This is a genomic window from Massilia sp. HP4 (assembly GCF_005222695.1).
Taxonomy (GTDB): domain Bacteria; phylum Pseudomonadota; class Gammaproteobacteria; order Burkholderiales; family Burkholderiaceae_D; genus Telluria.
Window position 1 is genome coordinate 1 of record NZ_STGG01000008.1, and the last position, 42,113, is coordinate 42,113.

The 42,113-nt window shown below is 64.0% G+C and carries 38 protein-coding genes and 2 tRNA genes; 25 read left to right on the forward strand and 15 right to left on the reverse strand.

Features of this window, described 5'->3' with window-relative positions; genetic code table 11:
* Positions 1-861, reverse strand: coding sequence for a bifunctional methylenetetrahydrofolate dehydrogenase/methenyltetrahydrofolate cyclohydrolase FolD (gene folD, locus E8M83_RS02060; RefSeq protein ID WP_137171741.1), 861 nt, complete (start codon positions 859-861; stop codon positions 1-3).
* 327 nt (positions 862-1,188) lie between these two features.
* Here folD and aceE point away from each other — a divergent pair, with 327 nt between their 5' ends.
* The 4 genes from aceE to E8M83_RS02080 all read left to right on the forward strand — a co-directional run bounded on the left by aceE (position 1,189) and on the right by E8M83_RS02080 (position 8,120).
* Complete coding sequence (gene aceE / locus E8M83_RS02065) at positions 1,189-3,897, forward strand: pyruvate dehydrogenase (acetyl-transferring), homodimeric type (protein ID WP_137171742.1); 2,709 nt, start codon at positions 1,189-1,191, stop codon at positions 3,895-3,897.
* A 72-nt stretch (positions 3,898-3,969) separates the two neighbouring features.
* Positions 3,970-5,634 (forward strand): dihydrolipoyllysine-residue acetyltransferase, encoded by a 1,665-nt coding sequence (gene aceF / locus E8M83_RS02070; RefSeq protein ID WP_137171743.1) that lies wholly within the window; start codon positions 3,970-3,972, stop codon positions 5,632-5,634.
* A gap of 13 nt (positions 5,635-5,647) precedes the next feature.
* On the forward strand, positions 5,648-7,495 hold the full coding sequence (lpdA, locus tag E8M83_RS02075) for a dihydrolipoyl dehydrogenase (protein WP_137171744.1): 1,848 nt from the start codon (positions 5,648-5,650) through the stop codon (positions 7,493-7,495).
* 301 nt (positions 7,496-7,796) lie between these two features.
* Positions 7,797-8,120, forward strand: a complete 324-nt coding sequence (locus tag E8M83_RS02080; protein WP_137171745.1) for a hypothetical protein — start codon at positions 7,797-7,799, stop codon at positions 8,118-8,120.
* A 66-nt stretch (positions 8,121-8,186) separates the two neighbouring features.
* On the opposite strand, the gene E8M83_RS02085 is transcribed toward E8M83_RS02080, so the two are convergent.
* Positions 8,187-8,372, reverse strand: coding sequence for a hypothetical protein (locus tag E8M83_RS02085; protein WP_137171746.1), 186 nt, complete (start codon positions 8,370-8,372; stop codon positions 8,187-8,189).
* A 109-nt stretch (positions 8,373-8,481) separates the two neighbouring features.
* Positions 8,482-9,150: a TetR/AcrR family transcriptional regulator gene (locus E8M83_RS02090; RefSeq protein ID WP_137171747.1), complete on the reverse strand. Its 669-nt coding sequence runs from the start codon at positions 9,148-9,150 to the stop codon at positions 8,482-8,484.
* 117 nt (positions 9,151-9,267) lie between these two features.
* Here E8M83_RS02090 and E8M83_RS02095 point away from each other — a divergent pair, with 117 nt between their 5' ends.
* The 10 genes from E8M83_RS02095 (at position 9,268) to E8M83_RS02140 (ending at position 21,593) form a co-directional block, all read left to right on the forward strand.
* Positions 9,268-10,419, forward strand: coding sequence for an HlyD family secretion protein (locus tag E8M83_RS02095; RefSeq protein WP_137171748.1), 1,152 nt, complete (start codon positions 9,268-9,270; stop codon positions 10,417-10,419).
* A 9-nt stretch (positions 10,420-10,428) separates the two neighbouring features.
* A complete protein-coding gene (locus E8M83_RS02100; protein WP_137171749.1) occupies positions 10,429-12,030 on the forward strand; it encodes a DHA2 family efflux MFS transporter permease subunit in 1,602 nt (533 codons plus the stop codon).
* A gap of 38 nt (positions 12,031-12,068) precedes the next feature.
* On the forward strand, positions 12,069-13,502 hold the full coding sequence (locus E8M83_RS02105) for an efflux transporter outer membrane subunit (RefSeq protein WP_137171750.1): 1,434 nt from the start codon (positions 12,069-12,071) through the stop codon (positions 13,500-13,502).
* A gap of 32 nt (positions 13,503-13,534) precedes the next feature.
* The gene (locus E8M83_RS02110; RefSeq protein ID WP_137171751.1) at positions 13,535-15,259 is read left to right on the forward strand and encodes a hypothetical protein; all 1,725 of its coding nucleotides are present in this window, start codon (positions 13,535-13,537) and stop codon (positions 15,257-15,259) included.
* 135 nt (positions 15,260-15,394) lie between these two features.
* On the forward strand, positions 15,395-17,017 hold the full coding sequence (locus E8M83_RS02115) for a methyl-accepting chemotaxis protein (protein WP_137171752.1): 1,623 nt from the start codon (positions 15,395-15,397) through the stop codon (positions 17,015-17,017).
* Positions 17,018-17,141: 124 nt separating this feature from the next.
* A complete protein-coding gene (locus tag E8M83_RS02120) occupies positions 17,142-17,843 on the forward strand; it encodes a hypothetical protein (RefSeq protein WP_137171753.1) in 702 nt (233 codons plus the stop codon).
* A 131-nt stretch (positions 17,844-17,974) separates the two neighbouring features.
* Positions 17,975-18,379, forward strand: coding sequence for a cell envelope biogenesis protein TolA (locus E8M83_RS02125; RefSeq protein ID WP_137171754.1), 405 nt, complete (start codon positions 17,975-17,977; stop codon positions 18,377-18,379).
* A gap of 229 nt (positions 18,380-18,608) precedes the next feature.
* Positions 18,609-19,556, forward strand: coding sequence for a BON domain-containing protein (locus E8M83_RS26040; RefSeq protein WP_206077413.1), 948 nt, complete (start codon positions 18,609-18,611; stop codon positions 19,554-19,556).
* A 169-nt stretch (positions 19,557-19,725) separates the two neighbouring features.
* A complete protein-coding gene (locus tag E8M83_RS02135) occupies positions 19,726-20,565 on the forward strand; it encodes an HDOD domain-containing protein (protein WP_229491386.1) in 840 nt (279 codons plus the stop codon).
* A 125-nt stretch (positions 20,566-20,690) separates the two neighbouring features.
* On the forward strand, positions 20,691-21,593 hold the full coding sequence (locus E8M83_RS02140; protein ID WP_170976658.1) for a choice-of-anchor A family protein: 903 nt from the start codon (positions 20,691-20,693) through the stop codon (positions 21,591-21,593).
* 57 nt (positions 21,594-21,650) lie between these two features.
* Here E8M83_RS02140 and E8M83_RS02145 read toward each other — a convergent pair whose 3' ends face one another.
* The 8 genes from E8M83_RS02145 to E8M83_RS02180 all read right to left on the reverse strand — a co-directional run bounded on the left by E8M83_RS02145 (position 21,651) and on the right by E8M83_RS02180 (position 28,067).
* Entirely contained in the window at positions 21,651-22,826 is a 1,176-nt protein-coding gene (locus E8M83_RS02145; protein WP_137171757.1) for an MFS transporter, read from the reverse strand.
* A gap of 138 nt (positions 22,827-22,964) precedes the next feature.
* A complete protein-coding gene (locus E8M83_RS02150) occupies positions 22,965-23,579 on the reverse strand; it encodes a YigZ family protein (protein WP_137171758.1) in 615 nt (204 codons plus the stop codon).
* Between the two features lie 61 nt (positions 23,580-23,640).
* Positions 23,641-23,716 (reverse strand) — tRNA-Lys (locus tag E8M83_RS02155).
* A gap of 64 nt (positions 23,717-23,780) precedes the next feature.
* Positions 23,781-24,422: a hypothetical protein gene (locus E8M83_RS02160; protein WP_229491387.1), complete on the reverse strand. Its 642-nt coding sequence runs from the start codon at positions 24,420-24,422 to the stop codon at positions 23,781-23,783.
* Positions 24,423-24,652: 230 nt separating this feature from the next.
* Positions 24,653-24,728 (reverse strand) — tRNA-Lys (locus E8M83_RS02165).
* A 73-nt stretch (positions 24,729-24,801) separates the two neighbouring features.
* Positions 24,802-26,598: a GspE/PulE family protein gene (locus E8M83_RS02170; protein WP_137171759.1), complete on the reverse strand. Its 1,797-nt coding sequence runs from the start codon at positions 26,596-26,598 to the stop codon at positions 24,802-24,804.
* 19 nt (positions 26,599-26,617) lie between these two features.
* Positions 26,618-27,400, reverse strand: a complete 783-nt coding sequence (locus tag E8M83_RS02175) for a spermidine synthase (RefSeq protein WP_137171760.1) — start codon at positions 27,398-27,400, stop codon at positions 26,618-26,620.
* 121 nt (positions 27,401-27,521) lie between these two features.
* A complete protein-coding gene (locus tag E8M83_RS02180; protein WP_137171761.1) occupies positions 27,522-28,067 on the reverse strand; it encodes a glycine zipper 2TM domain-containing protein in 546 nt (181 codons plus the stop codon).
* A 264-nt stretch (positions 28,068-28,331) separates the two neighbouring features.
* On the opposite strand from E8M83_RS02180, the gene E8M83_RS26175 reads away from it, so the two are divergent.
* The 5 genes from E8M83_RS26175 to E8M83_RS02205 all read left to right on the forward strand — a co-directional run bounded on the left by E8M83_RS26175 (position 28,332) and on the right by E8M83_RS02205 (position 33,564).
* Entirely contained in the window at positions 28,332-28,859 is a 528-nt protein-coding gene (locus E8M83_RS26175; protein ID WP_373995027.1) for a barstar family protein, read from the forward strand.
* Between the two features lie 63 nt (positions 28,860-28,922).
* Positions 28,923-29,552, forward strand: a complete 630-nt coding sequence (purN, locus tag E8M83_RS02190) for a phosphoribosylglycinamide formyltransferase (protein ID WP_137171762.1) — start codon at positions 28,923-28,925, stop codon at positions 29,550-29,552.
* A gap of 13 nt (positions 29,553-29,565) precedes the next feature.
* Positions 29,566-30,900: an RsmB/NOP family class I SAM-dependent RNA methyltransferase gene (locus tag E8M83_RS02195; RefSeq protein ID WP_137171763.1), complete on the forward strand. Its 1,335-nt coding sequence runs from the start codon at positions 29,566-29,568 to the stop codon at positions 30,898-30,900.
* A gap of 9 nt (positions 30,901-30,909) precedes the next feature.
* The gene (locus E8M83_RS02200) at positions 30,910-32,259 is read left to right on the forward strand and encodes a mechanosensitive ion channel family protein (protein ID WP_137171764.1); all 1,350 of its coding nucleotides are present in this window, start codon (positions 30,910-30,912) and stop codon (positions 32,257-32,259) included.
* A 93-nt stretch (positions 32,260-32,352) separates the two neighbouring features.
* Positions 32,353-33,564 carry a fatty acid desaturase gene (locus E8M83_RS02205; protein ID WP_137171765.1) on the forward strand — a complete coding sequence of 404 codons (1,212 nt, stop codon included), beginning with the start codon at positions 32,353-32,355 and terminating at the stop codon, positions 33,562-33,564.
* Positions 33,565-33,624: 60 nt separating this feature from the next.
* On the opposite strand, the gene E8M83_RS02210 is transcribed toward E8M83_RS02205, so the two are convergent.
* From E8M83_RS02210 to radC, 4 genes are all read right to left on the reverse strand, one after another.
* Positions 33,625-35,199: a DUF418 domain-containing protein gene (locus E8M83_RS02210; protein WP_137171766.1), complete on the reverse strand. Its 1,575-nt coding sequence runs from the start codon at positions 35,197-35,199 to the stop codon at positions 33,625-33,627.
* 87 nt (positions 35,200-35,286) lie between these two features.
* Positions 35,287-35,454 carry a 50S ribosomal protein L33 gene (rpmG, locus tag E8M83_RS02215; RefSeq protein WP_005665735.1) on the reverse strand — a complete coding sequence of 56 codons (168 nt, stop codon included), beginning with the start codon at positions 35,452-35,454 and terminating at the stop codon, positions 35,287-35,289.
* 13 nt (positions 35,455-35,467) lie between these two features.
* The gene (gene rpmB, locus E8M83_RS02220; RefSeq protein ID WP_123069134.1) at positions 35,468-35,704 is read right to left on the reverse strand and encodes a 50S ribosomal protein L28; all 237 of its coding nucleotides are present in this window, start codon (positions 35,702-35,704) and stop codon (positions 35,468-35,470) included.
* Between the two features lie 208 nt (positions 35,705-35,912).
* Entirely contained in the window at positions 35,913-36,584 is a 672-nt protein-coding gene (gene radC / locus E8M83_RS02225; RefSeq protein ID WP_137171767.1) for a DNA repair protein RadC, read from the reverse strand.
* Positions 36,585-36,686: 102 nt separating this feature from the next.
* Here radC and E8M83_RS02230 point away from each other — a divergent pair, with 102 nt between their 5' ends.
* The 6 genes from E8M83_RS02230 (at position 36,687) to E8M83_RS02255 (ending at position 41,983) form a co-directional block, all read left to right on the forward strand.
* Positions 36,687-37,139, forward strand: coding sequence for a peptidylprolyl isomerase (locus tag E8M83_RS02230; protein WP_137171768.1), 453 nt, complete (start codon positions 36,687-36,689; stop codon positions 37,137-37,139).
* Positions 37,140-37,171: 32 nt separating this feature from the next.
* The gene (ispH, locus tag E8M83_RS02235) at positions 37,172-38,131 is read left to right on the forward strand and encodes a 4-hydroxy-3-methylbut-2-enyl diphosphate reductase (protein WP_170976659.1); all 960 of its coding nucleotides are present in this window, start codon (positions 37,172-37,174) and stop codon (positions 38,129-38,131) included.
* 187 nt (positions 38,132-38,318) lie between these two features.
* Complete coding sequence (locus E8M83_RS02240) at positions 38,319-39,248, forward strand: branched-chain amino acid ABC transporter permease (RefSeq protein ID WP_137171770.1); 930 nt, start codon at positions 38,319-38,321, stop codon at positions 39,246-39,248.
* 16 nt (positions 39,249-39,264) lie between these two features.
* Complete coding sequence (locus E8M83_RS02245; protein ID WP_137171771.1) at positions 39,265-40,476, forward strand: ABC transporter ATP-binding protein; 1,212 nt, start codon at positions 39,265-39,267, stop codon at positions 40,474-40,476.
* Positions 40,477-40,490: 14 nt separating this feature from the next.
* A complete protein-coding gene (locus tag E8M83_RS02250; protein WP_137171772.1) occupies positions 40,491-41,261 on the forward strand; it encodes an ABC transporter ATP-binding protein in 771 nt (256 codons plus the stop codon).
* On the forward strand, positions 41,261-41,983 hold the full coding sequence (locus tag E8M83_RS02255) for an ABC transporter ATP-binding protein (protein WP_137171773.1): 723 nt from the start codon (positions 41,261-41,263) through the stop codon (positions 41,981-41,983). The genes E8M83_RS02250 and E8M83_RS02255 overlap by 1 nt, the downstream gene beginning before the upstream one ends.
* Positions 41,984-42,113 lie beyond the last annotated feature (130 nt).

Sequence of the window (42,113 nt, forward strand, 5' to 3'; positions counted from 1 at the left end):
TCAACGTTGTTTCGCCAATTCGCGCTCGGCCGACTCCACCGTGTTCTGCAACAGCATGGTAATCGTCATCGGACCCACGCCGCCCGGTACCGGCGTGATGTGAGCGGCCACTTCCTTGACGCCGTCGAAATCGACGTCGCCGCACAGTTTGCCGGCGTCGTCGCGGTTCATGCCGACGTCGATCACGATCGCGCCCGGCTTGACCATGTCGGCGGTCAGGGTATTGCGGCGGCCCACGGCGGCCACGATCACGTCGGCCTGGCGGGTGTGGTAGCCCAGGTCCGCGGTCGCGCTATGGCATATGGTCACGGTGGCGTTGGCTTGCAAGAGCAACATGCCCATCGGTTTGCCGACGGTGTTGCTGCGGCCGATCACGACGGCGTGCTTGCCGCGCAGGTCGATGCCGGTGGTTTCGATCAGCTTCATGCAGCCGTAGGGGGTGCAGGGACGGAAGCCTTCCAGGCCGGTCATCAGTTCGCCGGCCGACAGCACCGAATAGCCGTCGACGTCCTTGGCGGTCGAGATGGCCTCGATGACTTTCGACGGATCGATGTGCCTGGGCAGCGGCATCTGCACCAGGATGCCGTGGATGGCGGGATCCACGTTCAACGCTGCGATGCGATCGAGCAGGGCGGCTTCGGACAGATCGGCGTCGTATTTCTCGAGCACGGAATGAAAGCCCACGTCGCCGCAAGCCTTCACCTTGTTGCGCACATAGACCTGGCTGGCCGGGTCTTCGCCGACCAGGATGACGGCCAGGCCGGGCTGCTTGCCGGCGGCGGTGAGCTTGGCGGCGCGCGCGGCGATATCCTCGCGCAGTTGTTTGGAAAGGAGAACTCCGTCGATCAGTTGTGCAGGCATGGTGAAGGCTCGTCGCTGGGCAAAAACAGAATTATACGACCGACCCATGCAATCTCCTCCCTTCAGCGTATAAATGGGCCGTTTTTCGCCGTGATCAGGGTGCTTCGGTATACGATGTCCGTTGATCGAAAGGCGAGTGTTTCTCTATGAAAAATGTGCACTTGCAGCATATGATTTCATATCGTGAAATCGCATATCGTAATTTGAAAATGCCAAAATCCACTGGTAGAATCCATGGGTTTATCTAAAAGATAGTCTGAAATTTCACCACTCGCCGCCAGCCTGCGCAGGGATCGGATGGGGCGCACCACTTAGGAGACGCATGACATGTCAGCTCAACTCGACCAGTTGACCGCGCAAGCCGCCAATGATCCGGACGCGATCGAGACCCGCGAATGGCTCGATGCGCTGGAAGCGGTGATCGAACATGAAGGGACCGAACGCGCCCATTACCTGATGGAGCGCCTGGTCGACCTGGCGCGCCGCCGCGGCGCCCACGTTCCGTTCTCGGCCAATACCGCCTACGTGAACACCATCCCGGCCCACCTGAACCAGAACTCGCCGGGCAACCTCGAATACGAAGAGCGCCTGCGCTCGTGGATGCGCTGGAACGCGATGGCGATGGTCGTCAAGGCCAACCGCGCCGACGGCGACCTGGGCGGCCACATCTCGTCCTTCGCCTCGCTGGCGAACATGCTGGGAACGGGCTTCAACCACTTCTGGCACGCCCCGACCGAAGACCACGGCGGCGACCTGCTGTACATCCAGGGCCACTCCTCGCCCGGCATCTACGCGCGCGCCTTCCTCGAAGGTCGCCTGACCGAAGAACAGCTGCTGAACTTCCGCCGCGAAGTCGACGGCAAGGGCCTGTCGTCGTATCCGCACCCGAAACTGATGCCGGACTTCTGGCAGTTCCCGACCGTGTCGATGGGCCTGGGTCCGCTGATGGCGATCTACCAGGCGCGCTTCCTGAAATACCTGCACGCACGCGGCATTGCCAAGACCGACAACCGCAAGGTCTGGGTCTTCTGCGGCGACGGCGAGATGGACGAGCCGGAATCGATGGGCGCGATCGGCATGGCCGCGCGCGAACGCCTGGACAACCTGGTCATGGTCGTCAACTGCAACCTGCAGCGCCTGGACGGCCCGGTGCGCGGCAACGGCAAGATCATCCAGGAACTCGAAGCCGACTTCCGCGGCGCAGGCTGGAACGTCGTCAAGGTCATCTGGGGCTCGCAGTGGGATCCGCTGCTGGCCCAGGACAAGGACGGCATCCTGCAGCGCGTCATGATGGAATCGGTCGATGGCGAATACCAGAACTACAAGGCCAAGGACGGCGCCTACGTGCGCAAGCACTTCTTCGGCAAGCACCCTGCGCTGCTCGAAATGGTGTCGAAGATGAGCGACGACGACATCTGGCGCCTGACCCGCGGCGGCCACGATCCGCACAAGATCTACGCCGCGTTCAAGAACGCGCAAGAGAACAAGGGCACCCCGACCGTCCTGCTGGTCAAGACCGTCAAGGGCTTCGGCATGGGCAAGTCGGGCGAGGCGCGCAACACCGCCCACCAGACCAAGAAGCTCGACGACCAGGCGATCCGCGACATGCGCGACCGCTTCAATATCGCCATCCCCGACGACCAGCTGGCCGATATCCCGTTCTTCAAGCCGGCCGACGACGCGCCCGAGATGGTGTACCTGCACGAGCGCCGCAAGGCACTGGGCGGCTACCTGCCGCAGCGCCGCGAGAAGGCGGATGAAAAGCTGGTGGTGCCGAAGCTCGAATCCTTCAAGGGCGTGCTCGAGCCGACCGCGGAAGGCCGCGAGATCTCGTCGACCCAGTCGTATGTGCGCGTGATCACCAGCCTGCTCAAGGACGAAAGCATCGGCCAGCGCATCGTGCCGATCCTGGTCGACGAATCGCGTACCTTCGGCATGGAAGGCCTGTTCCGCCAGATCGGCATCTTCAACCAGCAGGGCCAGTTGTACGAGCCGGTCGACCGCGACCAGGTGATGTACTACCGCGAAGACAAGGCAGGCCAGATCCTGCAAGAGGGCATCAACGAAGCGGGCGGCATGAGCTCGTGGATCGCCGCGGCGACGTCGTACTCGTCGAACAACCGCACGATGATCCCGTTCTACACCTTCTACTCGATGTTCGGCATGCAGCGCGTGGGCGACCTGGTCTGGCTGGCGGGCGACATCCGTGCGCGCGGCTTCCTGATGGGCGGCACCGCCGGCCGCACGACGCTCAACGGCGAAGGCCTGCAGCACGAAGATGGCCACAGCCACGTTATCGCCGCGACCGTGCCGAATTGCCTGCCGTATGACCCGACGTTCGGTCACGAAGTCGCCGTCATCATCCAGGACGGCCTGCGCCGCATGGTGGAAGAACAGGAAGACGTGTTCTACTACATCACCATCATGAACGAGAACTACCCGCATCCAGGCCTGAAGCCGGGCCAGGAAGAGGGCATCCTGAAGGGCATGTACCTGCTCCAGGAAGGTGCTGCGATCGCTGGTGACAAGCCGGCGCCGCGCGTGCAGCTGATCGGCTGCGGCACCATCCTGCGCGAGTCGATCTTCGCCGCCGAGCTGCTCAAGAACGACTGGGGCGTCGATGCCGACGTGTGGTCGGCGCCGTCGCTGACCCTGCTGGCGCGCGATGGCCAGGACGCCGAGCGCTGGAACATGGTCAACCCTGAACTGCCGCAGCGCGTGCCGTACGTGACGTCGCTGCTGCAGAACACCAGCGGCCCGATCGTCGCGACCACCGACTACATGCGCATGTTCGCCGAGCAGATCCGCGCCTTCATGCCGAAGGACCGCACCTACAAGGTGCTGGGCACCGACGGCTTCGGCCGCTCGGATTCGCGCGTCAAGCTGCGCGAGTTCTTCGAGGTGAACCGCTACTACGTGACGGTCGCCGCGCTGCGCGCCCTGGCCGACGAAGGCAAGATCGACCGCGCAATCGTGTCGCAGGCGATCGCCAAGTACGGCATCGACCAGAACAAGCCGAATCCGGTGACCCAGTAATGCTCGACGCCGCCGTTTCCTTCGCAGGAAACGGCGGTCTCAAAGCGAACGAAAAATAACGGAGCTAACACTATGAGCATTGTGGAAGTCAAAGTCCCCGATATCGGCGACTTCAAGGAAGTCGAAGTCATCGAACTGATGGTCAAGCCGGGCGACACGATCAAGGTCGACCAGTCGCTGGTGACCGTCGAATCCGACAAGGCGAGCATGGAAATCCCATCGAGCCATGCCGGCGTCGTCAAGGAAATCAAGATCAAGGTCGGCGACAAGGTCGCCATGGGTTCGCTGGTGCTGCTGCTCGAGGAAGCCGGCGGTGCTGCCGGAGCGCCTGCAGCTGCTCCGGCAGCCGCGCCGGCCGCTGCCGAAAAGCCGGCCGAAAAGCCTGCCGAAGCGCCAGCCGCTGCCGCCCCTGCGGCCTCTGGCGGCCCGGTCGACGTGACCGTGCCGGACATCGGCGACTTCAAGGAAGTCGAAGTCATCGAACTGATGGTCAAGGTCGGCGACACGATCAAGGTCGACCAGTCGCTGATCACGGTCGAATCGGACAAGGCCAGCATGGAAATCCCGTCGAGCCATGCCGGTGTCGTGAAAGAACTGAAAGTGAAGGTCGGCGACAAGGTCGCCAAGGGTTCGCTGGTGCTGGTCGTGGAAGCGACTGGTGGCGCGCCTGCAGCGGCGCCTGCGCCTGCCGCAGCCGCTCCTGCAGCCGCTCCTGCAGTCGCTCCTGCAGCCGCGCCGGCGCCTGCACAAGCATCGGCCCCGGCACCTGCTGCTGCCGCTGCGCCAGCCGCCGCGCAAGGCGCGACCGGTTCGAAAGCCCACGCTTCGCCATCGATCCGCAAGTTCGCACGCGAACTGGGCGTCGACCTGGGCCGCGTGCCGGGCACCGGCCCGAAAGGCCGCATCACCCAGCAGGACGTGCAGAACTTCGTCAAGGGCGTGATGGCTGCGCCAGCGGCCGCACCGGCGAAAGCGGGCGGCACTGGCGTTGGCCTGGACCTGCTGGCCTGGCCGTCGCTCGACTTCTCGAAATTCGGTCCGACCGAAACCGTGCCGCTGTCGCGCATCAAGAAGATCTCGGGCCCGAACCTGCATCGCAACTGGGTCATGATCCCGCACGTGACGCACTTCGACGAAGCCGACGTGACCGACCTGGAGCAGTTCCGCGTCGATTCGAACGCCGCGCTGGCCAAACAGAAGTCCGCCGTCAAGTTGACCATGCTGGCCTTCGTGATCAAGGCGAGCGTCGCCGCGCTCAAGAAATTCCCGCAATTTAATGCATCGCTGTCGGAAGACGGCGCGGCCCTGATCACCAAGCAGTACTACAACATCGGCTTCGCGGCCGACACCCCGAACGGCCTGGTGGTTCCGGTCGTGAAGGATGCCGACAAGAAGACCATTTCGCAGATCGCCACCGAGATGGGCGAATTGTCGGGCCTGGCGCGCGAAGGCAAGCTGCCGCCGACCGCGATGCAGGGCGCGACCTTTACCATCTCGTCGCTGGGCGGCATCGGCGGCACCAACTTCACGCCGATCATCAACGCGCCGGAACTGGCGATCCTGGGCCTGTCCAAGTCGGCGATGAAGCCGGTGTGGGACGGGTCGGGCTTCCAGCCGCGCCTGATGCTGCCGATGTCGCTGTCGTACGACCACCGCGTAATCGACGGCGCCGGCGCCGCGCGCTTCGCCGCGTACCTGGCCGACGTGCTGGCCGACCTGCGCAAGACCCTTCTGTGATTGGAGCGCACTGATGAGCACTGTTGAAGTGAAAGTCCCGAATATCGGCGACTTCAAGGACGTCGAAGTGATCGAGCTGATGGTCAAGGCCGGCGACACGATCAAGGTCGACCAGTCCCTGATCACCGTCGAATCGGACAAGGCCAGCATGGAAATCCCGTCGACCCACGCCGGTGTCGTCAAGGACATCTCGGTCAAGGTCGGCGACAAGATCAACGAAGGCACGCTGTTGCTGACGGTGGAAGAGTCGGGTGCCGGCGCTGCCGCGCCGGCGGCTGAAAAGCCGGCCGACAAGCCGGCCGCCCAGATCGGTGCACAGGCTGTCGCACCGACCGCCGTCGCTGCGCCGACCGATTCGTATGCGCCGGCCCATCCTGCACCGGCCGCCCAGCCGGGCGCCGCGCCGGCGCCGAATGCCTCGAGCTACTCGGGCCAGGTCGACATCGACTGCGAGATGATGGTGCTGGGCGCCGGCCCGGGCGGCTACTCGGCCGCCTTCCGCGCCGCCGACCTCGGCATGAACACCGTGCTGGTCGAGAAGTACGCGACGCTCGGCGGCGTGTGCCTGAACGTGGGCTGCATTCCATCGAAGGCGCTGCTGCACGTGGCGCACATCATGGACGAGACCGCGCACATGGCCGACCTGGGCGTGGCCTTCGACAAGCCGCAAGTCGACATCGACAAGCTGCGCGCCCACAAGGACGGCGTGATCAAGAAGATGACCGGCGGCCTGGCCTTCATGGCCAAGGCACGCAAGGTCAATGTGGTGCAGGGCGTGGGCCAGTTCCTCTCCCCGAACCACATCGAGGTCACCGGCCCCGATGGCGCCAGGAAGGTCATCGGCTTCAAGAAGGCGATCATCGCCGCCGGTTCGTCGGTGGTGAAGCTGCCGTTCGTGCCTGAAGACCCACGCATCGTCGATTCGACCGGCGCGCTCGAATTGCGCCAGGTGCCGAAGAAGATGCTGGTCATCGGCGGCGGCATCATCGGCCTGGAAATGGCGACTGTCTATTCGTCGCTGGGTTCGCGCATCGACGTGGTCGAGATGATGGACGGCCTGATGCAGGGCGCCGACCGCGAGGCGGTCAAGGTCTGGCAGAAGTTCAATGCCCACCGCTTCGACAACATCATGACCAAGACCAAGACCGTCGGCGTGGAAGCGCTGCCGGAAGGGATCAAGGTCACCTTCGAAGCGGCCGAAGCCGGCGCGACGTCGCCGGAACCGCAGCTGTACGACCTGGTGCTGGTGGCCGTGGGCCGCAGCCCGAACGGCAAGAAGATCGCCGCGGACAAGGCCGGCGTGACGGTGAGCGATCGCGGTTTCATCGCGGTCGACAGCCAGATGCGCACCAATGTGCCGCACATCTTCGCCATCGGCGACCTGGTGGGCCAGCCGATGCTGGCGCACAAGGCGGTGCACGAGGCGCACGTGGCGGCCGAAGCGGCGCTCGACAAGAAGACCCACTTCGACGCCAAGGTGATCCCGTCGGTGGCCTATACCGACCCCGAAGTGGCATGGGTCGGCCTGACCGAGGAAGAAGCCAAGCAGAAGGGCATCAAGGTCGAGAAGGGCCACTTCCCGTGGAACGCCAGCGGCCGCGCGGTCGCCAACGGCCGCGACGAAGGCTTCACCAAGCTGCTGTTCGACGCCGAGACCCACCGCATCGTCGGCGGCACCATCGTCGGCACCAATGCCGGCGACATGATCGGCGAGATCGCGCTGGCGATCGAGATGGGCGCGGACGGCGTGGACATCGGCAAGACCATCCACCCGCACCCGACCCTGGGCGAGTCGATCGGCATGGCGGCCGAAGCCTACGAAGGCGTCTGCACCGACCTGCCGCCACCGAAGAAGCGCTAAGCCCCAACAAAAAGCTGGGGTCACGTCTGACATTCGGACACGGCCTCAGCATTCATCAAGCAACAGCTGGGTCAGAAGCTGACATTCGTACACTGGTGTGGTAGAGCCCGTGTCCGAATGTCAGACCTGACCCCGCTGTTTTTTTTTTAGAATGTCAGACCTGACCCCGCTGTTTTTTTTACACGAGTTGCAATGGATGAGAATGAGCGGCGTGCGCCGCTTGCCAGCGCCCGCCAAAAGCCTATGATGAGACAATGCGGCGGCAAGCCGACTTGCCGCGCCCGCGTTCCAGGAGGGGAAGATGGACGAGCACAGCAATGAGTACGTCGGGACCGTCTACGTGTTGCCGGAAACCCGCTGTTTCGAACTCCACACCACGGTCCACGGCGCGCCGGCGACCATTACCGGCACCATCTCGCAGCTGCTGGCCTCGCAGTTCGGCCAGTACGAGCCGGGCGCCATCGGCACCATTGACCCGCAACAGGTGGCGGTGCGGCCGCGCCGGGTCGAGGTGCTGACCCGCGAACTTCATGAGCGCCACCGGGCGCCGCGCAAGGTGCACCTGCTCACGCGCGTGTACGAAGCGGAAGAACAAGCCAGGCCGGTACCGATGTCGGCCATCTGATCACCAGGCATGAAAAATGCCGCCGGGCTTGCGCCGGGCGGCATTGGTATGGATGCGATGCCTGTTTCAGCCGAAGCTGACGAAGCGCTCCGGGATATCGATCGTGCCGGCCTTGGCGGCGGCGGCATAGGTACGCATTTCAGCGATCACTGCTTCCATCTGATCATTACCAGGGTTTTCGATGAAGTTCTTCATGCGTTCTTGCAGCGAAGCCTGCTGGTCACGCCATTCGTATCTGGACGACTTGCTCATGCTTTCTCCTCGCGGTCAAACCGCTGTTATTGATATTCACGACATCCTCTGTGAAGGCTTACAGAGTGCCACAAAAACGCCACTTGTGTCCGTGCGATGCCGCACTTAATCAGCTAGCTTGAGGATTCTTCAGGACGCTCGAATAAAACAGCTCGAGCCGTGCCGCCAGTTGGCGCCGCGCTTCTTCGCTCATCGGCTCGGCATCGGGAAACAGGAAACGGCCGATCGGATCGCCGCAGATGCAGCCGATCAGGTGGGTCGGCACAAGGTCGAGCGGCACCTCGTCGCGCAACTGGCTGCGGATATCCGGGCGCGCGAAGAAACGGTACAGCGTCTCGCGCGTCAGGCGCGGCCCGCCTTCGTAGAAGGCCTCGGCCAGCTCGGGATTGCTGACGGCCTCGGCGATCACCACGCGCTGCATCGCCATCGCATCGGGCTCGACGATCATCTCGTAGAAGTCGCGCGCGAAATCGTCGACGATCTCGCGCAGCGGCCGGGTGTCGGCGTCCATGCTGCGCCCGGCAAACAGGCGTTCGCGCCGCGAGGCGAGCACGGCCCGGAGCAGGCCGGCCTTGCCGCCGAATTTCACATAGATGGTGCGCACCGCCACGCGTGCTTCGCGGGCGACTGTCTCGAGGCTGACCTTGGTATAGCCATGGCGCAGGAAGAGGCAGCCGGCGGCCTCGATCAATTCCTGGGTGCGGGCCTCGACTTCCGAAGCCTTGGGGCGTCCGGCTGACTTGGCGCCTGCAGGGATATCGCTCTGTGCTTTGCTCATGGCAAGGACTCTAGTGGAAATTAAAATGAAACGCAACCATTTCATTCCTTGACTTCCGTGAATTGCTGGCAAATAATGCGCTGAACCCATTTCATTTCATTTTTCCGGAGCAGTACCATGGCAGAGACGCACAGCACGGCAGGGCAGGCGAGCGCAGCACAAGCACAGGGGAGCGGCGCCCCGGTCGACGGGCCTGGCAAGAGCGGGCCCAACAAGCGTGTGCTGGCCGTGGTCGGCCTGATCGCGCTGGCGGCGATCGGCGCCGGCGGACGCATGTGGTACCGCAGCCATCACTACGTCGAGACCGAGAATGCCTATGTCACCGGGCGCGTGCACCAGGTGTCGTCGCGCGTGGCCGGCGTGGTCACGCGCGTAGCGGTCGACGACAACCAGCTGGTCAAGGCCGGCGACACGATCGCCGAGCTGGATCCGGCCGACCACGCCGTGCGCGTCGAGCAGATCGAGGCGCAAATCGCCAGCGTCCAGCAGCAGGTCGGCCAGGCCGACGCCCAGATCCAGCAGGTGCGTGCACAAGCCTCGGCCGCCGGCGCCCAGGTCAAGCAGTCCGAAGCCCAACTGCTGCGCGCGCGCCAGGACGCCGAGCGTTTCGGCCAGCTGTACAACGACACCATGAAGGCGGTCTCGAAGGCCGAGGTGGATGCCTCGAGCGCGGCGCGCGCCGCCGCCGTGGCCGACCTGGCTGCGCGCCGCGACAACGCCGCCGCCGCACAAGCCCAGATCGGCGCGGCGCAAGCCGGTCGCGACGTGCTGCAGGCCCAGGTCAAGGTGCTGCAGGCGCAGTTGAAGGACGCGCAGCAGCAACTGGCCTATAACCGCATCGTGGCGCCGGTAGCCGGCCGCGTCGGCCGCCGCAGCGTCGAAGTCGGCGCCCGCGTGCAGCCGGGCCAGGCCCTGCTGGCGGTGGTCGAAGACAATGTGTGGGTGGTCGCCAACTTCAAGGAAACCCAGCTTGCCGGCCTGGCGCCGGGGCAGATGGTCAGCCTCGAGGTCGACGCGCTGCCCGATCATCACCTGGTGGGCCGCGTGGACAGCTTCGCGCCGGCGTCGGGCAACCAGTTCGCGCTGCTGCCGGCCGATAACGCGACCGGTAACTTCACCAAGATCGTGCAGCGCGTGCCGGTCAAGATCACGCTCGATCCGCAAGACATGAAAAAGTATGCCGGCCGCCTGGTGCCAGGCATGTCGGTGGTGGCCGAGGTCGAACTGGGCCAGGACACCAGGCACACCCAGACCGCCGCCGTCCGCTAAGCCATTGTCATGACTACCCTGAGCAAACCCGCGCCAATGGGCGCGGTTCCGGGCGCGCCAGCCGATGGCGCAGCGGTGGACCTGCGCACCTGGATCGCGGTCGCCGCCGGCATGCTGGGCGCCTTCATGGCGGTGCTCGACATCCAGATCACGAACTCCTCGCTGCGCGACATCCTCGGCACCTTGTCGGCCACGCAGGAAGAAGGGTCGTGGATCTCGACCGCCTACCTGTGCGCCGAAATCGTCGTCATTCCGCTGACCGCGCTGTTCACCCGCGCCTTCGGCGTGCGCAACTACATGATCGGCACCACCGCGCTGTTCCTGGTGTTCTCGACCCTGTGCGGCGCGGCCTGGAGCCTGGACAGCATGATCGTGTTCCGCATGCTGCAGGGCTTCACCGGCGGCGCCCTGATCCCGATGGCCCTGACCCTGGTGATGACCCTGCTGCCGCCATCCAAGCGCGCCACCGGCATGGCCATCTTCGGCCTGACCGCGACCCTGGCGCCGGCCATGGGCCCGACCCTGGGCGGCTACCTGTCGGAACTGTATGGCTGGCCCTCGATCTTCTATATCAACTGGGTGCCGGGCGTGCTGCTGATCGCCGGCATGGCCTGGGGCCTGAAGCCCGAGAAGGCCGACCTCAAGACCCTGGTGAAAGCCGACTGGCTCGGCATCGCATTGATGGCGATGGGCCTGGCCTGCCTGACGATCTTCCTTGAAGAAGGCAATTCGAAGGACTGGTTCGATTCGCGTTTCATCGTGACCTTCGCCGCACTCTCGCTCACGGGCCTCCTGGGCTGGGTGGCGCTGAGCTTCTCGAAGCCCGAATCGTTCGTCAACCTGCGCCTCTACGGCCAGCGTAACTTTTTGGTCGCGACCACGCTGTCGGCGGTGATCGGCATGGGCCTGTACGGTTCCTCCTACCTGCTGCCGCTGTACCTGGGCCAGATCGCCGGCTACACGCCGATGCAGATCGGCGAAGTGATCGCCTGGGTCGGCCTGCCGCAATTGCTGGTGATGCCGTTCGCGGCCAGGCTGTCGTCGAAGATCGACAACCGCATCCTGTGCAGCTTTGGCCTGTTCATGTTCGGCATCTCGTGCATCATGAATTCGACCATGGACGCCACCACCGGCTACGACCAGCTGATGTGGACCCAGGTCGTGCGCGCCATCGGCCAGCCTTTCGTGATGCTGACCCTGTCGAACTTCGCCATGTCAGGCCTGCCGCCGCGCGAGATGGGATCGGCCTCGAGCCTGTTCAACATGACCCGCAACCTGGGCGGCTCGATCGGCATCGCGCTGCTGGCGACCTCGCTGACCAACCGCGAGCACTTCCACTCGGCGCGCCTGGGCGAAGCCGTGTCGAGCTATGCGCCGGCGACCCAGGAACGCCTGGACGCGCTGACCCAAGGCTTCATCGCCAGCGGCATCGACCCCGCCAGCGCCGCCAACCAGGCGCTGGCAGTGGTCGACCGCCTGGTGCGGCGCGAAGCCTATGTGATGGCCTATAACGACGGCTTCTGGATCATCGGCATGATCCTGCTCGGCTGCATCGCCGCGATCTGGATGGCCGACAAGGTCAAGTCGCCGGGCGGCTCAGGCGCTCATTGATGCGCCCACTGATACTGAATCGAATGAAGAGACCAACCATGTTCAAACCTCTCGCCACCGTTCTCGCGATCGGCATGCTGCTCGCCGGCTGCACTACCCTTGGCCCGGATTTCCAGGCGCCGGATGCACCGGCGCAGGCGGCGTTCCGCCATGTCGACGCCGGTGCAGATAGCGCCCGGCTGCCGGCCGCCTGGTGGACCGTGTTCCGCGACACAACCCTCGACAGCCTGGAAGCGCGCGCGCTGCGCGACAATCCGGGCGTGCAGGCCGCGGCCCAGCGCCTGCTGCAGGCGCAAGCCCAACTGGGCGTGGTGCGCGCCGGCCAACTGCCGAGCGTCTCGGTCGGCGCCGGCGTCTCGAATGCGCGCACCTCGGCCGAAACCTCGCAGGGCCTGGCCCTGGGCGGCCGTTCGATCGAGGGCAATCACTACAGCGTCGGCGCCTCGCTGTCGTATGAGCTCGACCTGTGGGGCCGCGTGCGCCGCGTGGTCGAGGCCAGCGATGCGCAGGCGCTGGCGGCGCAGGACGACCGCGACGGCGTGATCCTGCTGCTCTCGAGCCAGGTCGCTTCGAACTACTGGCAGTTGCGCGGCCTGGATGCCGAGCTGGCGATCCTGCGCGACGCCCTGGCCACGCGGCGCGAGTCGCAAGAGCTGGTCGAGGCCCGCTTCAACGGCGGCCTGTCGAACGAGCTGGATGTGTCGCGCGCCCGCATCGAGCGCGCCAACGCCGAGGCCGACCTGCACGAGGTGCAGCGCCAGCGCAACCTGGTCGAACACGCGCTGGCCACGCTGGTGGGCAGCACGCCGAGCGCGCCGCTCCTGGCCGAAGCGCCGGTCGTGCAACTGCCGCAGCCCCCCGCGATTCCCGTTGGCCTGCCGGCCAGCCTGGTGGGCCAGCGGCCCGACCTGGCGGCCAGCGTGGCCCAGCTGAAGGCCGCCAATGCGCAGGTCGGCGTGGCCGAAGGCGCCTTCTATCCGGCCATGTCGCTGACCGGGAATGTCGGCTATGCCTCGCAAAGCCTGAACGATTTGACGAGCGGCGGGGCGCGCCAGTTTTCGGCCGGTCCGCTGGCGCTGTCGCTGCCGGTGTTCGACGGCGGCCACAATCGCGCCAACCTGGCGCTGGCCAAGGCGCGCTACGACGAGGCGGTGGCCAACCACCAGACGAAACTCCTGGGCGCGCTGCGCGAAGTGGAAGACGCCTTGTCCGACCTGCAGCAGCGCCAGCAACAGGGCGAGGTGCAGGCGCAATCGCAACAGGCCGCGGCGCGCGCGCTGCTGGTGGCGCAGGCGCGCTACGAGCGCGGCGTGTCGACCTATCTCGACGTGACCGACGCCCAGCGCAGCGCCCTGGGCGCCGACCGCGCGGCGGCGCAGATCCGCACCCAGCGCCTGCTGGCGACGGTGGCGGTGGCGCGTGCGCTTGGCGGTGGGTGGGAGCAGGGGGAGGCGTTGGCGACGGTGCGATAATGGTCCGCTTGTCATCCACGACCCGAGAGACCATGAAAAACATCCTCGCACCATTCGTCCTGTGCGCCGCCATCGGCGCCGCTTTCGCTCCGACCGTGCACGCGCAAACGCCGTCGACGGCCGCCAGCGCCGACCAGCTCCAGGCCATGTCGAAACGCTTCGCGCCGGTCGAGCTGCGCGCCGATGTGTCGCACCTGTCGAAGGGCGACCGCGCCGCCATCGTCAAGCTGATCGAAGCGGCCAGGATCGTCGACACGCTGCAGCTGCGCCAGCGCTGGGCCCATAACGAAGCGCTCTGGAACGCGCTCAAGCGAGACACCACGCCGCTGGGCCGCGCGCGCCTGGACGCCTTCTGGCTCAACAAGGGCCCGTGGTCGAACCTGGACAACAATTCTTCGTTCATGCCGGCCGAGTATGCGGGCATCAGGATCCCGGCGAAGAAGCCCGAAGGCGCCAACTTTTATCCGCAAGGCGCTACCAAGGCGACGCTCGAAAATTGGATGAACGGCCTGGCGCCGGAGCAGAAGAAGGATGCGCAGTGGTTCTTCACCGTGATCCGCCCTGGCCCGGACGGCAAGCTGCGCACCGTGAAGTATTCGGACGAATACCGCCCCGAGCTGGAACAGCTGGCCAAGCTGCTGCGCGACGCCGCGGCATCCACCGACAATGCCTCGCTCAAGAAATTCCTGGGCCTGCGCGCCGATGCTTTCCTCTCCAACGACTACCTGGCCTCGGACTTCGCCTGGATGGATCTCGATTCGCCGGTCGACGTGACCATCGGGCCGTATGAAACCTATAACGACGAACTGTTCGGCTACAAGGCGGCCTTCGAGGCCTATGTGAGCATCCGCGATCCGCAAGAGACGGCCAAGCTGGACTTCTTCGGCAAGCACTTGCAGGAACTCGAGGACAATCTGCCGCTCGACAAGCAGTACCGCAACCCGAAGGTCGGCGCCATCGCGCCGATGGTGGTGGTCAATGAAGTGTATGGCGCCGGCGACGGCAATATGGGCGTGCAGACCGCGGCCTACAACCTGCCGAACGACGAGCGCGTGATCCGCGAGCGCGGCTCCAAGCGCGTGATGCTCAAGAACGTGCAGCAGGCGAAATTCACGTCCACGCTGACCCCGATCAGCAAGCAGGTCTTGCGGCCGGCCGATCAGGCTGACCTGGATTTCGATTCTTTCTTCACCCACATCCTGGCGCACGAGATCATGCACGGCCTGGGACCGCACCACACGAAGAAGGACGGCAAGGATTCGACCCCGCGCCAGGACCTGAAAGAGACGTATTCGACCATCGAGGAAGCCAAGGCCGACGTCACCGGCCTCTGGGCGCTGCAATACATGATGGACAAGGGCCTGCTCAAGGACACGCTGGGGCAGGGCGCCGCGGCCGAACGCAAGCTGTACAACACCTTCCTGGCCTCGAGCTTCCGTACCCTGCATTTCGGTTTGAGCTCGTCGCATGCGCGCGGCATGGCGATCCAGGTCAACTACCTGCTCGACAAGGGCGGCATCAATGCCCACGACGACGGCACCTTCTCGGTCGACTTCAAGAAGATCAAGGGCGCCGTGATCGACCTGGACCGCGAATTCCTGACCATCGAGGCCACGGGCGACTATGCGCGCGCAAAGGCGATGATGGACAAATACGTGGTCATTCGTCCCGAGGTGCGCAAGGCGCTCGACAAGCTCAAGGCGGTGCCGAACGATATCCGCCCGGCCTTCGTCACGGCCGACAGCCTGCTCAAATAATGGCTGTGCAAGGACAGGGAACGGTAGCGCAGGCGCTGTAAGCACAACCTACAGCGCCATGCTATATTTGAGTAGTTTCCAATAAGAAATAACTATGGTTTTTCTTTTAACTTACTCGACCGACACCCTGCCTATATGAAAACCAAGAACCTGACCATCGGCGCCCGGCTGGCAATCGGCTATGGCGCCGTTTTTCTATTGATGATCGCCCTGGTCGCGCTGGCCGTCAGCCGCGTGGGGCGGATCGAGAACGTTCTCAACCATATCAACGAGGTCAACAGCGTCAAGCAGCGCCACGCGATCAATTTCCGCGGCAGTGTGCACGACCGGGCGATCGCCCTGCGCGACGTGGTGCTGGCGGCCGACGGGGCAGGCGCCGCAGCCCCGCTGGCGCTGATCCGCACGCTGGACGACAACTACGCGCGCTCGGCCGGCCCGCTCGATGCGCTGTTCAATGATCGCAAGGACATCCTGCCCGAAGAGAAGGACGCGCTGGCCGCGATCAAGGCCCAGGAAAGCCGGACCAAGCCGCTGATCGCGCGCGTGGTCGAGCTGCATGCCGCCGGCAATGTCCTTGAGGCGAACACGTTGCTGTCGCAAGAGGCCGCGCCGGCTTTCAGCGCCTGGCTGGCCAGCATCAACCGCCTGATCGACCTCGAGGAAAAGCTGAGCAACGATGCCGCGCACGAGGCGCGCCGCATGGCCAACGGTTTCTTTGGCTGGATGGCGCTGCTGTGCGCCGGCGCGATCGCTGCCGGTTCGCTGGCGGCCTGGTATATCAGCCGCGGCCTGCTGCGCCAACTCGGCGGCCAGCCGGACTACGCGGCCTCGATCGCCACCGCCATCGCCAGCGGCGACCTGGGCGTGGACATCGTCACCCGTCCGGGTGACCGCGCCAGCCTGCTGTTCGCGATGCAGGGCATGCGCGACAGCCTGGTACGCATCGTGGCGCAAGTGCGCAACGGCACCATGGCGATCGGCACCGTGTCGACCGAGATCGCCGCCGGCAACCGCGACCTGGCCGGCCGTACCGAGCGCCAGAACGACACCCTGCAAGCCACCGCTGCCTCGGTCGAGCAATTGACCGGCACCGTGCGCCAGAATGCCGACAATGCGCGGCAAGCGAATGCGCTGGCCGAATCGGCGTCCGAAGTAGCGCTGCGCGGCGGCAAGGTGGTGGCCGAGGTCGTGCACACCATGGCATCGATCAACGAGTCGTCGAAGAAGATCGTGGACATCATCGGCGTGATCGATGGCATCGCCTTCCAGACCAATATCCTGGCACTCAATGCTGCCGTGGAAGCAGCGCGCGCGGGCGAGCAGGGCCGCGGCTTCGCCGTGGTGGCGACCGAGGTGCGCAACCTGGCCCAGCGCTCGGCGGCGGCGGCCAAGGAAATCAAGGTCTTGATCGGCAGCTCGGTCGAGCGGGTCGACGCCGGTGCGCGCCTGGTGGACCAGGCCGGCGCGACGATGGACGAGATCGTCAGCGGCGTCAGGCGCGTCACCGACATCATGGGCGAGATCAGCCATGCGAGCGCAGAGCAGAACGCCGGCATCGAGCAGGTCAATGGCGCGATCGGCCAGATCGACGACGCCACGCGCCAGAACGCGGAACTGGTGCAGCAGGCCAGCCAGGCCGCGGCTGCGCTGGAAGATGAGGCGGAGAGGCTGGCGCAACTGGTGAGCATTTTCCGTCTCGATGGCGGCGCCGCACCGGCGCTGGCAGGCGGGAAGGCACGGTCTGCACTGGCCGCTTAAGGGATGCAAGGATCGCCGCGGCGGCCCTTGTTTTTTTGAACATACAGAAATATTTTCCTGAAAGCAGTGCTTGATTCGGGGCTAGAATTTCCAATAGGAATTTCGTTCATCCCGGAGCAGCACCATGTCCAAACCCCTCCTGTTCGCGGCGCTCTGCGTCGCAGCGTCCAGCACACTCCCACTCCACGCTGCCCAGCTGACGGCGCAGGAATCGCGCTGGCTGCGCGCCGCCGCCCCGGTGCTGGATTACTCGAAGTCGATCGACCTGCCGGTGGATATCATCGTCCAGCCGCAGGTAGCGGCCGGCGCGGTGCCGCTGGCTATGGGCTTCGCCAATGGACGCTGCAAGCTGGTGCTGTCGATGCGCGGCAATCCAGGGGCCGAGAAGGTGCTGGAGAATGTCCCCGCTGACGAGCAGGCGCTGCTGATCGAGGCCATGACCGCGCACGAACTGGCCCACTGCTGGCGCTACGCCCAGGGCGAATGGCATCTGCTGCCGGCCGGCTTCGTCGAGACGGGCACGCAGACCTCGCACGACCCGGCGCTGCTGGCGGCGGCGAAGGCGATGCGCGATACCCGGCGCGAGGAAGGCTTTGCCGACCTGGTGGCGCTGGCCTGGATCCAGCGCACCCAGCCCGGCGAGTATGCACGGGTACACGATTGGCTCAGCGGCGTGCGCGCGACGGTGGCGGTGCCGAACAGCGGCCACGACACACGCGCCTGGGTAAAGCTGGCCGGCAACGGCAAGCATTTCGACGGCCGCCTGACGCCATTCGAGGCCGCCGATGCGCTGTGGCGCAAAGGCCTCTTGAGCGCTGACGATTGAGGTAGATCGACGTTCAGCGCTATCGTCCCTATAAGCTTAATTGGTTTTTTAATAAGCGTTCGGTGCCGCACAGAGTGCTCAGCGGTCTCGGCGTTTAATGGTCTCACCAATAACCAATAGAGGGACTCAACATGAAATCGTTCATCGCCACCTTGATCGCCACCGCCGCCGTCGCCGCCATCGGCATCGCTCCCGCCGCCGCCCAGACCAATAAAGACGCCCATAAAACGGCGATGGACAAGGCCAAGGCCGATTACCGCGTTGCCAAGGACAAGTGCGACGCCATGAGCGGCAACGCCGAAGACATCTGCGAAGACGAGGCCAAGCTGGCCCGTGCGAAAGCCGAACTCGATGCCACCACCAAGCACGACAACACTGGCAACAATGTGCGCAAGGCACGCGACAACGTGATCGATGCCGAGTATGAACTGGCCGACGAAAAATGCGACGCGCTGAAAGGCGATGCCGAAGACAAGTGCGAGGCACAAGCCAAGTCGACCCGCGACGCCGCGCGTGACGCCAACAAGGCCAAGTAATCGCTGATTACCCTGCTGCCGCACCTCACTGCGGCAACGGCAAGTAATGAATATGAACGTCGTTTCTGCGAACGCAGGAACGGCGTTTTTGCGTTAATGGCACAAGTGCTCTCTGGCTATGTCCTATTGTCTGGTTTGTCCGAACAAGGTACGTTGTCGCACAGATGCTGAAGGGAGCGGGGCGTTTAATGGATGTCATCCTAACAACCGCATGCAAGGGAATCCAACCATGAAAACCCTCATCGCTACCTTGATCGCGACCGCCGTGTCGGCCGTCGCCATTGTTCCTGCCAGTGCCGCCCCCGTCGACAAGGACGCCCACCGCGCCGCGATGGACAAGGCCGCCGCCAACTACCGCACTGCCAAGACCAAGTGCGACGCCAAGAGCGGCAACGCCGAAGAAGTGTGCGAAGACGAGGCCAAGCTGGCCCAAGCGCGCGCCGAACTCGATGCCTATACCAAATACGACACCACCGGCGGCAACCTGCGCGATGCACGCGCCAAGGTGGTCCGCGCCGAGCACGAGTTGGCCGATACCCAGTGCGACGCTGCCGCGTCCGCCGACAAGGACCGCTGCAAGGCCACGGCCGGTTCGATCCGCGATGCCGCGCTGGCGCGCCTCGACGACCGCAATATCGACCGTGCGGTCGGCCCCAGCAGTAGCGGCGAACTGGTAAGCCGGATCGACTCCACCAATCCAGAAACGGCAGCCGCCGTCCAGAAATGCGAACAGATGAGCGGCGATGCGCGCACCGCCTGCGTCGTCGACCAGCGCGGTAACGTTACCACCGCCACCAACGTGGCCGCCGCTACCGGCGCCGCCGTTTCCGCCAATACCCGCGAGGCAATCGCCACCGTGAAGGAAAAGACCGCTGCCGCCGTCGACCGCACCAAGGAGATGGCCTCGAACGCCGCCCGCAAGACCGAAAATGCGACCGAGCGCGCCGGCGAACGCACCGCCCGCGCGGCCTCCGATGGCACCATCACCGCCAAGGTAAAGGCTGGCCTGGTATCCGATCCTGCCCTGAAAGGCATGGAAATCAACGTCGATACCGAAGGCGGCGTCGTCATGCTGAGCGGCTTCGTCGAATCGAAAGCCGAGGCCGACAAGGCCATGCAAGTGGCCAAGGGCGTGGAAGGCGTGAGCAACGTCAAGAGCGCGATCAAGGTCAAGTAAGTCCTGGCCACACCCTTGCAACAGCCCGCGCGCCGCCTGGTGCGTGGGCTGTCTTGCATCCGGCGGGCGCTTATGCCGTGTGGATGGAGCGCCACAGTTTGCTGCGGCCGGCGGCTGTGTGGTGGCCTGGCGTCCGGCCCGGCATGCGGCCGGGGCTATAATGACCGGCGTGAATAAACTCGAAGCCTTTGGATACATCGCAGCGCAGGCCGTCCGCGGTGAAATCACCTTCCCCACCAGCGTCAATGCCGTACTGCGCCTGCAGCTTGCCCTTGACGACCCGGATTGCCATATCGACGAGGCGATCCGCCTGGTGCTGGCCGAACCACAATTGGCTGCGCGCACGGTCGCGGTGGCCAATACGCCGGCCTTTGGCGGCAGCAGTACCATGCCGGTCACCAATGTCCGCGCCGCCGTGGCGCGCATCGGCTACCGGCGCCTGCAAGCCCTGGTCGCCAGCCTGGTGGTACGCCAGTTCGGCAACCGCATCAACGATCCCGGCCTGCGCGCCAAGGCCGAGCAACTGTGGGCGCACACGACCCATGTCGCCTCGATCGCCCATTCGCTGGCGCGCCGCGTCACCGGCGTCAATCCCGATACCGCCCTGTTTGCCGGCATCGTGCACGAGGTGGGCGGTTTTTACCTGCTGGCGAGGGCCGACGAGTTTCCCGGCCTGCTGGACGACGACCCCGAGAACTGGGGCGCCCTGTGCGAAGACGTGGTCAGCGCCGAGGTGATGAAAAAGCTGTCGATTCCACCGGCCGTGTCGGACGCCATCGCCGACATGCGTGGCGGCTGGTTGAATATGCCTCCGGGCACGCTGCTCGACACCATGTTGCTTGCGAATCAATACGCACCGGTGCCGTCGCCCCTCGACAGCCGTCGCATGAACCTGCCGGAACATGGCGAGAGCGCGCTCGATTTCGTGTTCGATGAAGTCACCCTGCAAGACATCCTGGACGAAGCGGCCGAAACGGCGAAGGCGATGGGCGACGTCGCCTTGGTGTGACGTTTCGATAGAATTCCAGGAAGCGTACCTTTTTAGCAACCAAACGGCAATGAGGCAGTGATACTCTTGATCATTATTAATTTCTGTGCGGAATTTTTATGATCAAGCTTGCGGTAGGTCTCGGAATGGTACTGTCCAGCATGGGCGCGCAGGCCGGCGTCATCGATCTGGGCGCCATCATGGGCGGCGCCAATGTGTACACCGCGCGCGACTTCAGCGCGATGGGGAGCGATGTCGAAGGGGCGATCGCTTCTGGCGGTAACGTCACAATCCAGGATTACGCCGTCAACTTCAAGGACAGGGCCGCCTACGCCGGCTATTCGATCGTGGCTGGCGGCGATATTACGCTGACCGGCGGGTCCATCCACAACGGCTCCGTCTACGCTGGCGGCAAGGTCGCTCTAGAGCGGGCCGAGGCGCCGCCACGCTCCACCGTCAATCCAGTCGATTTCGCCGCAGCGACGCAGCAGTTCAAGGATATCGCCGCGGGATTGCGCCTGGTCGAGTCGACGGGAACCGTCGAGCGCGAGTACAGTGCCAACAAGATCATCGGTAGCGGCGAGGGTGGCGTGGACATATTCGATGTCTCCGCTGCTTTTCTTCTTGGCGGGAATAACTGGGTGCTCGAAGGGTTGACCAAGGGCCAGACACTGATTTTCAATATCAGCGGCAAGCACGGCGGTTTCGACGGCGGGATGCACCCATTGGCGGACTATAACGTCCTGTTCAACTTCTTCGAGGCGGAAACTGTCAACATGAAAGGTATCCTCGGCAGCGTGTTGGCGCCGGGCGCGACCGCTGTCGGCATCCATGACGTCATCAATGGCCAGGTCATCGTCGATACCTGGGATTCAAGCATCCAGGTCAATGCCGCCAATTACTTCAAGCCGGTCGACGTGCCTGGCTTCGAGCTGGTCAAGGACAATCCGCCGGTGGAGCCGCCGGCCGAAGTGTCTGAACCGGGCACCCTGGCGTTGATGATGGCCGGCCTGGTCGGCGCGATCGCCATGCGGCGCCGTCGCGCCTGACGTAGTTTCTCTGGAAGACAAAGCGGCGGCCATGAGCCGCCGTTGTTTATTCCACGATCAGGTGCAGCCGGCCAGCACACGCGCCTGCATGCGGTGGCGCGCCAGCATGATCGCCGACAAGCCGACGCCGCACAGCGCCAGCGCCGCCGCCACCCACTGTGGCGCCGTATAGGCATAGCCGAGGGTTAATGGAATGCCGCCGAGGAAGGCGCCCAGGGCGTTGCCGATATTGAAACCGGACTGCCCCAGCGAGGAGCCCAGCATTTCCGCCTCGCGCGAATGTTCCATCAGCAGCAGCTGGATCGGTGGCCCGATCGCCAGCGCATTGGCGCCGGTCAGGAAAGCCAGCACGACCATCGCCAGCTTCGACTCCGCGAGGAAGCCATTGCACAGCAGCAGCGCGGTCATCGACATCATGAGGATCAGCAGGGCGGGCAGCGGATGAACACGATCCGCCAGGCGACCGCCGAACTGCACGCCGACCGTCATGCCGACGCCGACCGCGGTCATGATCAGGGGAATCGTCGTCGAATCGAAGCGCGTGACGTCGGTCAGCAGCGGTGCGATATAGCTGAACCAGGCGAAGAAACCGCCGGTACCGATCGAGACGATGCCCAGTGCCAGCCACAGGTCGAGGTGGCGGAAGATGCGCAGGTCTTGCATGATCCCGGTGCGCTTGCCCGGTTCGATATGCGGCACCCATTGGCGCAGGCTCAGCATGGTCAGCAGGCCGATCACGGCCACGATCAGGAACACCAGGCGCCAATCGATCACATGGCCGATCCAGGTGCCGAGCGGCACGCCCAGCACATTGGCCAGGGTCAGGCCGGTAAACATCGTGGCAACCGCGGCGGCCGTACGGCCTTGGTCGGCCAGGCGGCTGGCGACGACCGCGCCGACGCCAAAGAAGGCGCCATGCGGCAGGCCGGCCAGGAAGCGCGACACCATCATGATCTCGAAGTTCGGCGCAAAAGCCGACATCGCATTAAAAATGGCAAACATCAGCATGAACCAGATCAGGACGCTGCGCGGCGGCCGGCCGGCAACCATGCTGACCAGGGTCGGCGCGCCGACCACGACGCCCAGTGCATAGGCGGTGATCAGGTAGCCGGCTTGCGGGATGGTGATGTGAAGGCCATTGGCGATATCGGGCAGGATGCCCATCATGACGAATTCGGTCATGCCGATGCCGAAGCCGCCAAGGGCGAGGGGAAGTAGGCTTTTCTTGATCACGGGGATTGTTGTTGTTCGGAGGTGGAAGAGGAAAGCCGGCCGAAGCGTCATGCGCGGCCGGGTCTGGCACTATACCGGGCGCAGGCGGGCGCGTCCGCTTTCGTGTCGTGATGACGGGTATAGGGCGCCGGAATGGCGTCAGGCCTGCCCGTCGCCCTCGTCGTCCCCGGCCGATGGCCAGCCGATGCGGCCATGGCCGGCGTCGTCGAGCCGGGCGCGCAGCGCGTCGGCGGCGCTGGCTGGCAGGCTGACGGTAAAGCGGACGTCGTCGCCGTGCTCGACGGCATCGAGAGTGGCGCCGGCAGCGTCGAATTCGCGCCGCAGCATGCCTTCCATGGCATACGGGGCGGTGCAGCGCAGCTGGCGCAGCTTGATGATCGGCACCTTGGTCGCCGTCAACAGGGCCTGGGCCACGCTGTCGGTATACGCGCGCACCAGTCCGCCTGCGCCGAGCTTGACGCCGCCGAAGTAGCGCACCACGGTGGCCAGCACGCCTTCCAGGTCCTGGTGGCGCAATACGTCGAGCATGGGGCGGCCCGCGGTACCGCTGGGTTCGCCATCATCGACGGCCGCCGACTGGCCGCCGGCCAGCAGGGCCCAGCACACATGGGCCGCGCCCGGATGCTGGGCGCGCAATTCGGCGACGATTTTTTGGGCCCCGGCGCGATCCGGCATCGGCTGCACGCAGGCGATGAAGCGGCTTTTCTTGATGACCAGTTCGTGGTGGACGGCGCTGGCGATCGTCTGGGGCATGGCATTCGGAAAGTGGAAACAACAACGCCAACCCGAAGGCTGGCGTTGTTGTCTGAATCTTTGGTAGGCCGTGCGTGGCTCGAACACGCGACCAACGGATTAAAAGTCCGCTGCTCTACCAACTGAGCTAACGACCCGAAGAAGACGAGATTATAGCGGCACTTGGCCGATATTGCCAAGTGCTTCCAGTCACTTTGTCAATTAAGGCTGAGGTGGTTCCTTCGTGGCGGAAGGGAATTGCCCCGGTTGGTGCTGCTTGTGGCCGTAGTTCGGCGGCGCTTCATTGGTGTCGACCGGCACGTTTTTCGCCTTGCCCTCGCCGCTATCCTCACCCTCGACCTGGTCGTCTTCTGCCTTGACCTCGGCCATGGCTTCCGGCTCGAGCTTCTCGGCTTCGGTATTCATGCGCACGAACAGGCCCCAGGTTGCCAGGATGGCGGCAGCGGCCAGCCCGACCGAGGCGGCATGCGGCAGGAATTCGGGCTTGCCGTGTACGAACTGAAACACGCCGATCAGGCATTCGACCGACAGCGACACGACAACCACGATCAAAAAGCGCGACAGGAAGCGACGCACCCGGGTTGGCGAGCTGATGTTGGCCGAGCGCTGGATCTCTTCTTCGAGCACGGTCTGGCCCAATTCGAGAGCGGCCACGGCGATGGTCAGGAGGCCGACGCATTCGAGCAGGATTTCGAACCTGGCGCGGATCGGCGCGTCGATGCCGGGATTGAGCGCGTTCCAGGCCTCCAGCGCGGACAAGACGATCAGCCCGATGCCGCAGGTAAAGAACAACGCGACGATCATGAGATAGCCGACGAGGAAAATGCGTGAGATGAGATACATGGCGCGCCAGGGGGTGTAGACAGTTGCAATTACTTTAACATCAAACATCGCGTGAGCTTCGTTCGGATGAACGGCGCATGGTTGTCCCTGGTGGCACCCTTTTCGCGGCCAGCGGGACGTGATCGTCTTGTCAGCGAGTATGCGCATTCCGGGCATTTCGCTGACCAGAGAAGCGGGGCCAGAACGCAAAAAGCCCACGAACCGAAATTCGTGGGCTTCCTGTATATTCGTGGTAGGCCGTGCGTGGCTCGAACACGCGACCAACGGATTAAAAGTCCGCTGCTCTACCAACTGAGCTAACGACCCGAAAGAGGCAGCATTATAGCCGGCGATTCCGCTTTGCGCTAGGCCTTGCCAAAAATTTCGACACGGGCGCCGTTCACGACAACGCCGACGTCACCTTCAATACCTCATCCGCCGTCGTCACCCCCTCGACCACCTTCATCGCCCCGGCAATGCGCAACGGCTTCATCCCATCCTTCACGCTCTGCTCGCGCAGGGCACGCATCTCGCCCGATTCACGAATCAAGCGTCCAAAGCCTTCGCTCACTGTCAGCAACTCATAAATGCCGGTGCGCCCCCGATACCCCGTCTGCCGGCACTCCGGACACCCCACCGGCCGATACACCGACGCAGGCTTAGCGATCTTCCACACCCCGCCAATACTGTCCCACACCTCGTCGCTCAATTCACCGCCCGGCGCCTTGCAGGCAGGGCAGAGCGTGCGCACCAGCCGCTGCGCCATCACGCCGATCAGGGTTGCCTCGAGCAGATAATCCGGCACGCCCAATTCCAGCAAACGCACCACGGCCGACGGCGCATCGTTGGTATGCAGGGTCGAAAACACGAGGTGACCGGTCAACGCTGCCTGGATCGCCATCTCGGCCGTTTCCAGGTCGCGGATCTCGCCGACCATGATGATGTCGGGATCCTGCCGCATCAGCGAACGCACGCCATCGGCAAACGACAGGTCGATCCCCGGCTGCACCTGCATCTGGTTGAATGCCGGTTCGACCATCTCGATCGGATCCTCCACCGTGCACACATTCACTTCGCTGGTCGCCAGCGCTTTCAAGGTCGTGTACAAAGTAGTGGTCTTGCCCGACCCCGTCGGCCCGGTCACGAGAATGATGCCGTGCGGGCGGCGCGTCAGCCCATCCCAGCGCTGCGCATCGTCGGGCGGGAATCCCAGTTCCGGCAGGGTTTTCACCACCACTTCAGGATCGAAGATACGCATCACCAGTTTTTCGCCGAAGGCGGTCGGCATCGTCGATAGCCGCAATTCGACCTCTTGCCCGCCGGCGGTGCGGGTCTTGATGCGGCCATCCTGCGGCCGGCGCTTTTCGATCACGTCCATCCGCCCCAGCAGCTTGATGCGCGCGGTCATCGCGATCATCACCGCCGCCGGCACCTGGTAGACCTGGTGCAGCACGCCATCGATACGGAAACGCACGGTGGCCATTTCGCGCTTGGGCTCCAGGTGGATATCCGAGGCGCGCTGCTCGAAGGCGTAACCCCACAGCCAGTCGACGATATTGACGATGTGCTGGTCATTCGCATCGAACTGCTTGTTCGATTTGCCCAGTTCGACCAGCTGCTCGAAGTTGTTGCGCATCGCGACGTCTTGCCCGCTGCTGCGGCTGGCGTCGCGGATCGACTTGGCCAGGGCGAAGAACTGCGAAATATACTGGGCGATGTCGAGCGGATTGGCCAGCACCAGTTCGATGCGGCGGCGCGAGACCTTGGCGATCTCGGCCTCCCATTCGGTCAACGACGGATCGGCCGTCGCCACCACCAGCGTGGTCGGGGTCATGTCGACCGGCAGGATATTGAAGCGCGCCGCATAGCTGGCCGACATCACGTCCGCCACTTTCGTGAAATCGATTTTCAGCGGGTCGATGCGGATGAAAGGCAGGCCGACCTTGGCCGCGCACCATTCGGTCAGCACATCGAGCGTCAACAGCCGGTGCGGCGGCAGGGCCGATATGAGTTTGCATTGCGCCACCGCCGTCAGCGGATGCATGATGCCAGGCGCATTTTTCAGTATGCCCTGGGCCTGGGCGAATTCGGCCTTGACCTTCTCCTTGGTGACGATCCCGTCGGCCAGCAGCCACGAGAAAATCGATTGCAGGTCGAGCTTGCGCAGGCTGGCTGGTTTGTGCGGGATGGCGTTCACGGTGGCCCTGGATAAATGGTCAATCGGCGGCAAACAATCCCTTGACCCAGGATTTCGCAGGCAGCTTGGTCTGCGCCACGATCTGCGCGGCGCGCGCATTCAGGGCGTCCTTGTCGAGCGTGGGGCGGGTCTTGAAGCACAGCGCCACCACATTCCCTTCGTGTACCTCGGGCAGGCAGATCACGTGAGCGAAGGCGAACTTCATCGCCTTCAGGTTCTTGGCGAAACTCGGGTGGTCGCCGAACAGGTTGACGGTCATGATGCCATCTGGCGCCAGGCAATCGGCGCAGGCGCGATAAAACTCCGGCGTATCGAGCACCGGGCCGCGCGCGGTGGCGTCGTACAGGTCGCACTGCAGGGCGTCATAGGCTTCGTGGTTGGCCGGGTCTTCGACGAAGTCGAGCGCATCCATTTCGAGCACGCGCAGGCGTTCGTCCTCGGGCGGCAGCTTGAACATCGAATTGCAGATCGCGATCACTGATTCGTTGAGCTCGACGGCGGTCACGCTCGCTTCAGGGAACTGGCGATAGCAGAACTTGGTTAGGGCGGCCGTGCCCAGGCCCAGCTGGGCGATGGCGTGCGGCGATTCAATGAACAGCATCCACGCCATCATCTGCTGTGCGTATTCCAGTTCGGGCCAGTCGGGTTTGCGGATGCGCATGGCGCCCTGCACCCATTCGGTGCCGAAGTGGAGGTAACGGACGCCGTCCTGTTCCGACAACGTGACGGGCGCGAATTTCGGCTTGCGCGCGGGACGGCGCGAGGATTCGACTTGTTCGATGGATTTGCGTTTGATGAGCATAGATAGGCCTGGTGGAATCGCCCTATTATCGGGTGACGGGTTCCCCCAGCGCAAGCTCGGGCCCACATACGACAACGCGGCCTCATGGGCCGCGTTGCTTGATTTCTAATGACTATGACGATCAGTACTGGCTGTACGCCTGGCCCTGGCCGTTATAGCTGTCCAGCGGCTCGACCGAGACGCGCAGGCGCACGCGGTTGCCCGGATCGCGGCTCATCAGCGAAGTGTAGTTCTGGCCGCGGTATTCGTAGGTCACGTTGTAGCCGGCGGTACGCGATTCGATCGCTTCCACGGTGCGGCATTGCTGCACGGCTTGTTCTTGCACGGTGCTGCCTTGTGGACGGCCATTGTTCTGGACCCGGTCGCCCACCATGGCGCCGGCGATCGCGCCGGCGGCCGATGCAGCGACTTTACCGTTGCCGCCGCCGACCTGGCTGCCCAGCAGCGCGCCGGCGATGCCGCCGATGATCGTGCCGCCGGCGCCGCGTTCCTGCTGCACCGGCACCTGGACGTATTCGGTACGGCATTCCTGGCGCGGGGTGCGAACCTGCTCGAGGCGCGGCTCGACCCGCACTACACGGCCGAAGTCTTCGAAGTCGGCAGCCTGGGCCAGCGGCAGGGTGGCGATGCCGAGGGCCGAGATGATCAGTTTGGCTTGCAAGTTCATGGTAGTACCTCGTTGAATAGTGCGACGTTGGTGTGCTGATTCGTTACAGACTTCATGGTACGCCTACTGCAAAAAACCATCGAATCCGCGTGGCAACAAAATGTAACAGCGAATAAAGTGCGCAACAAGTCGCGCCAGAATGAAGCCGGCCCCCAAAGCGGTGTTTCCGTGTCACATATGCACCTACCGATTCTTACAAATAGGCATCTGAAACTCACATTTGGGTTGCTTCCAATACCACAAAACGTTACCCTTACACAAATCATGGACTTATTGGCGTATAGCAACGACAGCGAGGTTAGAAGCAGCAGCGCTACCCAGCGCCGCGAGGGGTGGCGCCATGGCGCGTTATTGACGGGTGAACTTGAGGAAAAAATGAGTTTGTTGATGAGAGTGGCGCCGAATCTTGTTCAAGCGATCCGCGCATTCCGCGTTGGCGATTTGCAACAGGAGGCCGGGCGGCTCGGTCATCATTTTTTATATGCTCATTGCGCCAATACGCTCACCAAGCAGCAAGTCTGCGCCCGCATTGGCGAGAATTTTTATTTCCCCAAACCGTGCAGCAAGAATTTCGATGCGCTGCGCACCTGCCTGACCGAGACCATCCACGAGGCCGGCCCGCAGCCGGGCTTTATCGTTGTGCTCGAGCAACTGCCTAGCGCGCAGAAATTCGACAAGGAAGCGCGCGAAAACCTGCTCGACGTGTTCCGCGACGCCGCTGAATTCTGGGCCGAAAAGAAGGTGCCGTTCCGCGTATTCTACTCGTTCGCAACGGTCCCGCCGACCGCCTGAAGTCCCGGATAGCCCCCTCCGGGGGCTGCGGTTGGCCGCCGGTGTTACGGTACAATGCCGGCTATGAAAAACATCGTGATCCTCATTTCCGGCCGCGGAAGCAATATGGAAGCGGTCGTGCGTGCGCTCGATGCCGAGGGCTGGCCCGCCCGCGTGGCTGCGGTGATCAGTAACAAGCCCGATGCCGGCGGCCTGGCGTTCGCCCAGGCGCGTGGCATTCCGACCGCCGTGGTGTCGAACAAGGATTTCGCCACCCGCGCCGAATTCGACGCCAGACTGCAGGAAGTCATCGATACCTTCCAGCCCGACCTGGTCGTGCTGGCCGGCTTCATGCGCATCCTGACCGCGCCGTTCGTCGAGCATTATGCGGGCCGGATGCTGAACATCCATCCGTCGCTGCTGCCCCTGTTCCCGGGGCTGCACACGCACCAGCAGGCGCTCGACGCCGGCATGACGGAACACGGCGCCACCGTGCACTTCGTCACCGCCGAGCTCGACCACGGCCCGTCGGTGCTGCAGGCAACCATTCCGGTCTTGCCGGGCGATACGCCAGACCTGCTGGCGGCGCGCCTGCTGGCCGAGGAACACAAGATCTACCCACGCGCCGTACGCCTGTTCGTCGAAGACCGCCTGGTCGTCGAACATGGCACGGTGCGCATCGTCGAACCAACGGTCGACGCCATCAGTATTTAATTCAAGGATTTACATGAGATTGCCTCCAGCGATCGTCGCCAAGACCGAAGAAGTCTTGCGCGACATTCTCCGCTTTACTTCGCCGGCCGACGTGACCCTGTCGCGCTTCTTCAAGGACAACCCGCGCTTCGGCGGCCGCGAGCGCGGCGTCATCGCCGAAGCCGTGTACGCCGTGTTGCGTAATAAATCGTTCTTCACCGACTTCGCCGGCCACGGCAATACCCCGTCGATGCGCAAGCTGGCCCTGCTGGGCCTGGCCGAGACGGTCGGCATCGACAGCATCGGCGGCCTCAGCGACGACGAGACCGATTTCCTCACCCGCATCGAGGAAGTCGACCGCACGCTGCTGCCGGGCCCGATTCGCGCCAACCTGCCGCAATGGCTGTTCGACAAGCTGGTGGCCCAGTTCGGCGAGCAAGAGGCGCTGGAACTGGCGGCGGTACTGAACACCCCGGCGCCGCTGGACCTGCGCGTCAATTCCATCAAGGCCGAGCGCGATGCCGTGATGGCGCAACTGGCCGAAGCACCGATCGTGGCCGAGCCGATGCCGTTCGCGCCGCTGGGCCTGCGCGTGCAAAAGAAACCGGCGCTGCAAAACCTGCCGCTGTTCAAGGAAGGTGCGATCGAGGTGCAGGACGAGGGCAGCCAGGTGCTGTCCCAGATCGTCGGCGCGCGCCGCGGCGAGATGGTGGTCGACTTTTGCGCCGGCGCCGGCGGCAAGACGCTGGCGCTGGGCGCGCTGATGCGTAATACCGGCCGCCTGTATGCCTTTGACGTCTCCGAAAAACGCCTGGCCAAATTGAAGCCGCGCATGGCGCGCAGCGGCCTGTCGAACGTGCATCCGGTGGTGATCGCGCATGAGCGCGATGCCAAGGTCAAGCGTTTGGCCGGCAAGATCGACCGCGTGCTGGTCGACGCGCCGTGCTCGGGCCTGGGCACCCTGCGCCGCAATCCGGACGTCAAGTGGCGCCAGCAGCCGGGCGCCATCGCCGAAATGCAAGAAAAGCAAGCCTCGATCCTGGACGCGGCCGCGCGCCTGGTCAAGGGCGGCGGCCGCCTGGTGTACGCCACCTGCAGCCTGCTCAATGAAGAGAACGACGTCATCGTCGAAGGCTTCCTGGCCAATCACGCCGACTTCGAACTGGTGCCGATGAGCCAGGTGCTGGCCGAGCAAAAAATCCCGCTCGAGATGGACCAGTACCTGAAACTGCTGCCGCACAAGCACCAGACCGACGGCTTCTTTGCCGCCGTCCTGCAGCGCAAGGCGCTGGCCAAGCCGGCCAAGGCCGCTGCCGCGGATGACACGGTCGACGCGGACAACACGGCCGCGGACGCGGACGGCGAGTAAGGAGTATCGATGCCGCTGTCGGACTTGCTGAACGTCCTGCTGGACGATGCCCGCCGCCCCGCCATCTTTTGGCAGATCGTCGCCCTCGTCCTGTGCGTGGCGGTCGGCTGGGGCCTGGCACGGCTCATTCACCGTTCGCTGCTGAAGGACCGGCCGCATGCAAGCGGGCTGATCGGCGTCGGCCTCGGCAGCTTCAATCGCGTGCTGGGCCCGCTCCTGATCGTCGGGCTGCTCGCGCTCACCAAGACGGTATTGGAACAGTACCAGGGCGTGTCGCTGCTGCGCGTGGCGCTGCCGCTGTTCATGTCGCTGGCGGTAATTCGTACCTTCTTCTACCTGTTGCGGCGCGCCTTTGCCCGCCGCGGCCAGGTGGGGGCGGCATTGCAGACCTTCGAGAAGGTGTTCGCCTTCGTGGTCTGGATCATCGTGGCCATGCACCTGACCGGCATCCTGCCGGATGTGATCAGTACGCTCGAGCATACGGTTCTTCCGATCGGCAAGAACAAGGTATCGATTGCCGACCTGCTGCAAGGCGCGATCTCGATCGTCGTGCTCATGATGCTGGCGCTGTGGGCCGGCGCCACGCTCGAAGAACGCCTGATGGGCTTCGAGCGCATGCACAGCTCGCTCAGGGTGGCGATGGCGCGCGTGGGCCGCGCAGCCCTGATCCTGGTCGCGGTGTTGTTCAGCCTGTCGCTGGCCGGGCTCGACCTGACGGTCTTGTCGGTGTTCGGCGGCGCGCTGGGCGTCGGCCTCGGTCTCGGCATGCAGCGTATTGCCAGTAATTACGTGTCGGGCTTCATCATCCTGTTCGAGCGCAGCCTGTCGATCGGCGATCCGATCACCCTGGATAAATATTCCGGCAAGGTGGCGCGCATCAATACCCGCTACACTGTGTTGCGTGGTTCCGACGGTACGCAGACGCTGTTGCCGAACGAGATGCTGATCACCGGCGTGGTGCTGAACCAGTCGTCCACCAACCGCAACGTGCGCGCGGTGACCAAGCTGGTCGTGTCCTACGACAGCGATCTGTCCGTCGTGATCCCGCTGCTCGAAGAACAGCCGAAGGGCGTGGCGCGCGTGCTCGAGACGCCGGCGCCGAACGTGCTGCTCAATGCCTTCGCGGCCGATGGCTACGAGCTCGAGGTCGGCTTCTGGCTGGGCGACCCCGAGAACGGGCAGGGCGGGCCGATTTCGGACGTCAACCGCAAGATCTACGCACTTGTGCAAGCGGGCGCGATCAAACTCGGGCATCCATCGATGGACACCCGCCTGCTCGACGCCCACATCGCCAAGGCGGTGGCGCGTACGCCGCAGGGCGACGAGCGTGCACAGACTGGCGCAAATTTGAGCAAGTAAAACTGCCGTGCGGCAGTAGAACCACGTAAAATGCCGGGGTTATATGTGTGCGGTCGCCGTGGTTGCACATTGAATAAGCCCTTTGGAGACTGAATGAATTTCATTAACGACGCCTGGCACGCTGTGCTGTCGTTCCTGTCCACCGGCCTGCTCGACTTCTCGGCCTGGCAAGTCGTGATATACACCCTGGTGGTCACCCACATCACGATCGCCGCCGTGACGATCTACCTGCACCGCCACCAGGCGCACCGGGCGCTCGACCTGCACCCGATCCCAAGCCATTTCTTCCGCTTCTGGCTGTGGCTGACTACGGGCCAGGTCACGAAGGAATGGGCGTCGATTCACCGCAAGCACCACGCCAAGTGCGACACCGAAGAAGATCCGCACAGCCCGCAGACGCGCGGCATCCGCAAGGTGCTGTTCGAAGGCGCCGAGCTGTACCGCGCTGAAAGCAAGGTCAAGGAAACCATGGACAAATATGGCCATGGCACGCCGGACGACTGGATCGAGCGCCATGTGTACACCGGCCGCAGCATGTGGGGCGTGGCCTCGCTGCTGGTGATCAACGTCGCCCTGTTCGGCGTGATCGGCCTGACCGTGTGGGCGATCCAGATGATGTGGATCCCGATCACGGCCGCCGGCATCATCAACGGCCTGGGCCACTGGTGGGGTTACCGCAACTACGATTGCAGCGATGCGGCCACCAACATCTTCCCTTGGGGCATCCTGATCGGCGGCGAAGAGTTGCACAACAACCACCACACCTATGCCACCTCGGCCAAGCTGTCGAGCAAGTGGTACGAGATCGACCTGGGCTGGGGTTATATCCGCATGCTCGAAATGGTGGGTCTCGCCAAGGTGAAGAAGGTGGCGCCGAAGCCGAAGCTGGACAAGGACAAGGCGCAGGCCGACTTCGACACCCTGCAGTCGGTGATCGCCAACCGCTACGATGTGATGGCCAAGTATGCCAAGTCGGTGCGCCGCGCCTTCAGCGAAGAACTGGAGCACCTGAAGCACAAGGCCGAGCTCGAATCGCGCTTCTTGAAAAGCTCGCGCAAGCTGATGCAGCGCGAGCCGGCCAAGCTGGAATCGTCGCAACAGCAGCAACTGGTCGAGCTGTTCCAGCATAGCAAGGCACTGGAGACCATGCACCATATGCGCGTCGAACTGGGCGCGATCTGGGAACGTTCGCACTCGACCCGCGACCAGTTGCTGCACCAATTGCAGGACTGGTGCAACCGCGCGGAAGCGTCGAAGATCAAGGCGCTGCAGGAGTTCTCGATGCGCCTGCGTACTTACGCCTGATCGGCCCAGGCCCTAAGGCATGACACGACGGCTTCTTCGGAAGCCGTCGTCGTTTCCGGGTCATGCGGCACGGCGCATGGCCGGCCACTTCAGATAAGTCAGCGCCCGCCACACCCACTCGAGCGGCCCGTACTGGAAGCGCGCCAGCCACCAGTGGGAAAGGCCGATCTGCAGCACGCACAGCAGCAGGGCAATCCCGACCTGCCCGGTCCTGCCCATGCCCCACAGGCCGAGCCCGTGTGCATAGAACAGCAGCGACAAGACCAGCGATTGCATCAAGTAATTGCTCAGCGCCATGCGTCCGAACGGCGCCAGGATGCGCACCCTGGCCAGGATGCCGCTGCCGTGCAGCGCCAGCACTATCGCGGCCATATAACCGAGCGAGGCCGGCAGGCTGCCCATCGTCATCAAGGCATTCGCGAAGTCATAGCCCTGGTCGTCGACGCCGGGCGGGCGGCCGGTGCTGATCAAGCCGCTGAGCAGGCCAAGCCCGACTCCGGCGCCGATCCCGCCCACGGCCAGGCGCCGGAACAGGGGCAAATGGGCGCCGGCATTGGCAATCACGCCCGAGCGCACGAACCAGAGCCCGACCAGGAACACGCTCACGCCGACCACGACGAAGCCGGTTTCATCGCGCATCCGCGCCTCCAGGTGGCCGAGGCGCATGGCGACTGCCTCGGCATGACTGCCGTTGGTAAGCACCTGCTTCTCTTGCCCGCTGCGCGCGGTGCGCTCGCGGTACTGCGATACGGTGGCGGCATCCACGTCGGTTGGTTCGCCTGCCGCGCTGCTGATGCCGGCCTGCTGGCCCCATTCGGGCGCGAAATGGCGCATGCCTGCGTCGAGCGCAGTCAAGCCATAGGTGAGCATGAAGATGGCGATCCCGGCGCGCAGCGGCCGCGCCGCTCGTGGCTGGACGAAGCCCCAGGCAAGCAGGCCCAGCAGCACAAGCGCGGCGCCGATCGCCAGCAATGCTCCCATATCGCCCTTGCCGCCGACGAAGTCCAGGACGGCGGCCAGCAGCATCAGGCTGCCCGGTACGATCGCCACCAGCGGGAACAGCGCGCGATGTTCAGCGCGCAGGTAGAGGCCGACCAGGCCCGCGAACAGGATGGGCGTCACCAGCCAGGAAGCAAAGCCGAAGCCCGGCGCCTGTGCCACCAGGAAGCAGGCGGCCAGGGCGACGATCAGCCAGCGCCCCCTGGCGAACAGCATCAGCACGAGGGCGAGCGCGCCGATCGCATAGCTGATCAATATGTCGCCGCTCCACAGCAGCAGGTAGTGCAGCAGGCCGAACAGGCCGAGCACCGCGATCCGCCGGCCATATGCCGGCAGGAAGGGGCGTTCGGCCGCACCTGCCCGTTCCAGCATCAGGGCGAAGCCCATGCCGAACAGCAGCGAGAAGATGGTCCAGAACTTGCCGCTGACGAAATAGGCGACTAGGAAGGCCACCAGCCAGTCCAGGCCGTGCAGGCCGGCCGGGATACCGTTGCCGGATTCGGCCACGGGCCGGTTGAAGAATTCGACGTTGGCGACACAGATGCCGACCAGCGCGAAGCCGCGCAGCACATCGAGGACGTCGAGACGGTGTTCGGACAAGACGGGAGAGAAGGCAGAAGATTGCGGATTGCTCATCCTGCAATGGTACGCGTGGATGCGTCCACGCGACAAAAAAGCCGCCGGGCTTGCGCGCCGGCGGCTTTTTCAGGGAAACAAGATCGATTACTTGATCTTGGTTTCCTTGTAGATCACGTGCTTACGTGCTTTCGGGTCGAATTTGGTGATTTCCATCTTCGCCGGCATCGTGCGCTTGTTCTTGGTGGTGGTGTAGAAGTGACCAGTACCTGCGGTCGATTCCAGCTTGATTTTGTCGCGGCCAGTTTTTGCCATGATAGCTCCCTAATTAAACTTTTTCGCCACGGGCGCGCATGTCGGCCAGCACGACGTCGATGCCGAGCTTGTCGATCACGCGCAGGCCGGCGTTCGACAGACGCAGCGAAACCCAACGGTTTTCCGATTCGACGTAGATACGACGATTCTGCAGGTTAGGCAGGAAACGACGCTTCGTTTTGTTGTTAGCGTGGGAGACGTTGTTACCAACCATCACACCCTTGCCGGTTACTTGGCAAACACGTGCCATAGTGCACTCCTTAAATATGTTCCAGACTTGGAAAAACGAGAGTATAGCGTGAAAAGCAAAGCGGAATCAATCACTTACAGAAAACAATGGTGTCATGGACTATCTGGAAAATTTAACAATTCCCGATGAGTGTTGTAACCCGCTGTTTACGCTATGTAAATCAGGCAAACATCAAGTCCCTACCTGACGACACGGCGACGCATATCCGTCACAGTTGCCCGTTCTCGGCAAAGGAATGCACGTGGTTGCCTGCCACCACGAAGTGATCCAGCACCCGGATATCGACCAGCGACAGCGCCTGTACCAGCGCGCTCGTCAGGCGCAGGTCGGCTTCGCTGGGCTCGGCCACGCCGGAAGGGTGGTTATGCGCCAGGATCACCGCCGCCGCATTGCGCCGCAGCGCCGCCTTGACCACCTCGCGAGGATAGACACTCGTGTGCGTCAGGGTCCCCCTGAACATTTCCTCGCAATTGATCAGTCGATTCTTCACGTCCAGGAACAGCACCATGAACGATTCATGCGTCTGCAGCGCGAACTGGCTGCGCAGGTAGTGGCGCACCGCCTCGGGCGAACACAGCGCTTCGCGCCGGAACTGCTCGGCCACCACGCGCCGCGCCAGTTCGAGCGCAGCCTGCAACTGGGCGTACTTGGCCGGCCCCAGCCCGTGCAGCCGGCCGAATTCGCCCGAATCGGCATGCAATAGCCGGTGCAGCGAGCCGAAATGCGCCAGGGTGTCGCCGGCCAGGGTCACCGCACTCTTGCCGGCCACGCCCACGCGCAGGAAGATCGCCAGCAATTCGGTGTCCGACAGCGCATTCGGCCCGTCGCGCAGCAGGCGCTCGCGGGGACGGTCCTGTTCGGGCCAGTCGCAGATTCCCATGTTTGATTCCTCGCCAAAAAAAGAGGCAGCCAAGGCGCAAGCCGCGCGCGTGGCTTACAATAGCGCTTTGCCTGATCAGGTATGCCTGCAACCACAAAGAACATGTCCAACGCTGCTCCCGTCGTCAACGAATCCTCTTACCTGACCCTGCATTACCGCCTGGCAGTTGCCGGTGGTTCTGATGTGGTCACGACCTTCAATGGCACGCCGGCCACCTTGCTGCTGGGCCAGGGCCAACTGGCGCCTTTCCTCGAGCAACGCCTGATCGGCCTTCCAGAAGGCACGCACCAGACCTTCGAGCTCAGCGCTGTCGAAGCGTTCGGCGAGCGTAACCCGGAGCTGATCCAGTCGGTGTCGAAGGCGACCCTGGAAGACAATTCGGTGCCGGGCGCCGAGTACAACGTGGGTGAAGTGGTCGAGTTCAATGCACCCAAGGGCGGCCGCTTTGCCGGCGTGCTGCTGGAAATGCGCGACGATTCGGCCCTGTTCGATTTCAACCATCCGATGGCCGGCCGCGCCCTGCAATTCGAAGTGAAACTGATTTCGGTCCTGTAATCATGGACGCAGGCGGAAACGAAGGAAACATGATGGAAAACGAAATTCTGCTGGCCCAGCCGCGCGGCTTTTGCGCCGGCGTCGATCGCGCGATCGAGATCGTCGAGCGCGCGCTGAAACAATTTGGTGCGCCAATTTATGTGCGCCACGAGATCGTGCACAACGCCTATGTGGTCGAAGACCTGCGCAACAAGGGCGCGATCTTCATCGAAGAACTCGAAGACGTCCCCTCGGGCAACACGCTGGTGTTCTCGGCCCACGGCGTCTCGAAAGCCGTGCGCGCCGACGCCGAGGCGCGCGGCCTGACCATTTTCGATGCCACCTGCCCGCTGGTGACCAAGGTCCACGTCGAAGTGGCCAAGATGCGCAAGCAGGGCGCCGAGATCATCATGATCGGCCACGACGGCCACCCCGAAGTCGAAGGCACCATGGGCCAGGCCGAAGAAGGCATGCACCTGGTCGAGACGGTCGAGGACGTGCAAACGCTGCAGGTGCGCAATCCGGATCTGCTGGCCTATGTCTCGCAGACCACGCTGTCGGTCGACGACACCCTGGACATCATTGCCGCGCTCAAGGCGCGCTTCCCGAACATCATCGAGCCGAAGAAGGGCGACATCTGCTACGCCACCACCAACCGCCAGGAAGCCGTCAAGTTCATGGCGCCGCAGGTCGAGGTCGTGGTGGTCGTGGGCAGCCCGAACAGCTCGAACTCGAACCGCCTGCGCGAAGTGGCCGAAAAAATGGGTACGCCGGCCTATATGGTCGACAATGCCGGCAAGATCGATCCAAGCTGGATCGAGGGCAAGAAGCGGATCGGCGTCACCGCCGGCGCCTCGGCCCCGGAAGTGCTGGTGCAGGCCGTGATCGACCGCCTGAAGGACTTGGGCGCGGCCAGCGTGCGTGCGCTGGAAGGCGTCGAGGAACACGTGACTTTCCCGCTGCCGAAAGGCCTGGATGGCGTACGTCCTGAGCCATCGTCGTCCGCAGCCTGAACTTTATTTTTCGTAAAGCCAGAAAAGAAAATTTGCTACAGCACGGATTTACCGTGATTAGTTTTCCAAAAGCCAAGTTATGATGTGGCGCTCGAAAATTATCATGGTAGCCATGACCATGAACGGCACTTCGGGGTAAAGCCCGTGGTGCCGTTTTTTTGCAAGGCAGAATACAACAGGCGGAACGATGGAAACCTTTATCCAACAGATACTGAACGGCCTGGTGCTGGGCAGTATGTATGCGCTGGTCGCGCTCGGCTATACGATGGTGTATGGCGTGCTCAACCTGATCAACTTCGCCCATGGCGACGTGCTGATGATCGGCGCCATGCTCGGCCTGACCATCCTGCAATTGTTGGAGGCTTATATTCCCGGGCTGCCCGGCTATGTGCAGCTGGCGCTGGCCATCCTCGGCGCGATTCCGCTCACCATGCTGGTCAGCATCCTGATTGAGCGCGTCGCCTACCGCCGCCTGCGCAATGCGCCGCGCCTGGCGCCCCTGATCACGGCGATCGGCGTCTCGATCCTGCTGCAGACCTTCGCCATGATGATCTGGGGCCGCAGCCCGATCCCGTTCCCGCAACTGCTGTCGTCCGAACCGATCATGGTCGGCGGCGCCATGATCTCGCAGACGCAAGTGCTGCTGCTGGTGCTGGCCGCCGTCGCGATGGGCGCCCTGGTGCTGCTGGTCGAGCGCACCAGGATGGGCCGCGCGATGCGCGCCGTGGCCGAGAACCCGCGCGTGGCCGGCCTGATGGGCGTCGATTCAAACCGCGTGATCGTCGCCACCTTCGCCATCGGCGCCGCGCTGGCCGCCGTCGCCGGCGTGATGTGGGGCGCCAACTATGCCTCGATCACCTTCACCATGGGCGTGCTGCCCGGCCTGAAAGCCTTCTGCGCCGCGGTGCTGGGCGGGATCGGCAACATCTATGGCGCCATGCTCGGCGGCCTGCTGCTGGGGATTATCGAAGCGCTCGGCGCCGGCTATATCGGCGACCTGACCGGCGGCTTCCTCGGCAGCCACTACCAGGACATTTTCGCCTTCGTGGTGCTGATCCTCGTGCTCACCCTGCGTCCGTCCGGCATCATGGGCGAGCGCGTGGCCGACCGCGCATGACGAGAGGACGACGACCATGGCACTCCTGACCTTCGACACCCAGCACAAGCCGCGCCAGGCCTATATCAGCATGGCGGCGGTGCTGATCCTGATGCTGATCTTCCCGTTCGTCGCCTCGCAGTTCGGCAATTCGTGGGTACGCATCATCGACATCGCGCTGCTGTACATCATGCTGGCGCTGGGCCTGAACATCGTGGTCGGCTTCGCGGGCCTGCTTGACCTGGGCTATATCGCCTTCTTCGCCGTCGGCGCCTACCTGGTCGGCCTGTTCTCGTCGCCGCAGTTCGCGGCGCTGCTCGAATCCCTGATCTATTATTCGCCGGCCGTCGGCGAAGCGCTGGTGGCCTTCTTCGGCCCCGAGATCGCGCAGGACGGCATCCACCTGTCGCTGTGGGCGATCGTGCCGCTGGCGGCGCTGTTCGCCGCCCTGTGCGGCGCGCTGCTGGGCGCTCCGACCCTGAAATTGCGCGGCGACTACCTCGCCATCGTGACCCTGGGCTTCGGCGAGATCATCCGCATCTTCATGAACAACCTGAACGACCCGATCAACTTCACCAACGGGCCGCAGGGGATCAATATGATCGACCCGATCCGCGTGTTCGGCGTGTCGCTGGCGGGCGAGCCGGGCTCCGGCGCCACCGTCATGCTCGGCGACTATGCGATGCCGTCGGTGAACGCCTATTACTTCCTGTTCCTGGCGCTGGTGATCGCGACCATCTTCATCACCGGCCGCCTGCAGCATTCGCGCCTCGGCCGGGCCTGGGTGGCGATCCGTGAAGACGAGATCGCGGCCAAGGCGATGGGCATCAATACCCGCAACGTCAAGCTGTTGGCCTTTGCCATGGGCGCCTCGTTCGGCGGCGTGGCCGGCGCGATGTTCGGCGCCTTCCAGGGTTTCGTGTCGCCCGAATCGTTCTCGCTGACCGAGTCTATCGCGGTGCTGGCGATGGTGGTGTTGGGCGGCATCGGCCACATCCCGGGCGTGGTGCTGGGCGGCGTGCTGCTGGCGGCCTTGCCCGAGGTGCTGCGCCATGTGGTCGACCCGGCGCAGCAGGCCTTGTTCGGCAAGGTCATCATCGAGGCCGAGGTGCTGCGCCAGCTGCTGTACGGCCTGGCCCTGGTCTTGATCATGCTGGTGCGCCCGGCCGGCCTGTGGCCGTCGCCGAACAAGGAAGAGCGCCCCAACGCCGCCCTCGCGCGCGACGAAGAAGAGGCATCGACCGCGTGATGAGTGAACAGACCATGAGCGAACCAGTCCTCCTGAATATCGCCGGCGTGAACAAGCGCTTCGGCGGCCTGCAGGCGCTGACCGACGTCGGCATCCGGATCATGCAGGGCCAGATCTATGGCTTGATTGGCCCCAACGGCGCCGGCAAGACCACCTTCTTCAACGTGATCACGGGCCTGTACCAGCCCGACAGCGGCACCTTCGAGCTGGCCGGCAAGCCGTATTCGCCGTCGGCGCCGCACGACGTGGCCAGGGCCGGCATCGCGCGCACCTTCCAGAATATCCGCCTGTTCGGCGAGATGAGCGCCCTGGAAAACGTGATGGTCGGCCGCCACGTGCGCACCAGGCAGGGCGTGCTGGGCGCGATCCTGCGCCACAAGGCGGCGCGCGAAGAGGAAGCCGCGATCCGCCTGCGCGCGCAAGAGCTGCTCGAATTCGTCGGCATCGGCCAGTTCGCCAACCGCACCGCCAAGTACCTGTCGTACGGCGACCAGCGCCGCCTGGAGATCGCGCGCGCGCTGGCCACCGATCCGCAGCTGCTGGCGCTGGACGAACCGGCGGCCGGCATGAACGCGACCGAGAAGCTGGCGCTGCGCGAGCTGCTGGTGAAAATCAAGGCCGAGGGCCGGACCGTGCTGCTGATCGAGCACGACGTCAAGCTCATGATGGGCCTGTGCGACCGCATTACGGTGCTCGAATACGGCAAGCAGATCGCCGAAGGCCTGCCCGCCGAGATCCAGAAAAACCAGGCCGTGATCGACGCCTATCTTGGAGGCGCCCACTGATGGCTGAACCGATCCTGAAAATCTCCGGCCTGAAGGTCGCCTACGGCGGCATCAAGGCAGTCAAGGGCATCGACCTCGAGGTCGCAAAGGGCGAGCTGGTGACGCTGATCGGCGCCAACGGCGCCGGCAAGACCACGACCCTGAAAGCCATCACCGGCACGCTCCCGCCGTGCAAGGTGGAGGGCGACATCAGTTATCTCGGCCAGCCGCTGCGCAGCACGCAGTCGTTCCGCATGGTGCGGCAAAAGCTGGCCATGGTGCCGGAAGGGCGGGGCGTGTTCACCCGCATGTCGATCCACGAGAACCTGTTGATGGGCGCGTATACACGCGACGACCAGGCCGGGATCGATGCCGATATCGAGAAGTGGTACACGGTATTCCCGCGCCTGAAAGAGCGTTCGACCCAGCTGGCCGGCACCCTGTCGGGCGGCGAGCAGCAGATGCTGGCCATGGCGCGCGCATTGATGTGCCATCCGACCCTGCTGCTGCTGGACGAGCCGTCGATGGGCCTGGCGCCGATCATGGTCGAGAAGATCTTCGAGGTGATCCGCGACGTGTCGCGCCAGGGCATCACGATCCTGCTGGTGGAGCAGAACGCCAAGCTGGCGCTGCAGGCCGCGGACCGCGGCTATGTGATGGATTCCGGCGCGATCACCATGACCGGCAATGCGCGCGATATGTTGAACGATCCGCGGGTGCAGGCGGCATATCTGGGCGAGTAATCGCCCGGGTGGCGTGCAAACGGTAGGGTTGGCGGCTTCGCCGCCGACGCGTCGATCGTTATCGACTCCGATGTCGTGCCGGATGATCTTGCTGCCAACCATCACCGCGTCGGCGGCGCAGCCGCCAACC

Coding starts and splice junctions, on each gene's coding strand:
- folD (WP_137171741.1), bottom strand. CDS start 861: ATGCCTGCACAACTGATCGACGGAGTTCTCCTTTCCAAACAACTGCGC.
- aceE (WP_137171742.1), top strand. CDS start 1,189: ATGTCAGCTCAACTCGACCAGTTGACCGCGCAAGCCGCCAATGATCCG.
- aceF (WP_137171743.1), top strand. CDS start 3,970: ATGAGCATTGTGGAAGTCAAAGTCCCCGATATCGGCGACTTCAAGGAA.
- lpdA (WP_137171744.1), top strand. CDS start 5,648: ATGAGCACTGTTGAAGTGAAAGTCCCGAATATCGGCGACTTCAAGGAC.
- E8M83_RS02080 (WP_137171745.1), top strand. CDS start 7,797: ATGGACGAGCACAGCAATGAGTACGTCGGGACCGTCTACGTGTTGCCG.
- E8M83_RS02085 (WP_137171746.1), bottom strand. CDS start 8,372: ATGAGCAAGTCGTCCAGATACGAATGGCGTGACCAGCAGGCTTCGCTG.
- E8M83_RS02090 (WP_137171747.1), bottom strand. CDS start 9,150: ATGAGCAAAGCACAGAGCGATATCCCTGCAGGCGCCAAGTCAGCCGGA.
- E8M83_RS02095 (WP_137171748.1), top strand. CDS start 9,268: ATGGCAGAGACGCACAGCACGGCAGGGCAGGCGAGCGCAGCACAAGCA.
- E8M83_RS02100 (WP_137171749.1), top strand. CDS start 10,429: ATGACTACCCTGAGCAAACCCGCGCCAATGGGCGCGGTTCCGGGCGCG.
- E8M83_RS02105 (WP_137171750.1), top strand. CDS start 12,069: ATGTTCAAACCTCTCGCCACCGTTCTCGCGATCGGCATGCTGCTCGCC.
- E8M83_RS02110 (WP_137171751.1), top strand. CDS start 13,535: ATGAAAAACATCCTCGCACCATTCGTCCTGTGCGCCGCCATCGGCGCC.
- E8M83_RS02115 (WP_137171752.1), top strand. CDS start 15,395: ATGAAAACCAAGAACCTGACCATCGGCGCCCGGCTGGCAATCGGCTAT.
- E8M83_RS02120 (WP_137171753.1), top strand. CDS start 17,142: ATGTCCAAACCCCTCCTGTTCGCGGCGCTCTGCGTCGCAGCGTCCAGC.
- E8M83_RS02125 (WP_137171754.1), top strand. CDS start 17,975: ATGAAATCGTTCATCGCCACCTTGATCGCCACCGCCGCCGTCGCCGCC.
- E8M83_RS26040 (WP_206077413.1), top strand. CDS start 18,609: ATGAAAACCCTCATCGCTACCTTGATCGCGACCGCCGTGTCGGCCGTC.
- E8M83_RS02140 (WP_170976658.1), top strand. CDS start 20,691: ATGGTACTGTCCAGCATGGGCGCGCAGGCCGGCGTCATCGATCTGGGC.
- E8M83_RS02150 (WP_137171758.1), bottom strand. CDS start 23,579: ATGCCCCAGACGATCGCCAGCGCCGTCCACCACGAACTGGTCATCAAG.
- E8M83_RS02160 (WP_229491387.1), bottom strand. CDS start 24,422: ATGTATCTCATCTCACGCATTTTCCTCGTCGGCTATCTCATGATCGTC.
- E8M83_RS02175 (WP_137171760.1), bottom strand. CDS start 27,400: ATGCTCATCAAACGCAAATCCATCGAACAAGTCGAATCCTCGCGCCGT.
- E8M83_RS02180 (WP_137171761.1), bottom strand. CDS start 28,067: ATGAACTTGCAAGCCAAACTGATCATCTCGGCCCTCGGCATCGCCACC.
- E8M83_RS26175 (WP_373995027.1), top strand. CDS start 28,332: ATGGACTTATTGGCGTATAGCAACGACAGCGAGGTTAGAAGCAGCAGC.
- purN (WP_137171762.1), top strand. CDS start 28,923: ATGAAAAACATCGTGATCCTCATTTCCGGCCGCGGAAGCAATATGGAA.
- E8M83_RS02195 (WP_137171763.1), top strand. CDS start 29,566: ATGAGATTGCCTCCAGCGATCGTCGCCAAGACCGAAGAAGTCTTGCGC.
- E8M83_RS02200 (WP_137171764.1), top strand. CDS start 30,910: ATGCCGCTGTCGGACTTGCTGAACGTCCTGCTGGACGATGCCCGCCGC.
- E8M83_RS02205 (WP_137171765.1), top strand. CDS start 32,353: ATGAATTTCATTAACGACGCCTGGCACGCTGTGCTGTCGTTCCTGTCC.
- E8M83_RS02210 (WP_137171766.1), bottom strand. CDS start 35,199: ATGAGCAATCCGCAATCTTCTGCCTTCTCTCCCGTCTTGTCCGAACAC.
- rpmG (WP_005665735.1), bottom strand. CDS start 35,454: ATGGCAAAAACTGGCCGCGACAAAATCAAGCTGGAATCGACCGCAGGT.
- rpmB (WP_123069134.1), bottom strand. CDS start 35,704: ATGGCACGTGTTTGCCAAGTAACCGGCAAGGGTGTGATGGTTGGTAAC.
- radC (WP_137171767.1), bottom strand. CDS start 36,584: ATGGGAATCTGCGACTGGCCCGAACAGGACCGTCCCCGCGAGCGCCTG.
- E8M83_RS02230 (WP_137171768.1), top strand. CDS start 36,687: ATGTCCAACGCTGCTCCCGTCGTCAACGAATCCTCTTACCTGACCCTG.
- ispH (WP_170976659.1), top strand. CDS start 37,172: ATGGAAAACGAAATTCTGCTGGCCCAGCCGCGCGGCTTTTGCGCCGGC.
- E8M83_RS02240 (WP_137171770.1), top strand. CDS start 38,319: ATGGAAACCTTTATCCAACAGATACTGAACGGCCTGGTGCTGGGCAGT.
- E8M83_RS02245 (WP_137171771.1), top strand. CDS start 39,265: ATGGCACTCCTGACCTTCGACACCCAGCACAAGCCGCGCCAGGCCTAT.
- E8M83_RS02250 (WP_137171772.1), top strand. CDS start 40,491: ATGAGCGAACCAGTCCTCCTGAATATCGCCGGCGTGAACAAGCGCTTC.
- E8M83_RS02255 (WP_137171773.1), top strand. CDS start 41,261: ATGGCTGAACCGATCCTGAAAATCTCCGGCCTGAAGGTCGCCTACGGC.